This window comes from Bdellovibrio svalbardensis (genome assembly GCF_029531655.1).
GTDB classification, from domain to species: Bacteria; Bdellovibrionota; Bdellovibrionia; order Bdellovibrionales; family Bdellovibrionaceae; genus Bdellovibrio; species Bdellovibrio svalbardensis.
In genome coordinates, this window is the sequence record NZ_JANRMI010000003.1 from 114,477 (window position 1) to 172,147 (window position 57,671).

Sequence of the window (57,671 nt, forward strand, 5' to 3'; positions counted from 1 at the left end):
CTGCCAAAGTTTTATCTTCAGCACCAGTAGCCAACGACGACGTCAAATTTAAATCTTGTTGAATAGAGATCGTTTTGTCTTCACCGCCCGCAGAACCGGCACCAGGGCTGCCAACAGGGCGTGTCGCCTCGTCATCAGAAGCGCTTTCGTATGTGTATGCTGGTGGCGGAGAGAATAAATCATCAGCGGATTGATAACCTGGATCCGATGAAGGACCACTGTACTTTTCCTCCTCTGCAGAAGGAAGAGACATGAATCTTTCAGAAGCTGGCAAATCACCAAAGCCTTCGGGAGCAGACAAATCCAAAGCACCTGAATCACTGCTTTCGTAGCCATCGTTGTCGGCAGCATCGTATTCTGATTCTGCACCACCCGTGAACTCTGAAGCATCTATTTCTTTCTCAATCTTCACGCCAATGTCTTTTTCAAGACTGTCCCAAAGGTTATTGGAACCTGAATTCGTGCCATCAACGCGATGATCATCCGCCTCCAGAGGCATACCCGAGAAGTCATTTTCGTCTTCTCCTGAGCTCATAAGAATATTGCCGTTGCCGCCGTCATTGTATGACGACTCGGATTGAATCTCCTTGAGATCATCCATCAATGACTCAATAAGGTTTTCGGCTGCTGAAGAGTTCTTATTCTTTTTGCTCATAGGCTATTGGAAATATCGGCATTTTCTGGATCTGCCTTGAGGACAAAACAAAATAGGGTCGAGATCAGGATCTTAGTCTGGATCTTGGTCTGGACAGTCTCGAATTGGCACATTCGCGATGCCCTAAGCCCTCGAAAATTCATGGCTTTTCAATTGGACTTGGCTAATACAGCTGCGGCGAATCGGATCCGGTATATCGCTTATAGATTTCCTTGAACTCTTTGCCCTTACGGAACTGGCGAAGATTCTTATTCAGTCGATCCACCAGCAGCGGTGAAGTCTTCAAATTGAAAGCCACAAAATAATCTATCTTGTAAAGTCTTGTGATTCTTTTGAATTTCAATTGATACAGTTTTTCATACGCCGCCTGACTGACTTCGGTCATGATATCTAAATCCAGCTTTCCTGAACGCATCAGCTTGTAGCGTTCAACGTCGTCATCAATATGCTGAACCTTGAATCCCAAGTGCTCTAAAAACTCCACAGGATGATCCCCTTTGATCCCAGAGACCTTGTACTTTCGAAGATCCAAGGGATTGCTGGTGGGACGAATTTTGGAGTTCTCCAGAGCGACTAAGTAAAACGTGTCTTTCAAAATGGGCCCCACCCACTTGAATAGCTTTTCGCGCTCAGGCTTCCTGGAGATCGTAAAGATAAAAGAATGATCCTCTTCTTGAGCGCGGCGAAAGCCTTCCGCCCAAGGCAAGAGTACAATCTGCGCAGAGATTTTTTCAGTTGCGAAAAGACTGCGGATGATTTCGGTCGACACCCCTGCAATTTCAGAATCTTTTTTGAAGTTAAAGGGAGGAAACTCTTCGGTATAGCCCTTCCAAACCGACTCTGCCGGCGCTTGGGAAGATATTATTAGCGACAGAATAACGAGCCATAACCGCATAAACAAAAGTAAACATGCTTTAGTCGTCAAAGCAATCGGAAAGGCCCATGCTCTCGAGGGTTAGAAATAAAAAAGGCACTGATTCAACATCAGTGCCTTTTATTCAATTAAAATTCAAACAATGACAAAACTAGATCGTGATCACTTTTTTGTAAGCTGTCAGACGTTTTTCCAAATCACCCAAAGTGACTTTTTCCAAAGCCTTCACAGAGAAATCCTGGATCGTATGGCTCGCCATCATAGAACCCATGATACAAGCTTGTTTCAAGTTTTCTACCGTCGGAACATTCTTTTGCGCAGCCAAGTAACCGAAGAAGCCACCTGCGAAAGTGTCACCGGCGCCAGTTGGATCGATCACTGTTGGAATCGGCATTGCTGGCAAGATGAAGTAACCTTCTTCTTTGGTGTACATAGCAAATCCATACTCACCACGTTTAATAACAACAGCAGAAGGACCCATCGCGGTGATCATCGGAGCCGCTGAAATTGCGTTCGCAGCGCCCGTCAGCATTTTTGCTTCACCTTCATTGATCAATACCAAGTTCACTTTTTTAACAACTTCAAGAAGGGCTTCCTTCTTGATAGAGATCCAGAAGTTCATCGTGTCCATGCCTACGAATTTAGGTTGTTTCACCTGCTCTAGAACTTGCAGTTGCAATTCAGGGGCGATATTTGCCAAGAACACGAAAGATGAATCTTTGAAATGCTCTGGCAATTGCGGATTGAAATCTGCAAACACGTTCAAATCCGTTTGCAAAGTCTTCGCCTCATTCATATCGCCTTCATAAGAACCAGCCCAGTGGAAAGTCTTTCCTGGAACCTTAGACAGACCCGCTAGATCAACACCGCGGTTGTTCAACATGTCGTAGTCTTTTTGCTCGTAGTCTTCACCAACTACACCAACCACGCGAACTTTAGAAAACAAAGAAGCCGCCAAAGAGAAGTAATTTGCAGAGCCGCCCAAGGCGCGATCTGCTTTTCCTGAAGGAGTTTGAATTGAATCGTAAGCAAGGCTTCCAACAACTAGAATTTCTGACATTTTAATAATCTCCGATTTTTTCTGCCTACACTCCGACTTCATCGGAGTAGGCTCTGTATAGTTATTGTTTAAGTTCGCTGTTTTCGCCAGCGTCTTCTGCTTCATAGCTTGCTGCATTGAGTGCCGCATTTTTCGCAGCGAATTCAAGCGCGTTTGCTGCCAACACTTCACGTTTGGACTTCGGCAAGCCCGCAAGCTTTGAATTCGAGATATCCATCGTCGCCGTGTTTTCTTTGTGCGTGCTGTTCAATTGACCACATGCTGCAAAAATATCGCGTCCCATTGAGCGTCTCAACAAGACATGCACACCCAAACGACTGAGCTCCGCATGGAAGGCTTCAATAGTCTCATCGGCTGGACGCTCGTAAGGCGAAGCCGGATGTTCATTGAAGGGAATGATATTGATCTTACAAGGAATATGACGAGTCAGTTTCGCCACTTGGCGTGCATGCTCCAACTGGTCTGTAACACCTTTAAGCAAAACGTACTCGAAAGTGATCTTCTCGCCGGTCTTGTCGGTATAGTCCTTACAAGCATCCAGCAAAGCTTTGGTGTTCCACTTTTTATTGATCGGCATCACTTGGGAGCGAATCTCATCATTTGGCGCATTCAAGCTGACGGCCAAGCGAACTTTGGCATCCGCAATACGCCACATCTCTGGAACGATCCCTGAAGTTGAAACTGTGATCTTCTTACGAGATAAATTAATACCCCAAGGAGAGTGAAGAACTTCAATCGTTTTAAACACCGCTTCTGGATTGTCGAGTGGCTCGCCCATCCCCATGAATACGATATTCGTGATGCGTTGACCTTCCTCAAGGCGGTCATGAACCTGCATGAATTGACCAACGATATCTTCTGTTCTTAATCTGCGCTTAAGTTTTTGTTTTCCAGTGAAACAGAATTTACAACCAATGTTGCAACCCACCTCAGATGAAATACACAATGTCAGACGGCCCTCGGAAGGAATCACCACGGACTCAACTGTGAGATTGTCACCCACATCAAACAGGAATTTTTGCGTTCCATCCACGGACTTCAAATGAGTGACGACTTTAGGAAGGTCAAATGAAAGAAGCTTCGGCAACTCAGCACGGAAATCTTTAGAAAGATTTGTCATCTGTTCAACGTCAGTCACACGTTGCTCAAAAACCCATTTGAAAATCTGTTGAGCGCGGAATTGCTCTTTGCCTTTACCTTTGAGGTAAGCTTTCAAATCTTCAAGTGTCAGAGAATAGAAATTAGTGGGTTTGTTTTCGAGAGGCTTTGCGACGTTGTCGTCAGCATAGTTCACTGGGGCAGTAGAAATGAGGTCGATACCGTCATTCAATTCCATTAAGGGCTCCTTGGCTTATTACAGCCGTGCTTGTTACAGCTGGGTTCTTAGCGCCCGATCTGGCCAACTGATTTGGCCGGCTGATCTGGCAGCTTGATCCCGTTTGGTTAAGGATTATGTGTGGCGAGTTTGTAGCATAGGAGAGCCGGATAGCCTAGCAATTCCATTGATTTAGGGTCTTTAAAAGGAAAAACCCCACCAAACTGAATTGGCAGGGTTTAAAATCGTGGAAAAAATGCCTGACTGTCTACTGCTTGGCTCTAGAGAAGAGCTTTTTGGCAGGTCACTAAAGACCCTCTATTGAAGGCAATGTTTCTTAAAGCGGAAACAATATTGTCCTTCACCATACGCAGTGCCGGGAAAGACGCCTTCAGACCTTCCGTGCGGAAAAGGTAATAGCGAGTGGCTTCATCCTGATAAACCAAAAGAATCCCGATTCCTGGAGGGAACGACAATCCTGTTGAAGCCGCCCAACCGAACTGATGCGAACCTTGACGGAAAACTCCCGTCGCGCCGCCATACATGGTGGTGTTCTTCTGAGACATAAAGGCGCCCTCGCGCTTTTCAAATACCAAACCGTAAGTTCCCGCGGCAGAAACCTCCACGATACCAGTGAGAGTTTTCTTTAGTTTCTCTACATCGACAAAAACTTCGAAGACAAATTTTGATTTATTATTCGCATCGACTTTACGGGCGAAGCCCGCACCAAGACCCAACATATAATAAAAACCACCGGATTTAGGAATGAAAGAACCGATGCTTCGTTTATGCAAGGCTTCCATCACTTTCTGCGGCAACGCCAAGCCACCAGAAATAGAGAACATCATCGAACCGCCCTTCACGTTACTGCGCGAAACTACGTGGGAACTCTCATAGAAGCGGCCATTGAGCTCATTCAAAGCTTTGTTGATTTTTGCGGGACCAACTCGGAAGAAAGCTAAGACTTTTGCGAACTTCCCAAGAAAGGCTTTTTTCTTGGCCAAAAAGGATGCGACTTCGCTATCCGAAAGCTGCAAAAGCTTCTCAAGTTCCGCCTCTGTTCTGGGACCTTCAAATTCATACAGTACATCTTTTGGAATTTCAGTATTCATCTCAGCGCGGGCTTTTTTAACAAAGCGTTCGCGGTTGAATTCTTTATCAACTTCAGTGACTTCAGAAGGATCAAATTTTACCTGAATCTCATCCGCCATCTCTGTCATCAGAGGGGGCGCCTGCTGACTTTGTACCGTCTCCTTGTTTTCGAAAATCAATAGATTGGCATCGTCTTCTGCAAAAGCCGAAAAACCAGTAAAGATCACGGAAGTCACAAGACTCAAACGAAGTAGATTGGAAAATTTCATGGGGTACTCCTTCACTGGCATAAATAGCAACGAATGCACCAGTCCCAGAGTGAGACACTTGCAGTAAATTTGAATTGAAAGAGAATTCAATGAAGATAAGGATCTTTTAACTTTCGCGAAGACTCACGAAGTTAACACTTAACAATTTTGGGCAGTCACCCCAGCAGGAGATCAGAGTATTTCTAAAAGACAGAATACTTCAATTCGACCTGAGGCCCCAACCATAATGCCGCCTGGGTGTGATCATAGAGATCATCACCTGTCAGCTCATGAACCAGCACAGACAAACTTCCACGTTCCCGCATCAGCCACAGAACCACGTCCGTAAACACCTCTTTGGGAAAATTCATTTCAAACATCGGAATAGGATGAGGGCCGATACCTGTGGGGATCATATCTCCCGTGAACACACGCCGACCTGCAAACGCAGCAATTGCTTTTTCGCGAAGGTTCTCCGCAAAAGCACGAGAGCTTTCATCAAAATAAATATGCGCATCGAACTCACGAGGAAAACCCTCGGGAAGAAGCTGTGAATTTACTTTGAAATTTCTCTCTTGAGTCATGTCCGATCCTTTCAAGAAACAAAGGCCTCATTGCTGAGGCCTAACACTTCATACTAATAAAAATTTCGGTGTACCTTTAGTGGACGGTGTTGATGTATTCGATGAGTTCCGGGATTTCGCATGGAACGCAGCCGACTTTGCCGACGACGACGCCTGCGGCGTTGTTAGCGAGCATGCAGCTTTGTACCAGAGAAAGACCAGAGACCAAACCAAGTGCCAAGGCTGCGATAACGGTGTCGCCAGCACCTGTGACGTCGAATACTTTTTGAGCGTAGGTTGGAACTTCCGTGATCTGATCACCAGAGAAAATAGTCATACCGTCTTTTCCACGGGTCAGAACCACTTCCTTGGCGCCTGTGATTTTTTGTAAAGCACGCCCCACTTCAACAACTTTATTGGGATTGCCTTTTAGATCGTCAAAATCCATTCCTGTAAGCACAACGGCTTCATCGTAATTTGGCTTGATCAAATCAACGCCTTGATAGAAGGCCCCTTGATTATTACGGTGTGGATCGACCATCAGTTTTTTATTGGCTTTTTTGCAGATCGCAGAAACTTTCTCGACCACATTTCGGGAAATCACACCTTTGGCGTAGTCCTCGATAATTACGCAATCAGCTTGCGCGACGTTTTTTTCCACAGTCGCAATCAAACGTGCTTCGGCTTCCTCAGAAAGATATTTTCTGAGTTCATAGTCCACGCGAACCAAGTGATGGTGTTTGGCCATCACACGGGTCTTGCGCGTAGTGGGACGAGCTTTATCGACAATCATGTAGTCCCAGCTGACGCCATTTTTAATGCAGAGTTCTTTAAGAAGATTTGCTCCAGTGTCATCACCAACAACTGAAACCATCATCGGGTAGCCACCAAGACTGGCCACGTTTTGCGCCACATTGGCCGCCAGGCCTAAACGCATGTCTTCTTCTTCAACTTCCAAAACTGGAACGGGAGCTTCCGGGCTGATGCGACGAACCTGCCCCATCACGTATTCATCCAAACCGACGTCACCGATAATGAGGATCTTTTTACCTTTAAGTGCGGGGATTTGGTTGATCAAAAGCTGTTTTTCTTGAGGACCTAGATGGGCCTGTACGGGTGTTGTCATTTTTTCATCCTCCCTAGGCTCATTTCTAGCCGAAGCCGCCCCCGCTGTCATCCCCTAACATCGCGGACTTGGCCTTAGCTGGGGCCTATGATAGAACCGCTCTCATGTTTAAATCCAAAGCAAAATTCTCAGGCAACAAACCGGCCGCCCCTAAGAGCGGTCCAAAAAATCGCCCCGTCAATGGCGGGCGTCCCCTTTCCAGCCGAGCCCAAGAAGATAAATCCGCTCCGAACGCTTTGATTTACAAACCCAACTACATTTCGGCCCGCGAAAAAGAAGAGATTTTCAACTACCTCAATACGCTTTATCCAATTTGGGAAATGCGCTATTCGAAAAACAATCCGCCGCCAGAGAATCAAAAACAACGTCCTCTTTTGCGCCCGGTTTACTGGCTGGGAAATTGGCAATTTGCTTGTTTGAACTACTATCATCCTCCAAAAGGCATCTTTAATCGCTGTGTCGCGGCTGAAGGCTTTCCACCTATTTTGGAATACCTGATTCAAAAATTTGAAGAAATGGTGCATGCGCACTATGAGCCTCGCGATATTCCTCGCGGCTGGCATCTGAATACTTGCCTGATCAATTACTACGGTGACCAGATCCAAGACGATGGAAAAAAATTGGATTGCGCTCGCGTTGGCGAGCACAAAGATTTCGAACCCGGACCGGTGGCCTCAATTTCTTTCGGTGAACGCGCCTTGTTCCAATTTGTCTCCAGCCAGGGAACTGAAAGCAAATCCAATGTCGTTGTTCAACAATGGCTGGAAGACAGTTCACTGCAGATCTTCGCTGGTGATAAATTCAAAAAACATTTATTCCACCGTGTCCAACGAGTGGACAGAAAAGAAGACTCTCATTTTAAGCTCAACGAGATTTCAAATTTTGAAACTCGCAGAATTAATTTTACCTTCCGATACGTTCCCGACGAGCACATTGTTCCCTTTGCGCGATTACCCGAAGAAGCGAAGGAAGACGTGCGTGGTTACATGGAAAAGCTTGCAGAGCATTCTGAGTATTTCAAAACGCAGATCTAGGTCCAAAATGTGAAATACAATATGACCTTTGCTGTTCAGCACCACTAAGTCACAATTCCACTTGCTCTTTAGTGTGAGCACCTTCGTAATAAAAGAATGAGCCTTCACCGTTTTTTAACTAGTTTCGTAGTCACCATTTTGCTTTTTGGCAGCAACTCTCGCGCTGAAGCCTTGACTCTAAAAATCGCCATGCAAGAAGGATTCGATAAGATTTCCGCGATCAAAGAAGTACAAAACTTTGTAACTCTCGCCCTGGAGTCGGAAGGCATCCACGTTACATTCCGATCCCTCCCCTTAGCTCGATCTGTAGCCTTGGTAAATAAAGGCGAACTGGACGGCGAGCTGATTCGCGCTGCCAACATTGTCGAGCAAAGTCCCAACTTGATTTTAACTTCAAAACCCTTGGGCTACGCCGACTATCATATCCTTTACTCAGAGAAGAACACCAATTTCAACCAGCATCAGCTCAAGTCCTACAAGGGGTTGGTCCTCCTTAACAGTACGACTGTAAAAGATGAGCTTCGCAAACGAGATCTTAAAGTCGACGAAGCTCCCAGTCTTGAACAGGGCATACAGATGGTGAATTCAGGCCGCGCTGATTATATTATTCTCGCCGCCCCGATCATTGCCGCCATCAGGGACACCCAGCCACAGCTCTTCGTGAATCTAAAGACATCAACCGAAATGTTTCAACGCATTCCTTTGTATTTTTGCCTGAACAAGAAGTACAAAAACCTCATGCCCAAAATTGAAAAGTCTTTTTCTCGCCAAGCGAAAAAGAAGAACAACTACAAGTACATCAATACCTTCATAAATCCCAACCTCTAAACACTAAATAGTTCTGTCCCTTTACGGCACCTGTAAAGATCTTAGGCACAGCCAGGACTTTCAAATCAAAGCAAAGCTTTCAGGAAATGGCACAGGCCTCGCATAATGAAATGACCCCAAAAGTTTCGTTGCGACTGAAAGAGGAAAATGATTATGAAAATCAGGCTAGTCATTACATCACTTATTTTATGCGTGAGTTACACGGGCCCTGCCCATGCAGCCTCCCCAGCTCCGCTTCCGGACTCTTCTATTTATCGCGTCTTCCCATCCATTCGCTTTATTGAAGGTGCCGATCTGGATCTATTTAGGGAAACCTATGCGCGCTCTATAGGCCAACAACGAGCTGAGTACGTCAACCAAGCCACCAGCTTGATGATGGTAGGGGCTGGCGGCACTGAGGCCGCAAAAATGTTGATCGCCTTTGATCAACACATCTTGAACCTGCGCAAACAGGGCCGCGCCCAATTGGGTACCACTTTGGAAGCCGTCTTTAAGGCACGTCTGGATGAATTCTATCGCTATTTCCAGCCTCAGATTCAAAAGTTGCAATTTGCCAATATGGGTTCCGCCCAATCAAATTATGACATGGCTATTTACGGTGTTTATTCAGTTAACTCCAACCGCAAACCCGGCTTACAAATTACTGTCACGGTACTGAATCTACGTACGGGGCTTGAACAAAATTTCGTCGCCAGCGGCGAAGGTGTGACGGCAACGCAAGACCTGGCTGGCCAAGTTTTCCACGAATATCAAAGCACAAAATTCCCCTCTTCATTAAAACTAATGGGCAAATCCATTGAGCTTGTCACCAAAGGCATGATCAACCGTCCATCCACGGCGAAGATGAAAGATCTCAATCAGGAAGCTTCTTGGGTCTGCGACAGCTACAATGCTCATCTTCCAAGTGAAGATGACTTGCGCGCCCTTGGCGGCTTGGGCGACTACCGCGGCGGCATCACAATTGGCAAATCCGGTGAGGAAAATGCTCATTGGGCTCTTGCCGGAGGAAGAGTGTATGTTTCTTCTGGTGGCTGGACCGCTCCAGATACCAACGTCAACCCGGCTGCTTTTTTAAACTACATTTGTGTTCGCGGCGGCAGCCGCTAGCACTAGCAGACATGTGTGATTACAGAGCCTTTTATCTTGCCCTTTAAATTTCTTGAGAGGCTAATAAGCCATGACTTGTCGGCTTCTCATCTGGGTTATTTTGCTTCTCAGCAGTCCTAGCTGGGCTGACGGCATTCATTTGAAAATTGCTGTCCAGGAGGGTTACGACAAACTCTTAGTAATCCAAGAGCTCGAGGACTTCTTTGTCCAGTCCCTAAAGCGCGAAGGGATCACCGTCTCTTTTACGCCGCTTCCTTTAGGAAGATCCTCTTCACTTGTCAGCAAAGGGACACTCGATGGTGAACTTATCCGAAGCGAGCTCGTCGCTCAAAACTATCCGAACATTATTATTTCCTCTAAACCCTTAGGCTTTATCGAGTATCACATTCTCTACAAAATTAAGAACACAACAATCAACGAAGACCAGCTGAATAAATCCAGAGGACTGGTTATCTTAAACACTTTGACAGTTAAAGAAGATCTCAAACGTCGTGACCTTGGCGCCGAAGAGATCTCGAGCATTGAGCAAGGCCTTCAGATGTTAAAATCGGGAAGAGCTGACTATCTTATATTACCCGATCCAATCATTGCCTCACTGAAAATTTCCTCGCCCAAAACCTTTGTGGATGTTCGCATCGGGAAACAATATTTTCAAAAAGTTCCGCTTTATTTTTGTTTGAACAAAAAGCATCTGGAGCTCTTACCCAAAATAGAAAAGGCTCTTTCAAAGAGCCTTCAGGAAAAGTCCAAAGAGTACAAACTCCTCTATGATTTTTTCAACCCAAATTTTTAAAGGGCCACCGGCCAGGTGACTTTCAAACTGGCCTTGGCGGAATTTTGCATCAAACTCACACGCAAGTTTTGATTTAGCCAGCGCACAATCATTTCTTTCTCGGAAAGTGTCAGATCTTTATTGAGGAAACGGAAATCGAACTCAGACAAAGGCAGACTGAGATTCATACTGCGATCGTCTTTCTTCCCATTCGTCATTTTAATTTCCAAACGAACGAACTTCTGATCCTTAGCAGGCTCTCTCACCTCAAAGTTCGTCACAACCGGACCTTCGAAGAATCCTTTCCACTCATCATCACTCAAATCCACAGTTAAGTTCCGCTCTTTCAAATGAAACCCCGGCGAGTGGGAAAGAACATAAGATTGAAACACCGTCGTCAGAGCTTTCCAGTCGTAAGGAACCGGCAAAGTACAATGGTAACCTTGCGGAAGCTCCACCACTTTGACATTCTTGCTGCCGATTTTAAGTTTTTTATTGGCGATATTTTGAGAGTTCATCTCAAAGGGAACCAAAGGGTCTTGTGAGGTCGCCAGGATCATGACAGGTTCTTGCACATCATTGTAGGACTTCCAGAAGTCATTCAGGGCCCAGAACTCAGCTCCGTCTTTCATACCCGGTGGCAACTTCACATTGGAAATATAAGACAGACCGCCGTGATAATTTCTGACTACTTCCGAAATTGCCTTGGTCAGGAAACTGAAACTTTCGTATTGCACCAAGGATGGCAACTTCTGATCCAGTCCACTCAAGCGACGACGGCTCCACAAATCAACAAAGGCCGACTTCACCCCACTTTGCGTGAGATTTTGCATGGTCTCCTGCAAATGGACGACCGGGCAAAATGCCAAAGAGCTTTGGATAAGTGGATAGTTCGCAGGAGAATTATATTTACTCAGCAAAGAAGAGAAAAGAACCCCGTGCCCACCAAGACTGACACCGAACATATGAACGCTGTCGACAACTTTTGAAAGTGGTTCATTGGAATCACGAAGCATTCTGGCCAGTAAGAGATTCTGAATCCCTTCATCATAGCCACCAAATGAAAACTGATTATTATCGGCAACAAAATCACCGCTGGTCATATTTTCCAGGACCAACACGTTAAATGGCGACTGTTCAAAGAGCATCATAAGCCAAGCACGTTCCGGCCGGAAATCCTCGACACTCGAAAAGATTCCCAAACGCATAATCACGAAGGGACGACGTTTAAAGTCGCCCTTTAAGCCCAGCAATCCTTTAAGACGCACATTTCCTGGAAGATTCACAACCACTCGACGCAAAAACGGATGCCCTTGCGGGTTGTAGTTCATGGTCATCATTTTTCGCAAGTTCACAAGTCCGCTGTTATCACCGGTCTCAAGTTCTGTGCGACATTCCTGAAAATATTTTTGTACCAGTGCCCCTTGAATTTGTGCGGAGCTTTTCACGCGAGCATCCAGCATGCGGGCCTGCCAGACATTTGGATTGCATGAGGTGGACATGGCCTTGCCCAGACCGGTCGGTGTCCAGCCTAAGACGCTTTCAAACAGAAAATTGAGGGTTGTCGGATAACGCCCGGGGCTATTTGCAAGGATGGGCGAATCTTCCGGCGGGAACCAAATCCGCGAGCTTTGAAATTGCTCCATAAAGGTCTGTTGTGGCGTCTGATTACTTAAAGCAGAGGCCGAAAAGGTCAAAAAAGTAAGACTGATAGAGAGCAAACAAGACCGAAGCATAGGCCTTCATAGTGGCCAAAAAGAACCACCGAGTCATCACCTTTTTCCTGAGTGACACTGAGTATTTACTTAATTAAAATTCGACAGTGTATTTTTAAGGAGACATATATCATGGAAGCCCCTCACGGATCAAAAAACGGATCACAAATAGAACCTCTTTATGATGGCCCATTGTTTAGAAATGCCATTCAAACTCTCGATGAAGCAGCTAAGCTGATTAACTGCGACCCGAACGTTCTTGAAAGATTAAAACGTCCACGTCGTTGCATCACAGTTTCTGTACCGGTACGTATGGACGACTACTCTGTGAAAGTTTTCACAGGCTACCGTGTTCAGTACTCTCCAACTTTGGGCCCCTACAAAGGTGGCATCCGTTATCACCAAAACGTAGACCTTCAAGAAGTTGTCGGCCTTGCCGCTTTGATGACTTTCAAAAACTCTGTTCTAGGTCTTCCATTGGGTGGAGCTAAAGGTGGTATCACAGTTGATCCAACCAAGCTTTCCCGTACTGAAAAACAAAACCTGACTCGTCGTTATGCTTCTGAAATTGGACCTTTCGTTGGACCAACTAAAGATATTCCAGCTCCAGACGTGGGCACTGATCCACAAACGATGGCTTGGTTCATGGATACTTACTCTCAAGAACAAGGTGGCTTCGCACAACCTGGCGTGGTGACTGGTAAACCGGTTGAAATCGGTGGTTCTTTGGGCCGTAACCATGCAACGGGCTTGGGTGTTGTTTACGTGGCTGAAAAAGCTTTCGAAGTGAACAAAATGAGCTTGAAAGGCGCAACGATTGCAATCCAAGGATTCGGCAACGTGGGTTCTTTCGCAGCTAAGTTCGCGCATGAGCGCGGTGCTCGCATCGTTGCCGTCAGCGACGTTTCTGGTGGTATCTTCAACGGCGACGGCTTGGATATCCCTGAAGTTCTTGAGTACATCAAAGCTCACAAATTCCTGAAGGGCTACCCTAAAGCAACTCCAATCAGCAATGAAGATTTGCTTGAAGTTAAATGTGATGCTTTGTTCCCGTGCGCTCTTGAAAATCAAATCGACACGCACAACGCTGAAAAAATCCAAGCGAAAATCATCGTTGAAGGTGCGAACGGACCTGTAACAAATGCAGCGACAAAAATCCTTACAAAACGTGGCGTTTACATCGCTCCAGACGTTATTGCTAACGGTGGCGGCGTGATCGTTTCTTACTTTGAATGGGTTCAAGATACGATGGCTTTGTTCTGGGACGAAGACGAAGTGAACGGTCGTTTGAAAACGATCATCACAAAAGCTTTCGACAAAGGTCACTCTTTTGCGACTGAGAAAAACGTCGACATGAGATCTGCTGCGATGGCGGTTTCAGTTCAACGCCTTGAGAAAGCGATGCTTCTCAGAGGTTTGTACCCAAGATAATGTTTCCCAGAAAAGGCGGTGCAAACCGCCTTTTCTTTTTTTGCCAGCTGTACGGAGTATTCATGCGTCCTTGGCTTTTACTACCACCTCAATGGGCTCACGATCTTATCCCTCTCACACTTCCCTTTATTTCGATGGCTTACGGAAGAAAAATTCCGGAATGGAATAGCTTCACATGGCGGGATATGACTTTTGCAAATCCAGTAGGAATTGCAGGAGGAGTGGATAAGAATGCAGAACATCTAAAGGACTGGTGGCGCCTTGGTTGCGGTTTTGTCGAGGTCGGCACGGTCACTCCCCTCGCACAGGATCCCAATCCTGGAAAAATCATGGACCGCGATAAATCACTTCAGGCGATGTGGAATAAAATGGGTTTTCCCAGCCATGGCGCTGACGAAGTTTTCTATAATCTTGCTGCTTATGCCCCCCGATTTCGCACTACTGTTTTTGTGAATATCGGAAAGAATCGGACGACTCCGAACAACGAGGCCGTCCAAGACTATTTGACCCTCGTCGATAAGTTTCGTCCATTTGCCGATGCCTTTGTTGTGAATGTTTCCAGCCCAAATACTCAGGGACTTCGCGAACTTCAGAACAAAGACAACCTTCGCAATCTTTTGGGTCCCATCATCGACAGAGTTTCACACTTTGAGCCGACTCCGGTTTTGGTGAAGTTGAGTCCTGACATGGGCGATGATGCCCTGGCCGAAGCGATCACTCATTGTCATGAATTGGGTGTCGATGGCTTCGTTTTGACAAATACCACACTTTCAAGGCCTCCCGGCTGCCACTTCCCCGCAGAAGGGGGACTTTCTGGAGCCCCTTTAAAGCACCTCTCTCAACGCGCCTTGCAAATTGCTGTGCAAATTTTAGGCAAAAATAAAGATGAGAAGCTGCTGGTGAGTGCTGGTGGCATTATGAGTCCGGATGATGTCTTTGAAAGATTGCAAATGGGCGCCAATCTTGTTCAAATTTATTCTGCACTCGTGTTCTATGGTCCCGGTTTTTTCCACGAGGTAGCAAGAAAGCATCATGAGCGACAATAAGCTTTCCTCCGGCGGAGCCGGAGGGCAAACCAGCCCCAGCGAAGCTGGAGTGCAAACAGGTCAGCCAAAGAAATCCAAGATCCGCAAAGGTCATTGGATTCCTGTGGTTGCAGGCTTCTTGCGTAAAGATGGTAAAATTCTGGTCGGCCAAAGACCTGAAAATAACTCCTTAGCTGGCCAATGGGAATTTCCCGGTGGAAAGATTGAAAACGGGGAAACGCCTGAGTTCGCTCTCGCAAGAGAATTAAATGAAGAACTGGGTATCGAAGCCGAAGTCGGGGAACTCAAACTCGCCTGCACTCATTCATACGGGGACGTAGGGATTCTCATATTGTTCTATGAGATCATTTACTGGAAAGGTGAACCTCGCGCCAAACATCACATGATGCTTGAGTGGATTCACCCAGAAGAACTCAAGCATCGCAATATTCCAGAAGCGAACCGCAAGATACTTGATCGCATCTATAAAGCCTTAGGGATTGAATGGCGAAAATAATTCTTGTAAGCAAAAATATCACGGCCACTTCTTGGCAATTGGCGCAGGCTCTGCGCAGCCAGCAACATGAGGTCGTGATTCTTACAAGCAGAGGTGAAGAGCCTCTGGGCCACCTGCACGGCATCGAATTCATGGCATATTTCAGAAGATGGAACTTTGTCGAAGGCCTTAAAATCATTCCAGGTCTTTTCGGATTGCAACCGCAAATCTTACATATCGTTCTGGATGAAGACCGCATGAATGCGGCACAAATCGTTCTTTCGACTTTTGCAAAATCTCATCCTGCTTGTGTTCTGACGACTTCCCTTTTGAATATTCGCTATGGACTTCGCCGCAGCAACCCGGTTCGCTATTTGGTTGAAGAAAGCGATATCATCACCTGCCCGACGGTCGAAGCATTGGGACAGTTGCGCGGACTAAATGTTCGCTCCAACAGCCAAGGACGAGGGATTTTACCTCCGGCCTTGGATTTCCGTCATGATACTCTTTCTGAAATCTATGCCGATGGCAGTGACGCCCGATTGATCGCAGATTTGGCTGACAATGACTATTTTGTCGTCCCTTTCCGTGAGACTCGTTTTAATCCTGACTCGGAAAATCTCATGCGCATCCGAACTCTCGCGCAAAAGCACAAAGTGGCTCTGTGGGGATCTTATTCTCATTGGCCTTTGCGCGATCGTAAGAAGTTTGCGGCCTGGATGGCCAAATTCGATTGCGAGCACCGTTGGGTTGTGACCGGTTCTATGCCGCCTCACCTTTCGAAAATTTTGTTAGAGCGTGCAACAGCTTTTGTTTTAGCGGGGCAGAAATTCACGCCGGTTGAAATGACTGAATACTATATGCGCGCCATTCAGTCTCAAGCGGTCATGATTCTGGATTCCCGCCAGACCAGTATTCACTCTGATCTTTGGAAAAACGCGGTAAACTGCTGGGTCCTGAATCACGAACACACGCAAAGAGATTTGGTAAAGCTGCTTTCCAGACCTCACCTTCGTCTGCCTGAAGTCATGTCTGAACAAAGAGCTCAGGGCAGCCATCTGATTGATTCGTCCTTAAATGAACTCAATCGTCTGTACAACAAGGCCTTGTCTCATCTAAGATAAGTTCATGCTTGCGAAGTCGAAACTTCCAGAGAAATTAAATATCTGCCTGACCTCCGCCCGTTTCCCGATATTAAGTCGTGCGACGGACCATGGATTTTTATGGCCTATTGCTCGCGGCTTGGCTCGCGAAGGACATAAGGTCACGGTGCTTTCGACCACTTCATTCTTGAAAAAACCTGAAGTGATTCGCGACGGCGTGCGCGTTCTTTATCTTCACGAAGGTGCCAAGAATCTTTCTCATATGAGCTTCCAAATTGCAGTTCGGCAGAAGTTTGCACAACTTCATAAAGAAGAACCTTTTCACCTGGTTCATAGCATCGATAGATCGGGTTACCGCATTGGCAATCGCAAAAAAGATTTCAAAATCGCGATGGCTTATGATGTGGAAGCCACTCAGATGTCACAGCTTTTTGCGATCTTAGCAATGAAGCGCGAAACCTTGGGAAGCATGCTGACCACGGCGATCGCAACCGCTTATAAATTCCTGACAACTTATTATGGTGGCGACCGCCAGCTTCTTTCGACGGCCGACGGGATCTTTGTTACCAATCCTCAGCAAAGAATCATTCTGGAAAGATATTATCTTTATCCTGACTTTCACACTTACACGGTTCCTTATGGAATTGAACTGGGTGACTTGTCGCCTAAAGAGAAGTCTTTGGAACTTCGTAAAAAGCTGGGTCTGCCGGAAAATTCCCATGTCGCGGTTACAATCAGCGATATGACAGAGGTTCAAGAACTTCTTCCGCTTTTAAAGGCCTTTGAGAAGGTGGCGATTAAAAAGCCCAACAGCTATTTGATCATCGTCGGCAACGGACCCAAGTTTAAAAATGTGGAGTTCGAAGTCCTCAATCTGGCTCTTGGCAATCGAGTCATCCTAACGGGCGCAGTTCCAGCCCCCGAAATCGAAGACTATATTGTCTTGGGCGATGTTTTCGTAAACATGAGTTCCCGCACAACAGGCTTTGAACCCTCCACTTTGGAAGCCATGGCGCAGAAAAAAGTGGTTATGGGGTCTGAAGTGTCGCCTATTGCCAACATTATTGAAGATGGCAGAGACGGTTTCTTGCTTCGCCCGGCCGACGTGGACTCCATGAGCAACCTCTTGGTTGAGATCTTTTCAGGCACCATGCCTGCGGACGAAATCGGCGAAAGAGCCCGTCAACGCGTCGTAGACCTGTTTGACACCCCAAAACTGGTCCAGTCCGTGCTCGATGCCTACCGAAAAATACTGCTCAACACCGGAATGTATAAGAAGCATTGAGTTAAAGTATTGAAAAGTGATAGTCAGCCCCCTGCACATCTGTATAATCGGGAGTGTTATCAATGCTTTATGGTTCGATATGTTTAGACCGAAATACGGCATATCTGAGCTTGAGATCTGAAGGAACTTGAAGATGACAAAAGCGGATTTAATAAATTTGATCTCAGAAAAAGCCGGCATCACTCGCGTGAAAGCTGAGACTGTAGTTAACACTATTTTTGATTCTATGGTGGAAGCCTTGATGCGCGATGACCGTATTGAAATCCGTGGTTTCGGTTCATTTGTAAATCGTCAATATGGCGCTTATAAAGGACGCAATCCTCGCACTGGTGAAATCATCAATGTTGAAGAGAAAAAATTGCCATTCTTTAAAGTTGGTAAAGAACTCAAAGAAGATATCAACGGCGGAAAAGGCGAATAAAAAAAAGGAACCCACGGGTTCCTTTTTTTATTTCTGAATATCAGACTCCGAAAGTTTAAACCATCGAAGCGTAGATTTCTTGATAGGTTTTAATATGGTTGTCATCCACACGTTTATACAAATCCGCACGAGTCAGATCTTGAAACTTTGAAACTCCCATGGCGCCGATGATATGCGCCACCGTTCCCAGTGTTTCTGCATGGAAGTTTTTAACACGCTCTCGCTTGGTCGGCACATGAAGGCCTTTAACCAGATTTGGATCTTGAGTCGCAACACCTGTTGGGCATTTATTATTGTTGCAGCGAAGTGCTTGAATACACCCCAAAGCCAGCAACATTGAACGAGCCGCATAGGTCGCATCTGCACCAATACACAATAACTTTACGATATCAAAAGCAGTCGTGATCTTTCCGGTTGCCAGAACTTTCACCTTCTCGCGAACGCCAAATTTCTTCAGAGTATCAACAACAATCACCAAAGCATCAATGCCCGGCATGCCCATATAGTTTGTGAACTCAAGTGGTGCAGCGCCAGTTCCACCCTCGGCACCGTCGACGGCAATAAAGTCCGGATAAGAATTCTTTTCCACCATCAAAGAAACCAACTCTTCAAACTCGCGGCGATGGCCCAGGCACAATTTAATACCCACGGGTTTTCCACCGGATAGTTCACGCAAGGTCTCAATGAACTTCAACATTTCCGCGGCATCACTAAATGCACTATGTCCCGGAGGCGAAATCACATCTTTGCCCATCGGCACATTTCGAATCTGGGCAATTTCAGGCGTCACTTTTTTACCAGAAAGAATACCACCGTGCCCCGGCTTTGCCCCTTGGGACAACTTAATCTCAATCATTTTCACCTGAGGACGAGAGGCATTGGTTTTAAAAAGTTGTGGATCAAAAGTACCTTCATGGGTTCTGCAACCAAAATAACCCGTACCGATTTGCCAAATCAAATCTCCACCCAATTCAAGATGGTAAGGAGAAATACCGCCTTCCCCCGTATTGTGCGCAAAGCCACCGTCTTTGGCGCCTCCGTTCAGAGACAAAATGGCGTTCGTCGACAAAGAACCAAAACTCATCGCTGAGATATTTAACAAAGACAAAGAATAAGGCTGTTTACATTTCTCGCCACCCACGGTGATACGCAGATCTTTTTCATCCACATGTTTTGGATACATGGAGTGAGTCACAAACTCATAACCTTGTTTGTAAACGTCGTGCTGGGTTCCGAACGGCACTGTATCTAAAACTTTCTTAGCTCTTTGATAAACGACGGAACGCTGTTCGCGATTGAATGGACGACCATCGGTATTGGATTCAATAAAGTACTGATTGATCTCGGGACGAATTGATTCCAAGAGATAACGGAAATGTCCAAAGACTGGGAAGTTGGATTTAATTGCGTGACGAGTTTGTCTGATATCGCGAATTCCCAATGCGAAGAAGGGAACAAAAAAGAAGAGAGATAACAACCCCGGCATCCAATAGAAGTAAAATAAAACATTCGCAACAAGTACAACCACGAGGGCCGTGTAAAATTCTTTTCTCATTATTGAGCCTCGAACATTAAGTTTCTCTTAGTTTTCTTCAAACCCAGAGCATACAAAATTCTTGTCCACAAAGACAGTCTGTTTCGACTTCTCTCGAGGGCATCAGATCCGACTTTAATTCACGATTTATTTATACTGAGGGGAACAAACGAAGGTCTTTGATATTTTTCACATCAAAAAGACACATAAACAGACGCTCTACTCCCAGGGCGATCCCCCCAGAGGGAGGAAGTCCCGCTTCTAGACTTTGGAAGAACTCTTCATCCAGACGAATCTCTTCTTTTCCGGAAGCTCTTTTCTTTTGTAAATCCTCTTCGGAACGCTGCCGTTGAATTTTAGGATCATTCAATTCATGGAAAGCATTGGCCAGTTCCAGCCCCTTCCAATAGAACTCGAAACGATCCCCCCAACCGTCTTCTGTTAAGCGCGCCAAAGCCGCCTGATAAGGAGGGTATTTCTCAACAAAAATTAAATCCTCAGGTGGCAACTGCGATTCGATTTTATCCATGAAGATCAGAAAGAAATAGTCGTCGATGCTTTCGGCACTTCGTACGTCCACGCCTAACTTTTCCGCCAAGGCTTTGAGTTCGGCAAGAGTGGTCTGAGGAGTCAGATTGAAATTGCAGTAAATTTTAAAAAGTTCTGCGACGGAATAGCTGATAACCTGGCGCGGCCCTGGAACCTTGAGGGATTTTGAAAGATAAGTCACAAGACCGATCGCATCTTTTTTAATCGCCGCCAGATTGTCGTAGGCGCGATACCACTCCAGCATCAAGAATTCGGGCTGATGACGTTCTGTCACTTCGCCATTGCGATAACAAGGGGCAATCTCAAAAATTTTCTCTGCACCTAAAGCCAAGGCTTTCTTCAGATGAAGTTCAGGGCTGGTGGGCAAAAACAATTTCTCTTTGCGTGAGCCAACCTTGAGCTCTGTGGAAAACACATCCAGAGCGGGTTCTGTGCCGGGACAAACCACCAGGCCCGGGGTTCTTAACTCTACAAAGTTATTGAATTTAAAAAACCCGCGCAAATGATCGAGATAAGAATTCCATTTCAAAAACAATTCTTTGTCATAAGAGCGTTTTGGCAAAGGTGCCAATTGTGGAGCCAACAACACCAGTTCATTGACGGAAACAACCGCAACCAAATCACCGAAATCCAGGAATTCTGAATGTTCGGGGGCATTATCGAATTTAACTTTATGAGTTTGTTGGTCACGGTGAAGAGTCAGCGCAAGGCTTCCGTCCTCACGAACCAGGTCGTAAATACGACCGGCCACGATGACACCCGAAGGCATGGCCGGATAGGGTTTCCAAATTGATGAAAGATATTCTTTACGATCCAAGACTTGCCACTTTAGCGGCAAAGACCTTTCGCACGCAAGGAATCAAGCTGAGAAAAAATCGATTCCATTTGATTCGCCCCGAAAAGGACCTCTTCACCGGAAACGATACGGTGCTTCACCCAAGATCCGTTAAAGATCCCTTCGCTTGTCATCGAGCATTGAGGTAATTCAGTTTCAGCATGGGCCAAACCTGTTTGTGACAAAAGAACTAGAAAGAAAGTGGCCAAGGCTGCTAGTGCGATTCTCATTTTTTACCCCTTCTTCTCTGGTATTTTCCATCGTTGGTTCAATGTGACACCAGAGACGTTTCACGGAAGCTATAAAGCAATACGCTTGCCAAATGATTTCGAGCCATTTTGCTCCCATTCACTTTGGTCCTCTGGACTCGCGCCGAGGGGGAACTCGGGTACTATAGAGCGAAACCTCGGTATAACTTTCACAGCCTTTTGGTTTCAAAGTTGTATTTTTTCGCTCGATCCTATATCTGAAATACTGAATTTAATTGAGGAAAGGCCAAACTGTGAATCTAACTGGTAGCTTAAACCTGAATCTCCATAAAACCCTCTCATCCTTTCAAGATTCCGTCGACTGGGCCCAATTGCGTCACGTCTCTGAAAAAACCACCTACCGCACAGTTCGCGATGAAAAGCCCGATCGCAATCATATCTCTTTTGATCATGGCATCATGGTGGAAGTTTTGGTGAACGGTCACTTTGGATACGCGGGCACCAGCGATCTTTCTGATTCGGGTGTAAAGCGCGCCTTCAGCAAAGCTGTGGCAATGGCCAAGCAAGCTTCTTCTTTTAAGGTTCACGACTTCTCGGTTTTGCAGCGCCCCATGGCTAAAGGACACTACCACTCCCCAGTGACTCGCCCCATGGATTCAATTTCTGCAAAAGAGATTTCTGACATCTTTGTCGATGCCACCAGGGCGATGAAAGTGTCTGACAAAATCGTCAGCCGTTCTGCCACCGCTATGATTGTTGAAACCGAATTTTTCTCAGTCAGCACCAGCGGTTCTGATGTTCATCAGAAGTTTTCTATCGTCAGCACCGACTTCTCGGCCACTGCGGGCGCCAATGGTGATACCCAAACCCGCTCTGACAGCGGCGGTCTTGCGCGCTGTTTGCAAGTGGGCGCCGAAGTTTTCGACCGCGCTTCCATTCTGGAGAGATCCAAAAAATTAGCTGAAGAGTCTGTCGAACTTCTTTCTGCAGAAAACTGTCCAGAGACTGCTATGAATCTTTTGATCGCGCCTGATCAAATGACTTTGCAGGTTCATGAATCTATCGGGCATCCCTTGGAGTATGATCGTATTTTGGGAGACGAAAGAAACTATGCCGGATGGAGTTTTGTGAAGCCGGATGATTTCGGCAAACTTCGTTATGGCTCGAACTTGATGAATGTCACTTTTGATCCGACCATTCCTGATGCTTTGGCGTCTTATGCTTTTGATGACTCTGGAAACCCAGCGAAGAAAGAATTCCTTATCAAAGACGGCCTTCTGGTGCGTGGTTTAGGTGGCCTGGAATCCCAAGCCCGCCTGGATCTTCCAGGTGTTGCCAACACCCGCTCTTCTTCTTGGAATCGTGCCCCGATTGATCGCATGGCGAATATTAATCTGGAACCGGGCACCAGCAAACTTTCTGAGATGATCGCCTCCACAGAGCGCGGCGTTTTCATGATGGCCAATAAGTCCTGGTCTATCGACGACTATCGCAACAAATTCCAATTCGGCTGCGAGTACGCGAAACTGATTGAAAACGGCAAGCTCACAAAGACTCTTAAAAATCCAAATTATCGCGGCACCACTGTGAATTTCTGGAACAGTTTGAAAGCCGTCAGTGAAAACCGTGAAACCTATGGCTCTCCTTACTGTGGTAAAGGCGAACCAAATCAGGTTATTCGCGTCGGACATACCACGCCTTATTGCCTCTTCTCTAATATCGAAGTGTTTGGAGCTTAAAATGAATTTTACTGAATCCACCAAAAAAGCTTTCAATGCTGTCGCAGATCATCTTTTGCAAAGCCTTCAGACTGGCGAAGAAGCGAATTTAAATCTTCACGCCGAAGATACAACTTTCATCCGTTTCAATAACAATAAAGTTCGTCAGAACACTCACGTTGAACAGCGTTCTTTGGGTTTGCTACTGCAAAAAAATGGCAAGACAGCGAACCTCAGTTTCTCTATCACAGGCCAGGTGGAGGAAGATAAAAAACGCGCCGATCACTGGCTGGCAGAAGCTCGCAAAGAATGTGATCTTTTGCCCGAAGACCCTTATCAGGTGGCTTTGCAAAATAACGGCACGAGCGATAGCACCATCACGGGACATTTGCTTTCTGAAGGTGAACTCTTCAAGGCAATCACAGAGCCCGCACAAGGCAGTGACCTTGCGGGACTTTACTGCGCAGGGGCTTTGATCTCTGCAAATAAAAACTCCAAAGGTCAAAGCCATTGGTTCGCGAATGAGTCCTTCTTTATGGATTACTCTTTGTACCTTGGCGAAAAAGCTGTGAAAGGCGTGTACGCGGGTACCGCTTGGAACCAGGCGGACTTCGCGGCAAACTTGGCGCAAAGTAAAAATCAATTGGCACTGATGGACCGACCAAAGAAAACATTGCCACCAGGGGCCTACAGAGCCTATCTCGCTCCGGGCGCCGTGGCTGAGCTTGCGAGCATGTTCTATTGGGGCGCCTTGAGCTTCAATGGCTATAAGCAAGGAACCAGCGCGTTCATGAAGCTGGCGGATAAAGAGAAAACTTTGTCACCGCTTTTCTCTATGCAAGAAAACTACAAAATGGGTCTGATTCATCAATTCAACTCTTTGGGCGAACTTTCTCCAGAGACGTTGCCATTGGTGAGCGAAGGCAAGCTGGCCAACTTCCTGATCTCCACAAGATCTGCGAAAGAGTATTCAGTCACTGGGAATGCGGCGGATTCTTCCGAAGCACCCCGTTCTTTAGAGATTCTTCCGGGAACTTTGCAGAAAGCCGACATTTTGAAGGAACTAGGCACGGGACTCTATTTGTCCAATTTACACTATCTGAATTGGTCAGACCGTATGAATGCGCGAATCACGGGAATGACCCGTTATGCGTGTTTCTGGGTGGAAAATGGCGAAATCGTCGCCCCGATTGCAGATATGCGTTTCGATGAAAGTCTTTTCGACTGCCTTGGGCAAAATCTTGTCGCGGTCACAGACTTCCAAGAGGTCGATCCCCAGGTTTCCACCTATGAAAGTCGCTCTTTCGGTGGCAAAAAAATCCCGGGCATGCTAATCAAAGACTTCAAATTCACTCTATAGAGGCAACCAATGGTCACTTATACAGTTCACATGACGGTTCAACACGAGGCTTATGCTGAGTACGTGGAATGGCTTAAAACTGAACACATCCCTGATTTCCTTAAGGTTCCTGGATTCTTAAGTGCGGATCTTTGCCTTCGCAAAGGTGGCGCTATGGTCGCTTCCAGCAAAGAGGTCAAAATCATTTACCACGTTAAGGACGAGGACCATTTGAAGGCTTACATCAGTGACTACGCGATGAAGCTTCGTGAAAAAGGCCTTGAGAAGTTTCCGGGAAAATTTTCAGCCACACGTGAAGTTTGGTTAGAAACTCTAAAATTTGGTAACGACTATTAATTTTGTGTCAAAGTATTAAGAGGGGACTTTAATTTCCCCCTTTCTAGGTGTATCTTGAATGCACCTTAACTAAAGGAGAATTTCGTGGCATCTGCAGCTTTCCAAAAAATCTTGGGTAACCTCTCCAAAAACAAGAACGTACAAAACCTTCTTGAGAACTTCCAAAAATTGAGCGACGAAATCAAAAAAAGAGAAACTGAGCTCAAAGGTTCTTTCGATCAAAAGAAAGAAGAAAAACTAGAGCAAGCTTGGAAGAAGTACCAAGAGATCGTTAAAGTTCTTAGCACTTCAGAAGAGAAGCTTGAAAAAGAAGTGAACATGACTCTTGAGAAAATCAAAAAGTCAGCTGACGCTCTTGAAAAGAACATCGTCGTTGCAAAGAAAAAAGCAATCGCCAAAAAAACAGAGCTTGAAAAGACCATCTTCAAAAACCAATTGAAGACAGCCTCTAAAAAGAAAGCCACTGTAAAGGCAAAAGCAAAAGCAAAACCAGCAACAACTAAAAAAGCGGCTGTGAAAAAAACCACAACTCGCAAAACAACAAAAAAAGCTTCAAAAAAAGCTTCAAAAAAAGCCTAATCTGCTAACAAAAAAACAAGTCTCAAAAGACCCGCATTCCAAAAAAATGCGGGTCTTTTTTTTTAAAACCCAGAGCCAAACCCTACCTAGGCAGGACGGCCACGATGGCCGGCCTCTAGCGTTCTCCCGGACGGAAACACCCTCAACCTACCCATCACTGCCTCACACACTCCTCATCCCCCCACTCCACCCGTCAAAACTTTGCACACAAAACCAAACATTCAAAAAGGTCCCTTCAAACTGTAAAACTCTTAGCAAGCCCTCCACCTCATATTGATTCGCCAATCGAAAACATCTGGAGATTTATCTCTGCCAGCGTAACCATAAGATCAAGCAAGCAAGGAGTCGCCGATGAATTACGGAAGAGTCTTACTGCCGATGAGTTTAGTTCTTTTAGCTGGATGCCAAAAGTCTACCGTCAACCAAGATCTCGCAAGCACAGTGGACAGTGCTTCTATTAAGTGCGAAGTCTCCGCCGCGGACCTCTCTTCTGCTGATGCCTCTGGTGAAAGCCTGAAGATTGTCGGCCAATCCGCAGTTCAATCCGGTAACGCCGTAAAATTCACTCTGACCGATTCAGGCAGCTGCGTGAACGGTCAAAAAGTCAGCTGGAAAGCTGCCGGTTCCAGCAGCGTTCGAACAACATCGACTGGATTGACATCTGTATATAATAAAGCTGGATCCTATGTGGTAACTGCTCAAGAAAAGACAACAGGCACAACGGACGCGCCTGTTGTCTCATTTAAAACAGCTGTTGTCTCTGAAGAGATGATGCTGTCTGGCCCCCAAGCTGGCTTTGCATTTAATAATGTCAGCTTCTCTCTTGTCGTTCCGGCGTCAATCACGCCCAGCCATATCAGCTTTGATTTTGGTGATGCCACAGCGACTGTGAATGACGTTCCGCAAGCGACTCATGTTTATTTTGAGCCCGGTGTTTATCAAGTGAAAGCCACGGTGACGGAAGCCAGTGGCAAAGTCACAACTCTATCTCAACGTATCACAATCATTACTCTGGTCGACGGCATGAGCTGTCTTCAAGAGCTTGCGATCTCAGGCGCCACGGAAGCAAAGGTTAAAGTGGCGACTTCTCTGTCCGTTTATATCCCACCCTGCTTAACTGATAAAATTGGAGCTGTTCGTTGGACTTTCGGAGACAACGAAACAGGCGCCAATCAATCCGTGACTCATACATACGCAGCCATTGGCACCTATCCTGTGACAGCAACTCTCTATCTTGGTTCAAGCCAAGAGCCTTGGATTACTTTGGATCATTCAATTCGCGTGATCGAAAATCTTGTCGTCGATCCAGAGCCGCCAGCTCCAGCAGATCCGAACTCTTGCACCACTCAAGGTGCGACCCGTGAATCGCAAAGCGAATTGTATTCTGAAACTCTGGCTTGCGGCATTGATGGAACAAAATCTGTTTCATACCGCGACCGTGTTGTTGAAGAATGTAAGCTGGTCGTGGAAAAGTTGGCGTGGACTGAAGTTTCACGCACCAAAGAAGTCACCAATGAAGGACCTTGCGAGGGACAGTCTTGTAAACTTCCAGATGGTTCTCTATTGGCAAACGGAGCTTCTAAAGTTCTCTACTCAAACGCGGCGCCAGCAGGTTCCTGCTCGACAGTCAGCGAACAACGTACTTGCAATAACGGAGTTCTTTCCGGTTCCAGCAGTTCAAATCAAATGACTTGTCATGATGGATGCGGAAACTTCGGTTCTCACGGCACCGTTAAAATTGGAGTCGTAACTGGTGAGACACAAGTTCCTCTTACTTGTTCTTTCGGAGAACAAGGATTCTTTGATGTCTATACGCAAATCTCTGATCAAACTTGTAAAGATGGTTCAGTTTCAAATTCAAACACTCGTCAAGGTACCCTAAAAACACCCGGTCAGTGTCCGGTCTACAGCTATGCTCCTACTGACGCCTTCACTGCCTGCTCTGCAGATTGCGGTGGCAAGCAAAGTCGTATCTTTGTCTGCCGCGACGATAAAGGGGTTCAAGTAGATAATGCCCGCTGCCAGGGATCTGCGATGCCGGTCGAAGAACGAGTTTGTGATGGCAATCCAGCGGCTGTACGCCGCCAAGAAGTCACAACAACTTCGGAGGAAGCGAACAGTTCAAAACTATGTCCTAAAAATCAAATTGGCTTGATCATTAAATCACGTGATGTGGTGAATACAAAAACTTACGCTTGTATTGATCATCAGGTCCAACTTGAAAGCAATGTTTCAGTACCAAGCCCATGGGTTGAAGAAAGCTTCTGTCGCGACTACGTCGCCCGCCGTTGCTCTCAAGACAGTTTGAGCAATACCGAAGCGAAGGGTCGCTATGATTGGATGGTCAAGTGTCAAAACCAACTTCCAATCATCAAAGATTTCTTGGATAACTTCAATGACGTGAAAGTGACTTTGAGTGGTCAACAAGTCTCTTTGGGATCTGCAGGTCGCGAATTGTACCCAACATTCATGAACTTTGCTTTCAAGCCTGAAAAACCTTGGATTGCTCCAAAAGTCAAAACTGCACCTTGCGTGATGCCTGAGACGGTTTATGTTGCGACAGTGTGTGTTTCTTCTTGTGCGACACCAGAGCAACAGATCTTGGCTCAAGAAAAAGCCAATGGAAGTTTGAAATACGTACCGTTCATTGAAGCCCTCACTAAAAACATGAACTTCGTGGCTTCATTGCAAAGTGCGCAGTCCATGGGAAGCAAAGAAGTCGTGAAAACAAAAGTCGACCAATGGGTTACTGAATTGATCGACACTGAACATGACATCTTGGTCTTCAAAATGAAATCAGGTCGCGAGTTGAAAGTGACTCCAAATCATCCGATTGTAACTTCAGAAGGCTTCATGAAAACTGCCGCTGAATTCAAAGCCGGAGAATCGCTAGTGCAATTGGGTGGAAACTTAGATCCAATCGTTTCTATCACCGCGACGAAGTATTTTGGCAAGGTCTACAATGTGTTTGTTCAATCCAGTGCGATTCACAAGAACATCCTTGTGACCAATGGTTACCTGAATGGTTCGGCTTACTTCCAAAATGCGGGAGTCAAAGACATGAACCGCTCATTGTTCAAACAAAAACTGACAAGCGGAGTCTTTAGCAAATGAAAATAAAGACTGTTACCGCAGGGGTCATCGTTTCAGCAGGTGTCGGGATCGGGATCTATCTGATCTCGGCACCAAAGACGACAAGTTCACAAGCGCCTTCCCTAGAGTCGCAAATAGCGACTGACGTTGTGATTTCACCGACTCCTGCTGCGAAAACTGCGATGATGAAAGCTTCTTCTGATTCGAAAGCCTCTTCGCCTCGGGAAGAGGCGGCTGCAAAGAAGGTTTGGGAAGATTTCAAGTACGGTAGAGAACTCAACAAATATGCTGCCATCGAAACGAAAGCACTGTTGTTAGAGCACGACAAAGTTGCAAAAAGAAAACTTCTGCATGACTCAGGATTTATCCACAGCCTTCAACCTTTGTTAACAACCGTCGCAGTCCACGAAGAAGCCGCGCACTTGCAGAATGTTGCAGTGGACTTTCTTTTCGAAGCTTTGAAAAGCGATTTGCGCTCTGATGTCGTTCAAGTTCTACAAGCTGTTGTCGCGGACCCTTCTGTTGAAGATGAAAGTCGTGATTTACCATCAAGAAAATCACTGGCGGGAGTGAAGGCAGAAATTCTTTTCAATTGGTCCTCTGTGGAGCCCACTTCTGACCCCGAAATATCGGCGGCCCTGCCCGGTCCAGTCAGTCAAAAAATCTGGGCTAACGTAAAGAAACAACAGGAAAATAATCTCGCGGAATCTGCGACGTTTCAGTCTCAAGAATAGGCGTGCTAGCATCGTCCTGATGGTTATTGCTAGGTCCGTTTTAAAGTCATTGGCTAAGTTGTTGGGCGTTTTGTTGTTGGCCGTGCTGTGCTTTGCCTTCATCACCACAACTGCGGTTTCCTATTGGACTGTGACGACTTTGATTTCGATTTCTTCTGATCAGGACGTCGATCATAATCTCAAGGAAGTGACCCGCATCGGACAAAAATACATCTTGGAGCTGCGACAGTTCGAGGGACTTTTGTCAGATATCAACAAAACAAAAATGCCGCCAATTTGTTCGACTTTGTGCAATGGCGCATTCCTGGATCAGGAACGGTTTTCCAACGAACGAGCTGCCTATTTACACAGCTTTTTTAAAAATCAAAAGGCTGCAGCTCTACAAGACCCCTCTTTCCGAATAAAAGTTGAAGAGCTGACTTTCCTCTCCAAGGCTTTTCCGAAATCCTTGCGCGCCCTCATTACGGATATTCTGGAAAGTCCTGAAAGCAAATCACATCCTTGGGCCCTCACCTTTCGATTTGAGGGTGTGATGCTTTCCGAGCTATCTGGCATCAAAGCCCACCTGATGCAGTTGAAGGTGGACTCTCACAAACTGGATGTTTTCAAAGACCTTATGAAGTCCTGCCAGGGTGGTGCCCCCCGCAAAAAGCTTATGGAAGAATGTCGCAAAGAGTTTCCCAACTAAGCTTTTCTAGCGCCCGTATTGCCTACATTGATTGATGTCGCTCTCTGTCAGCGCCCATCTATATATTGCCTCGCATTAGCACCCACTGGACGTCTTGCAAAGCTTTAATCTCATAGTCGGCTGTGCTAATCTCGGGCGCATTGAGGTGCACATGAAACTAGCAGATCTTTCTCCTATCAACGAGTTTATTCCTCGCCATATCGGGCCTAACGACACCGACATTCAAGCGATGCTCAAAACTTTGGGCTTTTCTTCTTTGAATGAATTGGCTGACAAAATCATTCCTTCGCAAATTCGCACTCAGCACAACTTCGCTGATGTCGGCCCTGGTATTTCTGAATACGGTCTTTTGAACCAATTGAAATCAATGGTTTCAAAGAACAAAGTTTTCAAATCTTATATCGGCATGGGCTACCACGACACGATCACGCCAACGATCATTCAAAGAAACATCTTTGAAAATCCAGTCTGGTACACAGCCTACACTCCTTACCAAGCAGAGATCGCACAAGGTCGCTTGGAAGCATTGTTGAACTTCCAAACTATGGTCATTGATCTGACAGGCATGGAGATTTCAAATTCTTCGCTGCTTGATGAAGGAACAGCGGCTGCGGAAGCGATGTTCATGGCTCACGCTCTTTGCAAAAACAAAGCAAACGCGTTTGTGGTGTCTCCGAAAATGCATCCTCATGTGATCGAAGTATTGGGCACACGTGCAGAGCCATTGGGCTTTGAAATGATTTTGATGGAGCCTTCTGCTTACGATTTCTCTAAACCAGTTTTCGGTGCCTTCTTCCAATACCCAGATACAGAAGGTGGAGTGCAAGATCACTCTGCAACTGCAAAGAAATTCCATGATCACGGAGCCTTGGTGACGGCTTCTGTAGATCTTCTCGGTATGACACTTTTGACTCCTCCAGGAGAATGGGGCGCTGACATCGTGGTGGGTAATTCACAACGCTTCGGTGTACCACTCGGATTCGGCGGACCTCATGCTGCCTTCTTGGCCACTAAAGACGCTTACAAGCGCATGATGCCGGGTCGTCTGGTTGGTATCAGCGTCGACTCTCAAAACAAACCGGCTTTGCGTTTGGCTTTGCAAACTCGCGAACAACATATCCGTCGTGAAAAAGCGACTTCAAATATTTGTACTGCGCAGGTGCTACTGGCGAACATGGCATCTATGTACGCTGTCTATCACGGCCCTGAAGGTTTGAAACGTATCGCTCAACGCGTGAATCGTTTGACTGCGATCATGGCGGACGGTCTTTCTAAACTTGGTTACAATGTTTCAAAAGATTCTTTCTTCGACACTGTAACCGTGACGACGGACAAAGCGGCTTCGATCATTGCTGATGCTGAAGCTTTGCAAATGAACTTCCGTATTCTTGCTCCAAACAAATTGGGTATTTCTTTGAATGAGACTGTTCAGCCTCAGGATATCGAGACCATTTGGATGGCCTTCAACGGTGGTAAGAAAACAGATCTTACGGTGGATTCTATCGATGACACGTTGAAATTCGAACTGCCTGCGGCTTTGGTTCGTAAGTCACCTTACATGACAAACCCGGTGTTCAACTCTCATCACAGTGAGACGGAACTTCTTCGTTACATCCATCACTTACAAAACAAAGATATCACGTTGACTCATTCCATGATTCCATTGGGTTCTTGCACAATGAAACTGAATGCAACAACAGAGTTGATTCCGGTTTCTTGGCCAGAAATCAGCAAACTTCATCCGTTTGCTCCCGTGGCGCAGGCGCAAGGCTTGATCGAAATGATCAAAGACCTTGAGCACAAGCTTTGCGATATCACGGGCTTTGCGGCAGTAAGCTTGCAGCCTAATGCGGGTTCTCAAGGTGAATACGCGGGTCTTCTGGTCATTCGCAAATACCACCAGACTCGTGGTGAAGCGCACAGAAACATTTGTTTGATTCCATCTTCAGCGCACGGAACAAATCCTGCCTCTGCAGCTCTCGCAGGCATGGAAGTGGTCGTCGTGAACTGCGATGCTCTTGGCAACGTAGAAGTTTCTGACTTGAAAGAAAAAGCTGAAAAGCACAAAGCAAACCTGGCTTGCTTGATGATCACTTACCCTTCGACTCACGGTGTGTACGAAGAAAGTATCAAAGAAATCTGCCAGATCATTCATGACAACGGCGGACAAGTTTACATGGACGGCGCGAACATGAATGCCTTGGTTGGCATGTGCCGCCCTGGTAACTTCGGCGCAGACGTTTCTCATATGAACTTGCACAAAACCTTCGCGATCCCTCACGGTGGCGGCGGACCTGGCGTGGGCCCTATCGGTGTCGGCGCTCATTTGAAAGAGTTCTTGCCGAAGCACTCTTTGGTTAAAGAAGCAGGTCCTGCGAACGGAATCTCTGCAACAACTTCTGCTCCTTGGGGAAGTGCCAGCATTTTGCCGATCTCTTGGGCTTACATCACAATGATGGGCGCGCAAGGTTTGCAAAAGGCAACGTTGGTGAGTTTGTTGTCTGCGAACTACATCGCGAAGAAATTGGAAAAGGACTATCCAGTTCTTTACAAAGGTAAGAGCGGCTATGTAGCCCATGAGTGCATCATCGATACACGTGAGTTGAAAAAGACTTCAGGCATCGACGTGACTGATATCGCGAAACGTTTGATCGACTACGGCTTCCATGCTCCAACAATGAGCTTCCCGGTTGCCGGAACTTTGATGATCGAACCGACAGAGTCTGAACCAAAACAAGAACTCGATCGTTTCATCGATTCAATGCTTTCAATCCGCAAAGAAATCAATGCGATTGAGTCTGGTAAGATGGACAAAGAAAACAACGCTTTGAAAAACTCTCCGCACACAGCACAGATGTTGATGAAGCCAGAGTGGAATCATCCATACTCTCGCGAAGAAGCCGTCTACCCAGTAGAATGGCTTCGCACCAACAAGTTCTGGCCAGTCGTCGGACGCGTCGACAACGCCTACGGAGACAGAAACCTCATCTGCAGCTGCCCAAGCATCGAAGAATACAAATAAGACCCCAAAAAGAGCTGGAAACCCCAGCTCTTTTTTTTAGGGGTGCCTGCCGTTTTCTCGGAAAAGGTGCCAGGCACCTTTTCCGAGAAGATGGCAGGCACCTTTTGGGTTTTGCCTTTTCTTGGGGGGGCCTTTATAGTGGGGGTTATGAAACGGGTGCTTTTGGTTCGGCTTGATAAGATTGGTGATTTGATTTCCACGATGTGTGTGGATCAGGCGGAGCTATTGAAGGGCTGTGATGTTCGCTGGGTGATTTCTAAAGGGTTGGGTTTTGTGCCTGATCATGCGGAGCCTCGTAGAACCTATATTGAGCTTTCTAAAGAGGACTGGAAGACATCCCTTCAGAATTTGCGCAAATTCATCCGTGAATTTAAGCCTGAAGTCGCCGTGAGTTTCCAAGCTCCCTGGTGGGTGGGTTATGCACTTTGGGCTGAAGGAGTTCCGGTTCGAGCCGGGGTCCAATCTCAATGGCACAGCTTTTTGTTCTTGAATAAGGGCCTGCGCCAACGTCGCAGCCTTGCGACTCAGCATGAGGCCGACTACAACTTTGATCTTCTTCGTTATGCCTTGGACGACACTTCCGCGCGCCCAGCCACCCCGATTCTGAAACTAACGGCACCAACCAATCCCGAGCTTCTGCAGAAGTATGGGCTGACTGCCCAAAACTATGTCGTAGTTCACCCGGGCATGGCGGGATCTGCCTTGAACTGGCCTACTGCGAACTATATTGAATTGATCGAGAAAATCACGCCATCAACTCAAGTGGTCCTCACCGGCACCCCTGCAGATGAGCCTTTTCTTAAAGACATCAAAGCGCACTTTGCAAAGAACTCCAAAGTTTTGTCTTTGCAGAATTTATTAAAGGCACCAGAGCTGTTCACGGTTCTTAAAAATGCCAAAGCGGTTGTTGTTCCAAGTACGGGAGTTGCTCACATGGCAGCCTCTTTGGGAACTCCGACACTGGGCCTTTACTCCCCGATTCGCGTGCAACATCCACGTCGTTGGGCCGCTCGCGGGGAAAAAATTCAAATCTTTGTCCGTCAGAACGAAAATCCTCCATATGACAATGCTATGGAAGAAATCAAAGTGGATGATTTGCTTAAAGCCCTTTCCTCATTATAGATTGAAACCATGAACAGACATTTTTCCATTCCCAAGAATTTTGAAGACTCTATTTCTGCGGCTCTAGCGAGCTATAAACTCACACTTCAGGATTCGAAGACATTGGCGAAACATGTTCTGACTCTTTCAGACTATTTCATCCAAAATCCCGAGGGTATGACTCCTTGGCACGAGAGTTCAGCGCAAATCGCTTATTTGTGCTATTACCTGCCCCTCAATGCTGCCCGCCTTCGCGCGATTACCATTGAAGGTGAAAAAAGAGGATTCTTCGACGGCCTTGAAGAAGTCATCGATTTCGGCGCAGGTCTTGCGACAGCTTCGCTGTGCTTGGCCGAGTCACAAAAGCTTCAATATACTCTGATCGAAACTGCCTCCGAGCCGCAAAAACTCATCGAGACTTATTTCAAGGATTTCACCGCAAGAGAGTGGATTCGCACCTTCAGTGCAGCTCGCTTGAAGAATCCAAGAAAGACTTTGGCGCTGTTCTCATACTCACTGACTGAACTGGCGGATCTTCCGGATTGGGCTTATCAATGCGAGGCTCTGATGATCGCTGAGCCTTCCACACAGCAAGACGGCCGCAAGCTTTTGCAGCTTAGACAGAAGCTTTTGGAAAAAGGCTATCACGTCTGGGCCCCTTGCACCCACGAAGGCGCTTGCCCTTTGTTGACTCAATCAAAAAACGACTGGTGTCACGATCGTATTCATTTCGATGCCCCTCCATGGTTCCAAAAAATGGAAGAGCAATTGCCAATGAAAAATCGCACACTGACTATGAGCTATTTGTTGATGCGAAAAACGAAACCCGCTGCTATCAAAGCCGCTCGTGTCGTGGGTGACACTTTGAAAGAAAAAGGCAAGGACCGCCAAATGATCTGCCAAAGTCCTGAACGAGAATTTCTGGCATGGATGCATAAGGCCGGGATTCAGCAAGAAATCCCCCGCGGAGTCTTGATTGAAATGCCGGAAGACTTACAAAAAGTCTCTAATGAGCTTCGCGTAAAAAGCGAAATCAAAATCCTCTGATTCATTTCACAGAATGGCTCTTTGTTTAACTTTTTGACAGCCCTTTGGTACCAACTGCTCCATATACAAAATGAACTTGGAACAGCAAGTGCATCGAACTCCCCATTGAACAAAAAAGGAGTTCGTATGAAAGTTCTTGTAGCGTCCCTGGTATTGCTTGCAGCAAGCTCTTCGTTTGCAGCCTCAGCTTCAAATTTTGAAGGCTCATATCGTCTTACCAAAAGCCAAGTCGATGGCGACACCTTCTGTTATAACGGAATCATCATCGCCAAAGAGGAAAATCAATTAGCCTTCTATCGTGCAGATATCTCTTATTCTCCGCTCTTTAAAGCCGAAGTAAATGGCGAAGCGCGAGCAGTGAGTGGTTCGCACGGAGAAGCTATGAGCTCTTATAAAGGCACCGAGTCTGTGACTTTAGATGCAAAAGGACTTCTGACTTTTGAATTCAAAGCCGTGAACAAGTTCCTGGGAATCCCGGCAACACGCGAAAAAGAGACTAACACTCTTCAACTTTCTAAAGATGGGAAAAAACTTCGCGCAGTTCGCGCGACCTTTGAAGGCCCTGTTGCAGGTATTGGCAAAAGAGCAAAAGCCCTTTGCGAGTACGACCGCGAATAGCATTTAAAGTTCAATCACTTGAAAAAATAAAGCCGAGGTTTTACCGACCTCGGCTTTTCTATTTAGAAGATCTAAATTTCGAAGCTCAGTTGCACTTCAGCCCTGCGATATACTCACCGGCATAGGCGTGAATCATATCGTACTCACCATCAAATTGGCTCAGCTGAAAAAGTCCCGATACCACCATTTTATAAACAATCGATTTATCATTTATAAAATCAGCCAAACGCTGGCCTTTAATGATAAAGGTCACACCCTCCTGAGCCAGAATATTATATCCAGCCACTTCCTGCTGAGGGGTGTATTTTCGCGGAATATCCTGAACCTTCATCGAAATGTCGACGCCATTTTGCTCCATAAGAACTTCAGCCCGGTCATCGGCGGAGTGACAGTACTTAAGAATCGAATCTTCCGCTCGCGCGCTCAAAGACACCAAAGTCAATCCAGCCACAAATAGTGCTTTCATAGCACCTCCTCGTGAAAGCACCTTATTCACGAGGACTCCCCGCAACAAGTGACGCCTCTGAAATCTAATGCTCCAAAACGAAAAAAGCCGAGATCCTCAGATCTCGGCTTGCGAATTTTCAATCTTTATTACCTTAAATTTATTTTGCCAGAGGGAACACCTGATTTACCAGGCTCGCATCCCAGCTTGGAGTCAAAGTGTAGTTCTTAATACGTGTTCCACTTAGGTTGTAAGAAGAGCTCACACCTTTACCCGCTGTTCCGGCCACCGCCGCAGAAAGAACCGCCTGGAAAGTGAAGGCACTCGAAGTCAAAGACTTGCCCAGGTCCGCATAGGCCGTTGTAAAGGCCATTCTGTCATTGCGTTCCAATGCGATTTTCATGTCACGCAGATTGACGATGACTTCGCCCGTTGCATCCAAAGTCGCCTGTTGAGCTTGGCGCACGCAGGCATCAGCGTGGTAGTCATAAACAGTTCCACACATTTTGATAGGATCATTGTAGCTATCATTTCGTCTATCAAATTTGTTCATGCGAACATAACCCGTCAAGAACGCCTGAGCATCTCTTTCCAGTTTAGCTGAAGCAACACGGTCTTGCGCCAAAGCCATCAAGAAATCAGTTGCCGATTTATCGAAGGTCAACATGAACGTCACTGTAGAGTAGCCAAGATTTCCCGCTTTAGGAATTTCAACATAAAGCTCGTTGCGCATGCCCGTTAGCGCCACCAACTGATTCACAACACCTTGAAGTTCAGAATCTTTAGTGTGGGTATCTGTATAAGAGAATGCAAACTGCCCAAAGTAACCTGTGTCTTGCAGTGAATAAGTCGAAGCATCACGAACATTATATCGAGCCGCTGTGAAGGCCACTGTTGAGTTTTCAACCCAGTTGAACATGCGAGAGTCACGAGCCTTCATGTAAACTGAATAATTCGCATCCCCCAAAGTATTGTCAGGGAAATACTGAGTGATTTGAGTCTGATTGATGCGACCTTTACCCCAGCTTGCCGTCATATACGGAATACCCATGCTGAGTGTGCGCAAAGCACCGCGTGCCACGTTATCCTGTTTGGTCACTTTGAGAACGGTCGTTTCACCTTGAGAGTTCGACAACTTTTGTGCATCAAGAGCAATCCCTTTGAACACGAAGTTTTCCAAAGCTTTAGCACCTTGAGGATCCGCCGCATTGAATAGCCAAGAGAATTGGGAATCCGCAGACTTAAATTGGCTGGCGGTATAAGCCAAGGTCAATGTAGAACCAATCGCCGCTCCAAAGTTATTCATTTTAACAGCAGTCCGGTTGACGTAGTAAACAGAGTCAGTGACCTTTTGGATCTCTGTCTTCCATTGCCCCACAGCGATATAATTCACACCGACATTGGCTACGATATACGCCGCCCCTGCCGAGAACATCACGCCCCCCATTTGCCCAAAGCTCAAAGAGTCGCCCACTTTCAGCTTTTTGAGATCATTCAAAGCGGAGGGAGTCGCAGGGATAGAAGTATTTTCTGCTTCTACACCCGTCTTAACGATAGTTCGGTAGATCTTCTCAGTTCCCACGATGGGCGCCATACCCAGTGTCAAAGCAGTACCTGGCTTCCAAGCGGAATACTGAGCAACCACAGCACCACCGACAGCCCCGGTGATCGCCATTTTTTTCTCAACCAAGAAGCCCTTGTTTGTAGAACTGACTTCGATTTTTTTTACACCGGCACCAGAGGAAGCCATTGGCATTTTAAATTGCGAATCCAAACTGGTGATTTTCGTTGGCGTCTGAATATCCAATGAAAGAATCGGAGAGAAGCTGAACTTCCAAACGTTCTTTTTGTTTTCAACTACACGCGAAGTAGTCTCTGAACGTTCTTCGTCATGAGTTTCCGTGTGTTCCTCTTTGCGGGTACTTTCACGGTCTTCATTATGCGTTTCAGTGCGCTCTTCCTGGCGAGTCCCTGTACGGTCTTCATTGTGTGTCTCGGTAACCGTTTCTTCGCGAGTGCCTTCACGAACCTCATCATGGGTTTCTGAATGCTGTTCGATCACAGTCTTTTCACCCGTAACTACGGTTTCACCACTATCAACAGTCGTCACTTCAGTTTTGGTTCCATACTGATGAACATCGGCTAACTTGATGGTATCGGCGTCATCAACCACGCCATTCTCATTAGTATCAATCCATTGATAAGCGCGCTGTCTGTAGCGATCCTCCACCGCAGAGTAAGTCGTCGTCGTGATCACGCGAGCTCTGTAAGTCACACCATTTGAATCCGTGTAAGGAGCTGGTGTCGAAACACTTGTGATAGCTGAAGAGGTCCCAAAAGTTGAACTGCCCACACCATTATCGATAGCAGTGCCACCCATAATGCCCCATTGGCTCATGTCTCCGCTTTGAAGTGCGTTGTAGACATCTTGCTTGGATACAGGAACACCATTATTGACCCAATAGTTGCTCTCGGCCTCTGCCCCAAAAGTCACACTTTGATTTTTTATATAATTAGAATTGATGTTTGCCAAAACGCTATTGGCAAAGTCACTCGCTGACTGAGAGTTTTGAATGTTAACACTCATCCCGTACGAGGCGAGCGTGGCGCTATTCGAAACTATCGAATAAGGAGTCACCACTTCCGTCTTGATAACTGAAGTCGTCGTCCATGTTGTTGTCACCGGTACCGTATAAGTATAAGGAACAGAAGTTGTCGTCGTCGTCGTGACTGGAACTTGGTACGTGTAAGGGACATCAACGATTGTCGTGGTAGTCACTGGAACTTGGTAAGTATAAGGAACATCCACAATAGTCGTCGTTGTCACCGGAACTTTAACCAGGTGAGTGTCAAAGACAACCGTCTGTGTGATATCCGGAGAAACACCGTTGGGATTGACATAGATGAAGCCCAAGCCATTATAAATCGGCGAGTTTTTCATGAATGCCATCATGTCGGTCTTAAAGTTAGTTTTATACGTCGGTTTATAGATTTTCGCGGCCTCTTCAAGAGTCATCGCTTTTTGCTCTTGTGCCTGAGCAACCAATCCAGCCACCATTAAAGACAAAATAACTTTGTATTTCATTCCCCAACCCCATTTTGTATAGTCGGAGGGTTATAGAGCACGACTTTACAGTGGGATAGATAAGATTTCTTGTTGCCCAATTTTCAGAAAAAAATTCTCACTTTCCCTCTAAAAATCGCCTTTTTTCAGTCTTCCGGAAACTAAGGGAACAGTGCTCCCACTTTTATTGCTTTTCAAGCCAGAGTCCTGCAAGGTGGGCCTATGATTCCCGAGCGAAAACGAAAAACCAAAGACCCCTGCCCGAACTGCTATTTGCACCGGGAACGTTGCATTTGTGAGTCCATTCCCACACTCAATCTAAAAACACGTCTTTGCTTAGTCGTGCACGCCAAAGAATTGAAACGCACGACCAACACCGGCCGCTTGGCCATCAAAAGCCTGGTGAACAGCGAGATGCGCATTCGTGGGGTCAACTCCGGCAACACTCAAGAGGCCTTGGACTTGAGCGACCTCCTTGTACCCGAATATCGCACCCTTTTATTTTACCCTTCTGAGGACGCGGTGGCCTTGACCAAAGATTTTATCGGGGAAGATCCAAGGCCCATTCAACTCATCGTACCGGATGGAAGTTGGCGCCAAGCGAGTAAAGTCCATTATCGTCACCATGAACTAAAAGATGTGCCGCGAGTGATGATTAAAACTCCAAACACGGCAGTTTTACATATGCGAACAGAGACTACTCCGGAAGGTATGGCAACTTTGGAAGCCATTGCACAAGCTATGGGAATTATTGAAGGTGATTTTGTCGGACAAGAGCTGATGAAACTCTACAACGCCAAACTTGAAAACACTCTGATTGGCCGAGGTCAGCTGAAGAAGCAAGATGGCCAAAAATAAAAAGGCCGCCTTGGGCAGCCTTTTTATTCGTCGAATTTAGTTTGTTGATATGATTAGTCTCTGAGGCTGAAACCCGAAACCGGGAACATTGATACAGAGATCTGATAAGTCTTACCTTGGTTATTGCCACCAGCATCTAGAAATTGAGCAAGCTCACGGCGGAAGTTTTTGATTTTCTCTTTTGCTTCCGTCAAACGTGCTTCATCAACAGTAATAGAGATTGTTGATTGCTCACGCTCTTCGCTTGGCATTTTCTCAAGAAGACGCTCTAGCTTGCGCTTCATCTTCTTTTCGCGGCTCACTTCAGCGAAACCTTGGAGCTCTTCGTTTTGCAAGTTCAGACGCTCACCGAACATGCGAATAGTTCTCAAAGTCACCGTTCTTTTGCCATTTAGGATTTTGGACAAAAATGACGAGTCCACTTCGAGGTGTCGAGCGAACGCACGCAACGAATAACGTGGGTAGTTCTGGCTACGACGAGCGAGTTCATCTTCAAGAAACTGTCTAAAGTCTGAATTTATTTTTGAGTCCTGCATGTCGACAAGGATTATGTGTCGCACTCCGAATAATCAATACCTTGTTAACACCCTTACAGACATTTAATACAGCCATACGGGATGCGTCAAAAGGGACGCAAACATTACAGAATTTTATCGAAAATCAATAGTTTACGTATTCGACTTCCTTCTCGAACATGTGTTACGGCCGCACATTTGTAGGAGGCTTGAAAGCCTTCCCAAGCGATCAATTCACGCTCCAAAAGCTCTTCATCTTTTTGCGGAACCAAGATAAATCGCGAAGCTTGCGCCCCTTCTCTCTCGAATAATCCTCGTAAAATCTGTAAGGTCGTGTGGGCACCAACACCAGCAATAATGGCCGTACCCTTTAGTGGCGCAGAGATATTTTCTCCACTCTCAGCCCAGAAAAAAGCCTTCTGCGAATACTCCGAACGCTGATGCTTAACAAGAAAAGTCTGCTCCAACCGCGCAATAATATGTGGAACCTGATCGACAAAATGAATCTCAGGAAAAGCCCCACTATGATAAGCCTTCAACCCCATATACCCATGATCACAACAAAAATCCCAAACCGGCTCGCCCGGAATCAAAAAATCAAAAATTAGCTGCATACGATCAGAAAGTTTCGGCATAGATGCGCTAAATAACAGTATCCAATTCCTCAATCAACAATCTTCCCCGTAGCGATGGCGCAGCCAAGCTCCCCCTCCCGCAGAAACGGGCGAGTTCAAAAAGGGTCACATGCAAGGCGGAGGGTTTTCCGCGAAACGCAGGCGTGGCAGCGCCACGTCGGAGAGAAGCGGAAGGCCCGACAACGCAGTCAGGTGGCCCTTTTTCAACTCGCCTATTGACTGACTAAGAGGGTCGGCGCGATTATGCCTGCACTATGAAAAAGACTCCTTTAGCAGATACACATGTTTCCCTTGGCGCTCGCATGGTTGATTTCGCTGGCTGGTATATGCCAGTTCAGTACACAGGTCTTCGTGAAGAACACGATGCTGTTCGTAACAATGTGGGTTTATTCGATGTTTCTCATATGGGCGAAGTTCGCGTTAAAGGCCCAAAAGCTCTAGAGACTCTAGAGTGGTTGACGACAAATGATGTTTCTAAATTGAATGACGGCGAAGCTCAGTACTCTTTGCTTCCGAATGAGCAAGGCGGACTTGTCGACGATATTATCGTTTATTGCCTTTCTAAAAACTCAGACTATCTGGTGTGTGTGAATGCCTCCAACAAAGACAAAGACTTTGCCTGGATGACAAAACACAATAAAGGCGCAGATATCACTGACGAAAGTGATCGCTGGGCACAGATCGCGATTCAAGGTCCAAAAGCCTTGGAACTTTGTGATCGCGTTTTCTCTTTCAAAGTCAGCGAGATGAAGTCATTCACAGTTAAATCTGGTGAATTCCAAAATCACAAAATCATGGTGGCTACGACTGGTTACACCGGTGAAAAAGGCTGTGAAGTGTTCGTTGACGCTGCTGGCGCCGTGGCCTTGTGGAATACATTGCTCGAAAAAGGCCAAGACTTGGGAGTAAAATCCATCGGCCTGGGCGCACGCGATACGTTACGCACAGAAATGAAATACTCTTTGTACGGCCATGAGATTGATGACACAACGAATCCATACGCTGCGGGTCTTGGTTGGGTCATTAAACCTGCCAAAAAAGACTTCCTGAACAAAGCCCAAATCGTAGGCACAAAAGAAGCTGGTTTGTCGCAAAATCTTGTGGGATTTAAGATGCTTGAGAAGGGCATCCCACGCCAAGGATACAGCCTATTTTCTTTTGACAACAAAGAAATCGGCAAGGTAACTAGTGGTACACACTCTCCGACTTTGGATGAACCTATCGGTATCGCTTATATCGACGTGGCCTTCGCAAAAGAGGGAACTGAGTTCCTTCTCGATATCCGCGGTCGTAAAGTGAAAGCTGTGGTTGTTAAAACCCCATTTGTAACGAAATAAGGAGCCGAACATGGCATTTCATATTCCTGAAGACTACTACTACACAAAAGAACACGAATGGGCTCAAGTTGACGAGAACATCGTAACAGTTGGCATTACAGAATTCGCACAAGACTCTTTGGGCGAGGTTGTTTACGTTGAACTTCCAGAAGAAGGTCAAAAAATCACTCAAGGCCAAACTTTCGGTGTTATTGAGTCTGTTAAGGCCGTGAGCGACCTTTATGCACCTGTTTCAGGCACTGTAATCGAAGTAAACGCATCTCTAGGCGACGATCCGTCTATTTTGAATGACGACCCAGTGAACGAAGGTTGGTTGGTTCGTATCGAAATGGATACAGAAAAAGAGCTCGCAAACTTGATGAGAGCTCCAGAATACAAAAAATTGATCGCTGAGAAGTAGTTTTTCGTTGATTTAGCTAAAACAATTAGCTAAATCTTTGTTTCCGCAATCGTGTGCCCCGCTGGTGAAATTGGCAGACACGCTAGACTTAGGATCTAGTGCGCAAGCGTGGGGGTTCAAGTCCCTCGCGGGGCACCAAATCTTCTCCTTAAAAAGAAGATCGCGAGTAAGAAAAAAGCTGACTAAATAAGTCGGCTTTTTTTATGTCCGAAATCACTGAAAACGGTTTCTTCAACTCATAAATTAGATTTGAGCCTTCCAACTTCTGGTTCGAGAGTCTTGGTACTACTCGTCCTCTCGCTGCTCACTTGCAATAGTAGCAGCTCTATATTCATCCATAGTTTTGAGGCGGATTTTGATAATTTCACATGAGTATTTCAAATAATTAGTTCTTTATACAAGTATAGAACTCAGGAGCCGCCGCCGATAGTGGATCGTCCCCAAGGATCTGTGTTCTTGTATATCCAGATGGACACGTCGAAGAAGGAACAACACCACGACATGCCGTACTTCCCCGCGAAGTGTAGTAACCACAGTGAGTGCCTGGTGGATTGAAATCGGACCACAAGGTTCCATTGCAATACTCCATAACATTGTCCGTGGAATTATAACGAGTCGTTCCTTTTTTCGAGCTATCGCATGTAGAAGAGTCAGAACCCACCCGAACTCCACCATTGACGTCGAGAACTGCCACCGGAGCTGACAGGCCAATGCCGACATAACCTGATCCAGAAGTGTTCATCAAAATATTTCCATTTGTTCCGGTCCCATTTCCAACACCTGCTGAGATGGTAATATTGCCACCATTGCCATTCGAAACACCCGCTCCTGACGTAATTGAGACGGACCCACCATTGCGCGCTGTCGCAGTGGTCGTTGCACCTGATGAGGCCGTGATACCAATAGATCCCCCAACCCCATCAATGGGTGTCCCACCCGCAATACTCACTCCGCCAGCACCTCCCGAAATACTTCCTCCCGCGCCACCTCTTATCGTCATACCTAGCCCTATGGAGGTTGTCCCTCCGGAAGCACCGACGAAGTGAAGAGGATAGGAGGTTCCAGGTGTCTCACAAACTCGGCACGCCGAACCGCCACATGTTGCCAGTGAGGTTCCTGTTCCTGTGGGTCCTAAATCATTCCATGAAGACGGGCAAGTGGCCATAATAGTTCGCACACCCATCGGTAGAGAGGTGGCCGATGCAGGGCTTTGACAAGATGAAAAATTGATACCATCATATCCCGCCATAGCCGTACCAATGCCCTGGCCTAAATTGCTCCATCCTGTCGGACAGTTTTCCATCAGCATAATAGAACTTGCTGATATCAAACTCGCGTCCGTAGGGCTTTGACACATGCGACAGCTAGTACCGTTGCAAGTCGCATATCCAGTACCTGCGCCGGTCGATCCGTTGTCAGTCCATCCCGTAGGACAGGAGGCCATAACCACCACGGAACCTCCGGGAATTGCGGCACCCATGAAGGAAACCCAGCTAGACCCGTTGCACGTCTCTAGAAGTGAAGTCGTTGAGCTAAAGCGAATCGCTCCAGCAATGGCACTCGAACAAGTGGTTGAATCATCACTCACACGAACTGAGCCTGCCACATCCAACTTCGTAGCTGGAGTTGTCGTTCCAATACCAACTTTGCCTGTGTTGTAATAGATATCGGATCCCGTCGACGTCCATTGTGAACTTGTGGGGATCGTCGAGTTACAAATAATTCCAGTGGCGGAACTATTTGCCACGCACATTTTATCTCCGACCAATCCGCCGGTTCCTAATAGAGGAATATTCCCGGCGGTAGCACCTGTGTCCACTGTCGCGGAAGTTCCCAAACCTAAATTTGTGCGAGCACCTGCCGCCGTTGTGGCGCCAGTACCACCATTGATAACGGCAAGAGTTCCAGTGACATCTGTTGAAGCATTAATAAGGGCATTCACCCAGTTTGTACCGTCATAGCGAAGGACCTGGCCCGCAGCATAGGCCGCAGGGGAAATGGTTTTGCCTTTGATCTTATCAACACTTGTTGCGTTGTATGCTCCGCTCACGTCGCCAGAAAAAGCTGTAGCCGTTCCAAGCTTGTTGTTGAAAGTATTCCAGTCGGTGGAACTTAAATAACCGTTTGTCGTGGTGTCAGCTTGAGAGATCGTCAAATTCGGCGTCGTACCGCCAGAAGAAGATAACGGGGCACTTGCCGTGACGGAAGTCACGCCACCAACCGCTCCATCGCCAATAGCCACCCATGCTGATCCAGTATCACGATAAAGAGTGTTATTATCAGAAGCGATATAAAGTTGTCCCGCAGTTCCAAACGCAGGACGAGCCGCCAAAGTTCCGGCTTGAATGCTGGGAGTACCCCCCAGATTTTGAATTCCGTCGGTAATGCCATAGCCACTTAACGTTGTTGGTTTGCCAGAAGTGATCTTAGCCCAATCCAAATTTGGAATATCCGTCGCAGATAAAGTGGTTCCGCTTGTCACACGCCCCTGAGCATCGGTGGTGACTTTAGTATATGTTCCTGCTGTGCCTGTATTTTTCAAAGTCACAGTACCTGCGTTGGACATCGTCGCGTCGCCACTCACAGAGACGGGGACATATTGAGTTGAACCATCATAGACCAGGAACTGCGCTGATGTGGGAGCAGTCCCTGAAACAGCAATGCCTTTGACTTTGTCCACGCTCATTGTCGCGGAAGTGCCACTGACATCGCCGCTGAATGTTGAAGAGGTTCCAAGTTTATTATTGAAAGCATCGTAATCCGCTTTAGAGATCAAACCCGCAGTCACGCTGCTTGTTGAAGCCATGGGGATATTCAAGGTATGGGCTGTGCCTGATGAGGACCAGGTAGGGGCTGTTCCTGAGGTTCCCGGTGTAGCAAAGGTCTGAGTGTTTCCGGTCAAGCCGTTGAAAGATGTGAGACCCGCACCACTGGCAGCAAAGGTCGTCCAAGCCGTGCCATTACAATATTCGACGTTGCCACCATTGTAACGAATCGCACCGGCAATACCTGCAGCGCAGGCTGTGACATCCGTACCAACCCGAATGGCGCCGGCGATATCCAGTTTCGTGACCGGGGAGTTGGTTCCGACGCCCACATTTCCTGAAGAACGATAGACGTCTGAACCGCTGATGGACCAAATGCCAACATCACTTCCCAGTTTCACTGCTGTCACAGCACCATCCGCAATTTTCGCTGTCGTTACTGCATTATTAGAAATAGTTGCAGCCACGGAGCCAGAACCCGAAGCGGTCACATCTCCAGTTAGGGCTGTGATTGTTCCGCCGGAACTATCTGCGGGGGCCCATTTTGTCCCGTTATATTGCAGGATCTGACCTGATGTGGGGGCTGTTGAATCTACTGTGATGCCTTTGATTTTATCCACGCTCACGGCACCGATGGAGCCGCTGACGTCACCGGCAACGCTGACGTTGATGGCTTGGCACTGGAAGTTTCCGCTGACGGAATTCCAGTACATGGTCTGACTTTGAGTGCAGGAAGCCGAAGCCACATAGCCATTGAAGGCCGACTGAGTCAAATACGTTCCCAGCTGAGCGCCGAGACCCGAAACATCGGCGACAGCAATCGTGCTGCCACCCCAACTTGTTCCGTTAAATTTAAGGAAGTCTCCGGAGGCAGGGGCGGTTGCGCTGACTGAGACTCCCTGAAGTTTCGCAACTGTGGGGCCGGGGTAGGAACCTGTCAGATCGCCGCTCGCACTGCCTGTGGGAGCACGGGGATCCGTGAAGCGTGAGTCATTTCCTGCGGCGACGGTTCCCGCCGTCGTGCCAACACTGATTCCCACAGTCACGTTCCCGGTGCCGGTGACTGTGATGGGAGCTGTGCCTGATATAGAGCTTACAACTCCAGAACCGCCTTGGTCGGTCACGCAAATGAAGCTTGTTCCGTCATAACTCAAAATTTTTCCGGCACTGTTACAATCTGGCACGAGATTTTTTTGAATGAAATCGCTCGCGGTTTTATCGCCCAGGGTCTGAGCCGACTTTGCCACCATCGCATAAGGCACGGAGTGAATAACTGCATCAGGTGAAATTTGTTTCCAACCTACACCATCATGAAATTGGACTTTCAAAACTCGACCATCATCCACAAGGGGACTATAGGTCGCTCCTCCGCTGCAGTTTATGGAACTGGAGTTTGCAAAGGATTGTTCCAAATTAAATAGAGGATTCGCCGGAAAAAGCTTGGTTCCACCACCGATGGAGACATCAAAAACCCCATTGGAATTGACCATGTTAATACCATCGACCTGTTCTCTGTAGATGACGCAGGACCCGTTCGGATTGGCAATTTCAAATAGAAAGCTGACGTTATTGTGTTCCAGTGGTGTTCCATCGGATTTGAGAATGCGTCCCTGGTAAGTTAACGATCCGAGGTTAGCCAATGCCGGCTGTGCCAGCAGAATAGAAAAGAGAAGATGAAAAAAAGGAACATTCAGGAACTTTTTCATGACATACGCATCGGAATAAATCGTTTAAAACTTAGCCAATCTCTTAGATATTCATGAAAATTGTGTTGCTCGATATTTTAATGCATTCAATATTCCTCACTATCGAGCAAGTTTACGAATATGATTTAATTCTCATTTTTTGTCGCAATCTTTTTTAGGGTTTGAGAGGTGGTACCCTACACATATGTAAACTACAGGCCCGCCTTCAAATTGACGGTCACACCGGGTTTTTGAAATTGAAAACTCTTGGTCTTTTTAAATTTGTTGGTGATGTCACCAACGAGGTCATAGTTTTTAACCAAGGTGATTTTCTTCACACTAGCGTTTTTACGAAAATCCAGCTTTGGCAATTGCACCCACACAAGGTTGGGGGCCACGGAGCTTTCGTAAAAGTAAATTCCCTTGGTTAGATCCGCAACCACACGCCAACGTGTAGGCGAAATATTAGGTCGGGCGGGATCGGAAGTGCCGAACGGCTGCGAAACATTTCGAATCACGCTCAGAACACCCGCGACAGCTTCGCGATAGTCTTGTGGTTCTGGTAAATGCTCTGAGTAAAACGCAGCTCGCACAAAGCGGTCTGCCGCATCTGTCGTACCTGGTAAATCCTTACTTCCACCAAAACCCTTATACTGCTTCAACCCAGCAAGTTGCTGATCAAAAGGAGGAGAGTTCGTCATCACTCTGTAATCTTTGTCGTGATAGATTTTCACTTCGCCCTTAATGTATTCAATAACGGCAGTGTCACCGGTTCTATCCGAAATCGCCAAGTGGACAGTCCCTTCCTTTCGTCCTCCGACAGTTTCAATAGCTCCCGTAAGAACTTGAAATGGTGTCTTCTCCATTGATGCAATGGCCTCGGCGACGGTTTGGAAGTTGTCTAAATAGTACTGAGCCCAAAGACTCACGGCCAAGCCCGGCATCTTTTGATTGCGGGTCCCAAAATCACTTTCAGTTAGATAAAGAATGTTGGCCACAAGGCCTTTTTCATTCAGACCGTCAGCCGTTCCAACGTCGTAGGAAGTTAAAACAACACTTCCATATTTTGAGGTCCACTTCAAAGAGTTGTCGCCCGCCAGCCCGTCGCGCGCAATCCCGCGTGGAAACAACCACATATTGCTGCCGGGGTCTTCAAGCCAATCCATGCTTCGCCCGACGATCACATCTTGCTTCTGATTTTTTCCAATAGACACAAACCGCGAACATGGGAATGCAGGAATCGCCACCAGCAAAGACATAAGAATATAAAGTGTTTTCATAAGCAAAATTTAGCCTGAATAGGCTGCGCTTACTGCTTTATTTTAAATGTATTTTGATCTCGCCCCGTCAGTCGACAAGGGCGAGTTTCTTTTTTTGTTTAACGAAATACAATATTTTTTGAATCAGTAGGAAGGTAGCGAACTTCGCTGTAACCGTCATGAGTCACGAGAGTTGAACAAGTGAATCCTTGAAAGGTTTCAATGTTTGAATGTCCTGCAACTCCCATTTTAATTTGATGTTCAAAACAGATAGTTCCCTTTGTTTTGTGAATTCCGATCTTCACAAGTTTGAACTCTCCATAGACCTTATTTTGGTTAGAACATTGACTATTTGGATAGAAACCAGAGCCCCATCTATAAACATTCCCCGTCATGGTTTTCGCGAAATAGTCATCGTCCGCGGCAATCGCAGCGTTTTCAACATTTGCGAGCATCATGACATCGTAAGAGCTCAGCAAAGATCCAAGCTCAGAGTTTTCAAAATCAGTTCCCACAATGGGCAACTTCTCCATCGCTGATGAAACTGGAAAGCTGTTGGAATATCCAAAGCACAGTCCTTGCGCGGAGCCTCCGTTGGGACCAAGCCAACCACCGATGGCACCACCGATAATGCCGCCGACTGCGGATCCGCTTTCATCAGTTCTGGCAAAGCCTTGAGTGCCCATGAAAACTATGATGATACCGATTAATGATTTAGTTAGTTTAGACGACATAGAAACTCCTTGTGCGAATTGATGAACTAAAATTCCGCGCTTAGACTGATCAATTTTTTAAGTCCGGGAGTTTTGCGAGTCTTAAAATGAAAGCTTCACCGCGAGGGTTACTTATTTAACTCAAAGTCGGTGCGAACTAGATTACATATGGAAAATGTATAAATTTGAAAAAGCCGCCTAGAAGTTCGACAGCGCTCTATATTAACTTACCTAAGCCTTTCCGTAGGATTGTAAATAACTAATTGTTTGCGAGAAAACTGGCCTTATGATTCAATCTTCGGATGAATACAAGTTCAACTGCACTCATTTCAATCGTCAAAACTGACAACCAGATTGAATTCAATCGGGTCACGGAAGGCCTGCGCAAGCAGTATGCATTGAAATTTAATTTCGACATTGTCGCTGCTGCAAATATAGATTTCCAGGATCTGTTCAAGAAATATGAACGACTCATTTTTGTTTCGGTGAACTGTCTGATACGCCCTGATACGCCGAACTTACTGCAAGTTGTGCCTGCTGGAAAAATTGGGCTCATCAACTTGAGACCATTTGTCTCTACCCCGTTTGAATACTATAGCTCTGATGTGATGATCTTTGATCGCTGCCATGGATTTATCTTCGATCACATTGACGCTGACATAGGCACCTTGGATTTCGATAGGGCTTTATCCGCACTCCTTCCCAAGTTTCCTCTTCCAGTGGAAGAGCTTGGGATCAGCTTCAATCGTCAAAATATTATGGATTCGAAGATTCAAGATGATCGTCTGCAATCTTATATTGTGAACTACAAGAACTTAGAAACGATTCCTGGCCACCCCCAATCCAATGGAGTTTTAGAATTTATAAATCAGGACCTCGCCACCTGGAATTCCCGAGCGCCAAGCTACACTCCCCATAAAGTTATCAAAGTCTCAATGAATGGCGGCTTGGGTGATCATATCGACGCAGAGCCGGTACTTCGTGAGATCCGCTGTCTTTATCCAGAAGCCCGCTTGGTAGTGCGCTCTACCTGGCCGGAACTTTTTGAAAATCTGCCTTACGAGGTGGAAACTTTAGATCGCTGGAACGGTCCAGATGTAAACGCCTCTCTTGAATTCCTCACCTACCCGTTGCAGCACGAGAAAGAATCCAGGCCTCTGAATCCAGCTTTTTCTCACACCACAGACTATTGCTCTATAAATGCTCTTGGTCGCATTTTGCCTCCTGAGAAAAAACAAATCACTCTTGGTTACAAAAAAGATGATCTAGAGGCTGTACTGAAATTGATTCCCACAACAGTGGATCTTTCTAAAGCCATCTGCATTCATCCAGGCTTGAGTTGGCCGAACCGAACCTTGAATGAAAATACCTGGTTTGAATTTATCGCGGGCTTGCCACAGGACCGTCCAGTAATTTTGATCGGACAATCCAATTCCAATACTTCGGGAGTTATGACATTCAAGGCTCCCACTCATGTTATCGACTTAAGACAGAAATTAAGCTTAAAGCAAACTTTGGCTCTACTGGATAAATCATTTATGTTGGTCACCAACGACACCGGAACTTTGCACTTGGCTGGTGCTACAGACATATGGATCGCCGCGTTTTTTAGCGCAAGGCACTCCGCTTTTGTATGGCCCTATCGCAACCAAACACAGAACTATAAAACGATTGAACTCAATTCAAGGCCCCATTGCTGGCCTTGCACCATGAATAGGCCCCAAACCCACGGTTCCGAATCTCAATTAACCCAGTGTACGAACTGGGAAAACAAACTTTGCTGTCACCCCAATTCAAAGTTGATGCTGGAAAAAATTCAGATAGCTGTTAGTTCACATTAACACCCCCAAATCTGGACCCGTTGTGAATTCTTAGAGACAATTGGTGCAGGAGGCGTCGTGATGATACTGATCCATTTGAGATTTCTTTTGCCACTTTTTCTGACTGTTCTGCTGAATCCGGTTATTGAATCCCTCGCTTCACAACCAAAAAACAAGCCCGTAAGCAGCCCACTGCTTAGCGGAATCGAGCAGGTCACGAAGGACTTGAACAACTCCAAGGTTTTCAATCCGAAAACCTGCCCCACATATATCAACAACACTACGGATTATCTTTTTCTTCAGCCCGCAGATCATTTTCTTCCAAAAGCTCCCGAAGAGATTGAGTACTTCAAAGCCCATGGCACAGAGCTGATCAAAAAAATATTTCTAATCCGGGTGAAACTGCGCGAACTCCTGCAGGAGTATGACAAAAATAATGAACTCTCTAATGAATGTGTTTTGAAAATGCGCGAGGGCACACAGTACGCGCGATTCACGGAGGAGTATCTGCTGGAGTGGCTTGTACACGAAAAGGTTGTTGCTTTTAAGGATGCCCCCATTCTTGGTGGCGATGAGCCTTTTGTCTTACGCAATCCGAAATTCAGCGAACTGAAACTTCAAGCGGGTGATGTGATGCTCATTCGTGGAGTCAGTTTTGTCTCTGCCATGATTGCTCGTATTGGTGATGAAGAAGGAAACTTTTCACACATGGCCATTGTCGCCGAGGACGGCCAAGGGGGGCTTCATGTCGTCGAGTCCTTGATCCAATACGGCGTCATCGTCACTCCTTTAGAGAAATGGCGCCAGGCTCATGATTCCCGTGTTGCCTTGTTTCGCCATCCTGACATGGAACTCAGTCATCGAGCGGCCCGCATTGCCTACGACTGGAGCCTGACTCATCCTGACTATGATTTTGCGATGGATGATAGCAACTACGACAAGGTCTTCTGTGCGGAAGTCATCAGATACGCCTATGACAAAGCTTCCAATGGCGCACTGATCGTTCCTAAATTTCGAAGTCATGTGAGTAAATTCAAAGGCGGCCCGTATCCAAAATCTTTGGGTGTTACTAAGGATACGTTGTTTACTCCCTACGATATCGAAGTCGATCCCCGCTTTGATTTTGTGGCTGAAGGGAAATATTATCCAGCTCTTCGCCAGGTGCGAATGCAGGATTCAATCTTACAAAGTATTTACTCCTGGATGATTGAAAAGAACTATACCTTCTATGGATCAGCCAGTGTCACCGCGCAATCTTATGCAGGAAAGGCCATTCGCTATCTTGGATTTATGAAAGAGGACTTCCCCACCTATATGCCGATTGAAACAATGCAGTCGGTGATTCAGTTTCAGACTATTGCTGAATTGCTGGAGGCCAACCTGTATGCGAAGGAAGACGCTTATTATAAAGCTCATGGGTACTTGCCATCATTTCAGGAAATGATGGTTGCTAACGATGCTTATCGACGTGAGGACTGCCTTCATTATCAGAAGAAGGAATCGTCAAAGTTCCATTCGATTTTCAGAGGGAGCAGCTGTAATTAGAGAGCAGGTTCTAACTTACTAATGCCAAGTCTCAAGGCCGACTTATTCAGTCAGCCTTGAGTCAATTTTGATTTTTTGAACTATTTTTTCACAGATTCCACAGAAATTGCCAAAGCTTCAGAGTAAGTCGCTTCAATCTGATCGCCTTTTTTGATTTTGTCGAAGATATCCTTCTTCGCCACATGAAGAACGACAGATCTTTGTGGTCCCTTCACCGTCACGGATTGAGTTTTGGCGTCCAGGCTCATCACGGTTCCACGGGCCGTCACTTTTGCAGAAGCCATTCCACCCGGTTTCTGCCCCATCGATGCTCGGGATATATCAGAAGTTTCGGTCACAGCAACCGGGGCTGCTCCACCTTTTTTCAACTCCAGCATTAAAGACTCAAAATAGCGAACCTTCAAACGATCGCCTTTTTTAATTTGTGCGAAGTTTTTCACTTCATCACCGGCAATCATAGAAGTGACTTCACCATCACTACTTTTGAGCTTTATCTCCCGAGTTTTCTTATTAACAGAGACAACTTCCGCTTCGACTTCGACAGTCTCTTTGGCTTCGACGGTGTTTTCACCGGTCCTTTTGAATTCTTGATGTTTTTCCGGCTCCGCGGCTTGAGCGACCATTGACCATGAAAAACAAGTGACAGCACATAAGCCTAAAATTCCATGCTTGATCATAAAAATCCTTTTGATGAAGGTTCAAAGGAAACTTCATCAAGATGACTTCAGACCGTCAACTCAAAGTGAATTCGCTATGTCTGATCACAATGAATGCGCTTGTCAGCAGGCAGTTCATTTTGATAACGATGACTTAAAACGTGGGAATGAGGTTTTCAGAGACACTCCATCTGAAAACTCGTCCAACGGGCGCCCCTTTTTTAAGGTCCTCCGGATTTTGCGGAACAAGAAAGATCAGCTCTTGATTTGAAGCCCCCTCGAAACCCGTTCTAATTTTCACGATCGTCCAATGCGATGGATCCGCGGGATCAATCAACCACAACAAACCTTGCTCTTTATCTGCGTGAACCTTCAGGACATAGTGAAAGCCAACCAGGAAATCTTCTTCAGGTGCGTAACCGCCGGGATCCATAGGTGGCGAAAAGCGTGGATCCCGTCGGCCAGGACCGCGAGGCATCGGCGCGACGGAACGTCTGTCAGAATAGCGCAACATCAAAACAGATGGCTCAGGACTCAGCAAAGTCTCAAGATCAATTCCGCCCGCTGAGGAAGCGTGCTGTTTTGTCCACTTAATTTGAACATTGAACTTCTTCAAAAAGACGTCGGCAAAATTCACAAACTCATATGACGTTAAGCCTTTGCGAACATCGATATCTTTCAAAAGAGATTCTTGCTGAGACTTTGCCATCGCATTTACAAAAGTCTGAGCCGGAATGGTGCGACCCTTCATTTCAAATGCAAGAATCTGAAGCAGGTTTGCCAAAGTTGTAGGGCCACATAAAGAACTTGGTTGATTCGGCTCAATAAGCTGAGCCTGAGCCAATCGCTGATCCTCTTGATTCAAAAAAGAAGAAGGATCTATATCTGTGTAGGCAGCATAAAGACTTGAAGAAAATAGCAGACCCAATAACAAAAGTACTTTTGACACAAGCATCCCTCAGCCTCTAGTGAAGGTTCCTTGTAAGGGAAAATGCTTAATAAATCCACTCTGACGATCAGACTCTGTTTTATCAAAGATGGCTCCACAGAGGTCTTGTAAAAAGATCCTAAAATCCCTGCTGCCTATCTAAACTTTAGACAGTTCAGCCGCGCGAGCAATGATCTCGAAAGAGAGCAAGCGATTCGCATGTTCATAGGCATCTGAGACTATCATCAACTCATCGGCTTGAGTTTCGTCGATCAACTTCTGTAGCCCCGAACGAATTTTCTCCGGTCCCCCAATGACTGAAGTTCTGAGCTTGGAAAGGACCAGCTCTTTCTCCATGGGATTCCAAATCTCGTCCATATTGGCAACCGGTGGACGGAGATTGACTCGCTGGTTGCGAATAATACCCAAAAATCTCTGATACAAAGAAGTCGCCAGAAGTTCCGCCTGAGCATCACTTGAGGCCGCCAAAACCTGCACGCCGATCATCACCTTCGGCTCACGCAAAAACTCTGAAGGTTGAAATCCAACACGGTAAAGATCAATCGCGCGCATCATCAACTCGGGAGCAAAGTGTCCCGCGAAGGCATAGGGAAGTCCCATCAGTGCCGCAAGTTGGGCGCTGTAGAGACTGGATCCCAACAACCAAATCGGAATCTGCAATCCGGCCCCAGGAATCGCGCGAACTTTTTGCCCTTCAGCGACGGGAGCAAAATAGTGCTGAAGCTCTTGCACCAATTCGGAAAAATCAGCCTCCCGCCCCGTCATCTCACGACGAAGAGCGCGCATCGTAAGACCATCTGTCCCAGGTGCACGGCCCAATCCCAAGTCAATTCTTCCGGGATAAAGGGTCTCAAGAGTCCCGAACTGTTCTGCAATCACCAATGGCGCATGATTTGGAAGCATGATGCCACCTGACCCCACACGAATTTTTGAGGTGCCACCAGCGACATAGCCCAAGAGCACAGAAGTCGCCGCACTGGCAATGCCTTCCAGATTATGATGCTCGGCCATCCAAAAGCGGTGATAGCCCAAGCGCTCTACATGTCGAGCTAAATCCAAAGTGTTTCGAAAAGTCTCCGCAATGGATTTACCCTCAATGACGGGTGCAAGATCCAAAACGGATAATTTAGTGTCGGCAAGCTTCTTCATGAATACCTCTGTAAGCTTGGCTTTAATGTAACAGAAAGCCAATCACCTTAGGCCAAATAATTACGGCGATCTGAGTGTATTTTTATTTGGACTCCTGAACTTCTTGATCCGCAACACAAACTCACAAGATTCCTTCTGCATCGATTGCAAAGGGTAGACAATGTCCTCAACAACGTGGAAGGAGCTTAATATGGCTGAATTCACAGGTACCAACAAAAGCAGTACAAGTTCTTCCGGCGCTAGCTATCGTCCCACTTCGAGCAGCTCAGCAATGAACCTCCCTCGAGGTGAAGCCTCTTCAAGTAAGTTTGACCTCAAAGACACTTGGGCCAACGTGCAAAGAAGAGCACAGGGTGCGATTTCTAGTTCTGAAGACTTTGTAAAAGAAAGACCATTAAGAACCGTGTTAGGAGCGGCTGCAGTGGGATTCCTAGCGGGCATGATCGCGCGAAGAAGACACTGAGGACCTAGCACAACAGGAACCTGGTTCCTCCTTGTGGGGACAGGTTTCTGCTTTTTTGTGCATTCTTTTGGGGGAAACATTTCATGAAAAAATCAGATAGAAAAATTAAACTTGTCGCATTAAATTCTGTTCTAATGTTCGCATCAGCTCAGGTCGCGCATGCGATGTCGACGCCTGAAGAGATTCGCGACACAACCAAAAGCACCATGAGTACACCGAAGCAAGCTCCCTCGCCCAAGCCTAAAGAAAAACGAGAGATCATGCCTCCACCTCGCAAAACTCCCAAGCCTCACAACATGGAGCCGCCTATTGCACCGATGACAGATCCCCAGGCAACCAAAAAGCTTCCACCGACGGAACCGCCAGTTCCCGGGGCAGATCCACGAACTGACCGATAACCCTCTTGCTGATTTGGTTTTGAGCATGCTAGGCTGTCGCGCATGAATACACCTGCTTGGAACATTGAATCCGAATATCCGTCTATCAACTCGAAACCTTTTCAAAGTGACTGGGAAGCTGTTGTCACATTTCTGAAACAAATGGAATCCGGCGTGGCTGCTGTAAAAGACCATTTTGCAAATCCAGATGCTGCGACAATTAGCAAAGTCCAAGACCTTTATATTCTCGAAGAAAAGTGTTCGATCCTGCTGGGCAATCTTTTCACATACTTGCATTGCATCCTTTCAGTTGATGCGACTGACAGTGAAGCCAAAGGACGAGTTTCAGAACTCGAGTCTATTCACTCAAAAATTTCCCAGGCGCTGACTCCTCTTGATATCTTCATGAAACGTTGTGATGAGAAGACCTTCCAGCAACTGGTGAGTCACCCGGACCTCAAAGGCCATGAATTCATTTGGTCGCAAAAACGTTTGCAGGCGATCTATCTTCTTTCTGAAGCAGAGGAAACTCTTCTTGAAGGTCTCTCTGTGACGGGCCACAACGCCTGGGGAAATTTGTATTCAAATCTTAGTGGCAAAATGAAGGTTCAGCTGAAGTATCCAGACCGCACCGAAGAGGTCGGATTGGCCAAGGCCCATTCACTCACCCGCACTAGCAATGAATTGGATCGCAAAGTTGCTTGGTTGGGAATTCAAGAAGCCTGGACGGAACACCAAGAAACCGCTGCTGGAGTTTTGAATGCCCTGGCTGGATGGCGCCATGAAGTGAACAGCAAACGTTCCCACAAAAAAGAAATGAGCTTTTTGGATCAGCCTCTTTGGGACAATCGTATCAGCCAGGAAACTTTGCAGGCCTTGATGACCGCTTGTGAAAACAATATCGCAGATATTCAAAAAGCCCCGGCTTTGATGGCGAAAGTTTTAAAGAAGAAACAACTGGATCCATGGGACCTTTTGGCCCCAAGCCCTGTTTCTGCTTCTACGACTGAAATGAGTTTTGCTGATGGAGCACAGCTGATCAGCGACTCTTTCGCACAGGTATCCCCTGACATGGCTGACTTCGTAAAAATGATGGTCAAGAATCAATGGATCGAGGGTCGTGTTCTTCCTAATAAAACGACGGGCGCTTACTGCACCGGCTTCTCAAAAAGCCTTGAGCCCCGGGTTTATATGACTTACATGGGGTCCAACAGCGACGTTTCAACATTGGCCCACGAACTGGGGCATGCCTTCCACTCTTGGGTGATGAGAGACATGCCTCGTGCGCAAATGAACTATCCAATGACCTTGGCCGAAACTGCCAGCATCTTTGCCGAAACCGTGCTGCACGATGCTCTCATTCAAAAAGCTTCAAGCTTTGAAGAAAAAGTGGAATTCGCGTGGAATGACGTTGAGGGAGCCATGGCTTTGCTTCTGAATATTCCAACCCGCTTTGAATTCGA

The 57,671-nt window shown here is 46.5% G+C and carries 50 protein-coding genes and 1 tRNA gene (2 of these 51 cut by a window edge); 30 read left to right on the forward strand and 21 right to left on the reverse strand.

Annotated features, from left to right (window positions below; translation table 11 throughout):
- The 7 genes from NWE73_RS10655 to rfaE1 all read right to left on the reverse strand — a co-directional run.
- Window positions 1-655, reverse strand: the beginning of a protein-coding gene (locus NWE73_RS10655) for a hypothetical protein (protein ID WP_277578306.1). It extends 716 nt beyond the left edge of the window; 655 of the gene's 1,371 nt are visible here — the first part of the coding sequence; it begins with the start codon at window positions 653-655; the stop codon falls past the left edge of the window.
- A gap of 163 nt (window positions 656-818) precedes the next feature.
- Complete coding sequence (locus NWE73_RS10660; protein WP_277578307.1) at window positions 819-1,550, reverse strand: substrate-binding periplasmic protein; 732 nt, start codon at window positions 1,548-1,550, stop codon at window positions 819-821.
- A 130-nt stretch (window positions 1,551-1,680) separates the two neighbouring features.
- A complete protein-coding gene (locus tag NWE73_RS10665) occupies window positions 1,681-2,589 on the reverse strand; it encodes a PfkB family carbohydrate kinase (protein ID WP_277578308.1) in 909 nt (302 codons plus the stop codon).
- A 61-nt stretch (window positions 2,590-2,650) separates the two neighbouring features.
- Window positions 2,651-3,925 (reverse strand): 23S rRNA (adenine(2503)-C(2))-methyltransferase RlmN, encoded by a 1,275-nt coding sequence (rlmN, locus tag NWE73_RS10670; protein ID WP_277578309.1) that lies wholly within the window; start codon window positions 3,923-3,925, stop codon window positions 2,651-2,653.
- 260 nt (window positions 3,926-4,185) lie between these two features.
- The gene (locus tag NWE73_RS10675; RefSeq protein ID WP_277578310.1) at window positions 4,186-5,265 is read right to left on the reverse strand and encodes a hypothetical protein; all 1,080 of its coding nucleotides are present in this window, start codon (window positions 5,263-5,265) and stop codon (window positions 4,186-4,188) included.
- 182 nt (window positions 5,266-5,447) lie between these two features.
- A complete protein-coding gene (locus NWE73_RS10680) occupies window positions 5,448-5,828 on the reverse strand; it encodes a DOPA 4,5-dioxygenase family protein (RefSeq protein ID WP_277578311.1) in 381 nt (126 codons plus the stop codon).
- A 76-nt stretch (window positions 5,829-5,904) separates the two neighbouring features.
- The gene (rfaE1, locus tag NWE73_RS10685; protein WP_277578312.1) at window positions 5,905-6,933 is read right to left on the reverse strand and encodes a D-glycero-beta-D-manno-heptose-7-phosphate kinase; all 1,029 of its coding nucleotides are present in this window, start codon (window positions 6,931-6,933) and stop codon (window positions 5,905-5,907) included.
- Between the two features lie 104 nt (window positions 6,934-7,037).
- Here rfaE1 and NWE73_RS10690 point away from each other — a divergent pair, with 104 nt between their 5' ends.
- The 4 genes from NWE73_RS10690 to NWE73_RS10705 all read left to right on the forward strand — a co-directional run bounded on the left by NWE73_RS10690 (window position 7,038) and on the right by NWE73_RS10705 (window position 10,695).
- Window positions 7,038-7,967 (forward strand): alpha-ketoglutarate-dependent dioxygenase AlkB, encoded by a 930-nt coding sequence (locus tag NWE73_RS10690; RefSeq protein WP_277578313.1) that lies wholly within the window; start codon window positions 7,038-7,040, stop codon window positions 7,965-7,967.
- Window positions 7,968-8,063: 96 nt separating this feature from the next.
- Window positions 8,064-8,795 (forward strand): type 2 periplasmic-binding domain-containing protein, encoded by a 732-nt coding sequence (locus NWE73_RS10695; protein WP_277578314.1) that lies wholly within the window; start codon window positions 8,064-8,066, stop codon window positions 8,793-8,795.
- 153 nt (window positions 8,796-8,948) lie between these two features.
- Complete coding sequence (locus NWE73_RS10700; protein WP_277578315.1) at window positions 8,949-9,902, forward strand: hypothetical protein; 954 nt, start codon at window positions 8,949-8,951, stop codon at window positions 9,900-9,902.
- 70 nt (window positions 9,903-9,972) lie between these two features.
- Window positions 9,973-10,695 carry a substrate-binding periplasmic protein gene (locus NWE73_RS10705; protein WP_277578316.1) on the forward strand — a complete coding sequence of 241 codons (723 nt, stop codon included), beginning with the start codon at window positions 9,973-9,975 and terminating at the stop codon, window positions 10,693-10,695.
- Here NWE73_RS10705 and NWE73_RS10710 read toward each other — a convergent pair.
- Window positions 10,692-12,176, reverse strand: a complete 1,485-nt coding sequence (locus NWE73_RS10710; RefSeq protein ID WP_277578317.1) for an alpha/beta hydrolase family protein — start codon at window positions 12,174-12,176, stop codon at window positions 10,692-10,694. The two genes, NWE73_RS10705 and NWE73_RS10710, sit on opposite strands and share 4 nt — an antisense overlap.
- Before the next feature lie 345 nt (window positions 12,177-12,521).
- On the opposite strand from NWE73_RS10710, the gene NWE73_RS10715 reads away from it, so the two are divergent.
- The 6 genes from NWE73_RS10715 to NWE73_RS10740 all read left to right on the forward strand — a co-directional run bounded on the left by NWE73_RS10715 (window position 12,522) and on the right by NWE73_RS10740 (window position 18,150).
- A complete protein-coding gene (locus tag NWE73_RS10715; protein ID WP_277578318.1) occupies window positions 12,522-13,820 on the forward strand; it encodes a Glu/Leu/Phe/Val family dehydrogenase in 1,299 nt (432 codons plus the stop codon).
- A gap of 62 nt (window positions 13,821-13,882) precedes the next feature.
- Complete coding sequence (locus NWE73_RS10720) at window positions 13,883-14,866, forward strand: quinone-dependent dihydroorotate dehydrogenase (protein WP_277578319.1); 984 nt, start codon at window positions 13,883-13,885, stop codon at window positions 14,864-14,866.
- The gene (mutT, locus tag NWE73_RS10725) at window positions 14,853-15,362 is read left to right on the forward strand and encodes an 8-oxo-dGTP diphosphatase MutT (RefSeq protein ID WP_277578320.1); all 510 of its coding nucleotides are present in this window, start codon (window positions 14,853-14,855) and stop codon (window positions 15,360-15,362) included. Before NWE73_RS10720 ends, mutT begins: the two co-directional genes overlap by 14 nt.
- Window positions 15,350-16,465, forward strand: a complete 1,116-nt coding sequence (locus NWE73_RS10730; RefSeq protein WP_277578321.1) for a hypothetical protein — start codon at window positions 15,350-15,352, stop codon at window positions 16,463-16,465. The genes mutT and NWE73_RS10730 overlap by 13 nt, the downstream gene beginning before the upstream one ends.
- Window positions 16,466-16,469: 4 nt before the next feature.
- Window positions 16,470-17,729: a glycosyltransferase family 4 protein gene (locus tag NWE73_RS10735; protein WP_277578322.1), complete on the forward strand. Its 1,260-nt coding sequence runs from the start codon at window positions 16,470-16,472 to the stop codon at window positions 17,727-17,729.
- Window positions 17,730-17,862: 133 nt separating this feature from the next.
- Window positions 17,863-18,150 carry an HU family DNA-binding protein gene (locus tag NWE73_RS10740; RefSeq protein WP_277578323.1) on the forward strand — a complete coding sequence of 96 codons (288 nt, stop codon included), beginning with the start codon at window positions 17,863-17,865 and terminating at the stop codon, window positions 18,148-18,150.
- 55 nt (window positions 18,151-18,205) lie between these two features.
- Here NWE73_RS10740 and NWE73_RS10745 read toward each other — a convergent pair whose 3' ends face one another.
- The 3 genes from NWE73_RS10745 to NWE73_RS10755 all read right to left on the reverse strand — a co-directional run bounded on the left by NWE73_RS10745 (window position 18,206) and on the right by NWE73_RS10755 (window position 21,298).
- Window positions 18,206-19,705 (reverse strand): FMN-binding glutamate synthase family protein, encoded by a 1,500-nt coding sequence (locus NWE73_RS10745; protein WP_277578324.1) that lies wholly within the window; start codon window positions 19,703-19,705, stop codon window positions 18,206-18,208.
- Window positions 19,706-19,835: 130 nt separating this feature from the next.
- Window positions 19,836-21,050: an EF-P lysine aminoacylase GenX gene (locus NWE73_RS10750; RefSeq protein ID WP_277578325.1), complete on the reverse strand. Its 1,215-nt coding sequence runs from the start codon at window positions 21,048-21,050 to the stop codon at window positions 19,836-19,838.
- Between the two features lie 11 nt (window positions 21,051-21,061).
- Window positions 21,062-21,298, reverse strand: coding sequence for a hypothetical protein (locus NWE73_RS10755; RefSeq protein WP_277578326.1), 237 nt, complete (start codon window positions 21,296-21,298; stop codon window positions 21,062-21,064).
- Window positions 21,299-21,570: 272 nt separating this feature from the next.
- Here NWE73_RS10755 and NWE73_RS10760 point away from each other — a divergent pair, with 272 nt between their 5' ends.
- From NWE73_RS10760 to NWE73_RS10810, 11 genes are all read left to right on the forward strand, one after another.
- On the forward strand, window positions 21,571-23,016 hold the full coding sequence (locus NWE73_RS10760) for a TldD/PmbA family protein (protein ID WP_277578327.1): 1,446 nt from the start codon (window positions 21,571-21,573) through the stop codon (window positions 23,014-23,016).
- Window position 23,017: 1 nt separating this feature from the next.
- Window positions 23,018-24,355: a TldD/PmbA family protein gene (locus tag NWE73_RS10765; RefSeq protein WP_277578328.1), complete on the forward strand. Its 1,338-nt coding sequence runs from the start codon at window positions 23,018-23,020 to the stop codon at window positions 24,353-24,355.
- 9 nt (window positions 24,356-24,364) lie between these two features.
- Window positions 24,365-24,691: a DUF4286 family protein gene (locus NWE73_RS10770; protein WP_328517230.1), complete on the forward strand. Its 327-nt coding sequence runs from the start codon at window positions 24,365-24,367 to the stop codon at window positions 24,689-24,691.
- A gap of 84 nt (window positions 24,692-24,775) precedes the next feature.
- A complete protein-coding gene (locus NWE73_RS10775; RefSeq protein ID WP_277578330.1) occupies window positions 24,776-25,270 on the forward strand; it encodes an actin-binding protein in 495 nt (164 codons plus the stop codon).
- Window positions 25,271-25,621: 351 nt separating this feature from the next.
- Entirely contained in the window at window positions 25,622-28,384 is a 2,763-nt protein-coding gene (locus NWE73_RS10780; protein WP_277578331.1) for a PKD domain-containing protein, read from the forward strand.
- Window positions 28,381-29,097 (forward strand): hypothetical protein, encoded by a 717-nt coding sequence (locus NWE73_RS10785; protein WP_277578332.1) that lies wholly within the window; start codon window positions 28,381-28,383, stop codon window positions 29,095-29,097. The genes NWE73_RS10780 and NWE73_RS10785 overlap by 4 nt, the downstream gene beginning before the upstream one ends.
- Window positions 29,098-29,116: 19 nt before the next feature.
- Window positions 29,117-29,785, forward strand: coding sequence for a hypothetical protein (locus NWE73_RS10790; protein ID WP_277578333.1), 669 nt, complete (start codon window positions 29,117-29,119; stop codon window positions 29,783-29,785).
- A 151-nt stretch (window positions 29,786-29,936) separates the two neighbouring features.
- A complete protein-coding gene (gcvP, locus tag NWE73_RS10795; RefSeq protein ID WP_277578334.1) occupies window positions 29,937-32,807 on the forward strand; it encodes an aminomethyl-transferring glycine dehydrogenase in 2,871 nt (956 codons plus the stop codon).
- A 147-nt stretch (window positions 32,808-32,954) separates the two neighbouring features.
- Window positions 32,955-33,929 (forward strand): glycosyltransferase family 9 protein, encoded by a 975-nt coding sequence (locus NWE73_RS10800; protein ID WP_277578335.1) that lies wholly within the window; start codon window positions 32,955-32,957, stop codon window positions 33,927-33,929.
- Window positions 33,930-33,938: 9 nt separating this feature from the next.
- On the forward strand, window positions 33,939-34,955 hold the full coding sequence (locus tag NWE73_RS10805) for a small ribosomal subunit Rsm22 family protein (protein WP_277578336.1): 1,017 nt from the start codon (window positions 33,939-33,941) through the stop codon (window positions 34,953-34,955).
- A 126-nt stretch (window positions 34,956-35,081) separates the two neighbouring features.
- A complete protein-coding gene (locus NWE73_RS10810) occupies window positions 35,082-35,573 on the forward strand; it encodes a hypothetical protein (RefSeq protein ID WP_277578337.1) in 492 nt (163 codons plus the stop codon).
- 85 nt (window positions 35,574-35,658) lie between these two features.
- Here NWE73_RS10810 and NWE73_RS10815 read toward each other — a convergent pair whose 3' ends face one another.
- Both NWE73_RS10815 and NWE73_RS10820 read right to left on the reverse strand, forming a co-directional pair.
- Window positions 35,659-36,039 carry a hypothetical protein gene (locus NWE73_RS10815; protein ID WP_277578338.1) on the reverse strand — a complete coding sequence of 127 codons (381 nt, stop codon included), beginning with the start codon at window positions 36,037-36,039 and terminating at the stop codon, window positions 35,659-35,661.
- Window positions 36,040-36,178: 139 nt separating this feature from the next.
- Entirely contained in the window at window positions 36,179-39,103 is a 2,925-nt protein-coding gene (locus NWE73_RS10820) for a hypothetical protein (RefSeq protein ID WP_277578339.1), read from the reverse strand.
- A gap of 201 nt (window positions 39,104-39,304) precedes the next feature.
- Here NWE73_RS10820 and NWE73_RS10825 point away from each other — a divergent pair, with 201 nt between their 5' ends.
- Entirely contained in the window at window positions 39,305-39,940 is a 636-nt protein-coding gene (locus NWE73_RS10825) for a tRNA-uridine aminocarboxypropyltransferase (protein ID WP_277578340.1), read from the forward strand.
- A gap of 53 nt (window positions 39,941-39,993) precedes the next feature.
- Here NWE73_RS10825 and NWE73_RS10830 read toward each other — a convergent pair whose 3' ends face one another.
- Both NWE73_RS10830 and NWE73_RS10835 read right to left on the reverse strand, forming a co-directional pair.
- Window positions 39,994-40,500 carry a DUF4423 domain-containing protein gene (locus NWE73_RS10830; RefSeq protein ID WP_277578341.1) on the reverse strand — a complete coding sequence of 169 codons (507 nt, stop codon included), beginning with the start codon at window positions 40,498-40,500 and terminating at the stop codon, window positions 39,994-39,996.
- Window positions 40,501-40,580: 80 nt separating this feature from the next.
- Window positions 40,581-41,090 (reverse strand): SAM-dependent methyltransferase, encoded by a 510-nt coding sequence (locus tag NWE73_RS10835; RefSeq protein WP_277578342.1) that lies wholly within the window; start codon window positions 41,088-41,090, stop codon window positions 40,581-40,583.
- Between the two features lie 254 nt (window positions 41,091-41,344).
- Between NWE73_RS10835 and gcvT the strand changes: the two genes are divergently transcribed.
- The 3 genes from gcvT (at window position 41,345) to NWE73_RS10850 (ending at window position 42,965) form a co-directional block, all read left to right on the forward strand.
- The gene (gene gcvT / locus NWE73_RS10840) at window positions 41,345-42,427 is read left to right on the forward strand and encodes a glycine cleavage system aminomethyltransferase GcvT (RefSeq protein ID WP_277578343.1); all 1,083 of its coding nucleotides are present in this window, start codon (window positions 41,345-41,347) and stop codon (window positions 42,425-42,427) included.
- A 10-nt stretch (window positions 42,428-42,437) separates the two neighbouring features.
- A complete protein-coding gene (gene gcvH, locus NWE73_RS10845) occupies window positions 42,438-42,827 on the forward strand; it encodes a glycine cleavage system protein GcvH (RefSeq protein WP_277578344.1) in 390 nt (129 codons plus the stop codon).
- Window positions 42,828-42,882: 55 nt separating this feature from the next.
- A tRNA-Leu gene (locus tag NWE73_RS10850) sits at window positions 42,883-42,965 on the forward strand.
- Window positions 42,966-43,212: 247 nt separating this feature from the next.
- On the opposite strand, the gene NWE73_RS10855 is transcribed toward NWE73_RS10850, so the two are convergent.
- From NWE73_RS10855 to NWE73_RS10865, 3 genes are all read right to left on the reverse strand, one after another.
- Window positions 43,213-47,298, reverse strand: coding sequence for a beta strand repeat-containing protein (locus tag NWE73_RS10855; RefSeq protein ID WP_277578345.1), 4,086 nt, complete (start codon window positions 47,296-47,298; stop codon window positions 43,213-43,215).
- A 191-nt stretch (window positions 47,299-47,489) separates the two neighbouring features.
- Window positions 47,490-48,557 (reverse strand): linear amide C-N hydrolase, encoded by a 1,068-nt coding sequence (locus NWE73_RS10860; RefSeq protein WP_277578346.1) that lies wholly within the window; start codon window positions 48,555-48,557, stop codon window positions 47,490-47,492.
- Window positions 48,558-48,655: 98 nt separating this feature from the next.
- Window positions 48,656-49,270: a hypothetical protein gene (locus NWE73_RS10865; RefSeq protein ID WP_277578347.1), complete on the reverse strand. Its 615-nt coding sequence runs from the start codon at window positions 49,268-49,270 to the stop codon at window positions 48,656-48,658.
- Window positions 49,271-49,551: 281 nt separating this feature from the next.
- Between NWE73_RS10865 and NWE73_RS10870 the strand changes: the two genes are divergently transcribed.
- Entirely contained in the window at window positions 49,552-51,090 is a 1,539-nt protein-coding gene (locus NWE73_RS10870) for a glycosyltransferase family 9 protein (protein ID WP_277578348.1), read from the forward strand.
- A gap of 60 nt (window positions 51,091-51,150) precedes the next feature.
- Window positions 51,151-52,614 carry a YiiX/YebB-like N1pC/P60 family cysteine hydrolase gene (locus NWE73_RS10875; protein WP_277578773.1) on the forward strand — a complete coding sequence of 488 codons (1,464 nt, stop codon included), beginning with the start codon at window positions 51,151-51,153 and terminating at the stop codon, window positions 52,612-52,614.
- An 80-nt stretch (window positions 52,615-52,694) separates the two neighbouring features.
- Here NWE73_RS10875 and NWE73_RS10880 read toward each other — a convergent pair whose 3' ends face one another.
- The 3 genes from NWE73_RS10880 to NWE73_RS10890 form a co-directional block, all read right to left on the reverse strand.
- A complete protein-coding gene (locus NWE73_RS10880; RefSeq protein ID WP_277578349.1) occupies window positions 52,695-53,291 on the reverse strand; it encodes a hypothetical protein in 597 nt (198 codons plus the stop codon).
- A 133-nt stretch (window positions 53,292-53,424) separates the two neighbouring features.
- On the reverse strand, window positions 53,425-54,219 hold the full coding sequence (locus NWE73_RS10885; RefSeq protein WP_277578350.1) for a hypothetical protein: 795 nt from the start codon (window positions 54,217-54,219) through the stop codon (window positions 53,425-53,427).
- Window positions 54,220-54,357: 138 nt separating this feature from the next.
- A complete protein-coding gene (locus NWE73_RS10890) occupies window positions 54,358-55,368 on the reverse strand; it encodes an LLM class flavin-dependent oxidoreductase (protein ID WP_277578351.1) in 1,011 nt (336 codons plus the stop codon).
- Window positions 55,369-55,558: 190 nt separating this feature from the next.
- Here NWE73_RS10890 and NWE73_RS10895 point away from each other — a divergent pair, with 190 nt between their 5' ends.
- The 3 genes from NWE73_RS10895 to NWE73_RS10905 form a co-directional block, all read left to right on the forward strand.
- Complete coding sequence (locus NWE73_RS10895; protein WP_277578352.1) at window positions 55,559-55,831, forward strand: hypothetical protein; 273 nt, start codon at window positions 55,559-55,561, stop codon at window positions 55,829-55,831.
- 83 nt (window positions 55,832-55,914) lie between these two features.
- Entirely contained in the window at window positions 55,915-56,229 is a 315-nt protein-coding gene (locus tag NWE73_RS10900; protein WP_277578353.1) for a hypothetical protein, read from the forward strand.
- A gap of 42 nt (window positions 56,230-56,271) precedes the next feature.
- Window positions 56,272-57,671, forward strand: the 5' portion of a protein-coding gene (locus tag NWE73_RS10905; RefSeq protein WP_277578354.1) for a M3 family oligoendopeptidase. 403 nt of this gene lie beyond the right edge of the window; the window shows 1,400 of its 1,803 coding nt (coding positions 1-1,400); the start codon lies at window positions 56,272-56,274; its stop codon lies off the right edge, out of view.

What these genes read in the sequence shown, in the direction of transcription:
- NWE73_RS10660 (WP_277578307.1), bottom strand. Translation starts at nt 1,550, where the DNA reads ATGCGGTTATGGCTCGTTATTCTGTCGCTAATAATATCTTCCCAAGCG.
- NWE73_RS10665 (WP_277578308.1), bottom strand. Translation starts at nt 2,589, where the DNA reads ATGTCAGAAATTCTAGTTGTTGGAAGCCTTGCTTACGATTCAATTCAA.
- rlmN (WP_277578309.1), bottom strand. Translation starts at nt 3,925, where the DNA reads ATGGAATTGAATGACGGTATCGACCTCATTTCTACTGCCCCAGTGAAC.
- NWE73_RS10675 (WP_277578310.1), bottom strand. Translation starts at nt 5,265, where the DNA reads ATGAAATTTTCCAATCTACTTCGTTTGAGTCTTGTGACTTCCGTGATC.
- NWE73_RS10680 (WP_277578311.1), bottom strand. Translation starts at nt 5,828, where the DNA reads ATGACTCAAGAGAGAAATTTCAAAGTAAATTCACAGCTTCTTCCCGAG.
- rfaE1 (WP_277578312.1), bottom strand. Translation starts at nt 6,933, where the DNA reads ATGACAACACCCGTACAGGCCCATCTAGGTCCTCAAGAAAAACAGCTT.
- NWE73_RS10690 (WP_277578313.1), top strand. Translation starts at nt 7,038, where the DNA reads ATGTTTAAATCCAAAGCAAAATTCTCAGGCAACAAACCGGCCGCCCCT.
- NWE73_RS10695 (WP_277578314.1), top strand. Translation starts at nt 8,064, where the DNA reads ATGAGCCTTCACCGTTTTTTAACTAGTTTCGTAGTCACCATTTTGCTT.
- NWE73_RS10700 (WP_277578315.1), top strand. Translation starts at nt 8,949, where the DNA reads ATGAAAATCAGGCTAGTCATTACATCACTTATTTTATGCGTGAGTTAC.
- NWE73_RS10705 (WP_277578316.1), top strand. Translation starts at nt 9,973, where the DNA reads ATGACTTGTCGGCTTCTCATCTGGGTTATTTTGCTTCTCAGCAGTCCT.
- NWE73_RS10710 (WP_277578317.1), bottom strand. Translation starts at nt 12,176, where the DNA reads ATGTCCACCTCATGCAATCCAAATGTCTGGCAGGCCCGCATGCTGGAT.
- NWE73_RS10715 (WP_277578318.1), top strand. Translation starts at nt 12,522, where the DNA reads ATGGAAGCCCCTCACGGATCAAAAAACGGATCACAAATAGAACCTCTT.
- NWE73_RS10720 (WP_277578319.1), top strand. Translation starts at nt 13,883, where the DNA reads ATGCGTCCTTGGCTTTTACTACCACCTCAATGGGCTCACGATCTTATC.
- mutT (WP_277578320.1), top strand. Translation starts at nt 14,853, where the DNA reads ATGAGCGACAATAAGCTTTCCTCCGGCGGAGCCGGAGGGCAAACCAGC.
- NWE73_RS10730 (WP_277578321.1), top strand. Translation starts at nt 15,350, where the DNA reads ATGGCGAAAATAATTCTTGTAAGCAAAAATATCACGGCCACTTCTTGG.
- NWE73_RS10735 (WP_277578322.1), top strand. Translation starts at nt 16,470, where the DNA reads ATGCTTGCGAAGTCGAAACTTCCAGAGAAATTAAATATCTGCCTGACC.
- NWE73_RS10740 (WP_277578323.1), top strand. Translation starts at nt 17,863, where the DNA reads ATGACAAAAGCGGATTTAATAAATTTGATCTCAGAAAAAGCCGGCATC.
- NWE73_RS10745 (WP_277578324.1), bottom strand. Translation starts at nt 19,705, where the DNA reads ATGAGAAAAGAATTTTACACGGCCCTCGTGGTTGTACTTGTTGCGAAT.
- NWE73_RS10755 (WP_277578326.1), bottom strand. Translation starts at nt 21,298, where the DNA reads ATGAGAATCGCACTAGCAGCCTTGGCCACTTTCTTTCTAGTTCTTTTG.
- NWE73_RS10765 (WP_277578328.1), top strand. Translation starts at nt 23,018, where the DNA reads ATGAATTTTACTGAATCCACCAAAAAAGCTTTCAATGCTGTCGCAGAT.
- NWE73_RS10770 (WP_328517230.1), top strand. Translation starts at nt 24,365, where the DNA reads ATGGTCACTTATACAGTTCACATGACGGTTCAACACGAGGCTTATGCT.
- NWE73_RS10780 (WP_277578331.1), top strand. Translation starts at nt 25,622, where the DNA reads ATGAATTACGGAAGAGTCTTACTGCCGATGAGTTTAGTTCTTTTAGCT.
- NWE73_RS10785 (WP_277578332.1), top strand. Translation starts at nt 28,381, where the DNA reads ATGAAAATAAAGACTGTTACCGCAGGGGTCATCGTTTCAGCAGGTGTC.
- NWE73_RS10790 (WP_277578333.1), top strand. Translation starts at nt 29,117, where the DNA reads ATGGTTATTGCTAGGTCCGTTTTAAAGTCATTGGCTAAGTTGTTGGGC.
- gcvP (WP_277578334.1), top strand. Translation starts at nt 29,937, where the DNA reads ATGAAACTAGCAGATCTTTCTCCTATCAACGAGTTTATTCCTCGCCAT.
- NWE73_RS10800 (WP_277578335.1), top strand. Translation starts at nt 32,955, where the DNA reads ATGAAACGGGTGCTTTTGGTTCGGCTTGATAAGATTGGTGATTTGATT.
- NWE73_RS10805 (WP_277578336.1), top strand. Translation starts at nt 33,939, where the DNA reads ATGAACAGACATTTTTCCATTCCCAAGAATTTTGAAGACTCTATTTCT.
- NWE73_RS10810 (WP_277578337.1), top strand. Translation starts at nt 35,082, where the DNA reads ATGAAAGTTCTTGTAGCGTCCCTGGTATTGCTTGCAGCAAGCTCTTCG.
- NWE73_RS10815 (WP_277578338.1), bottom strand. Translation starts at nt 36,039, where the DNA reads ATGAAAGCACTATTTGTGGCTGGATTGACTTTGGTGTCTTTGAGCGCG.
- NWE73_RS10820 (WP_277578339.1), bottom strand. Translation starts at nt 39,103, where the DNA reads ATGAAATACAAAGTTATTTTGTCTTTAATGGTGGCTGGATTGGTTGCT.
- NWE73_RS10825 (WP_277578340.1), top strand. Translation starts at nt 39,305, where the DNA reads ATGATTCCCGAGCGAAAACGAAAAACCAAAGACCCCTGCCCGAACTGC.
- NWE73_RS10835 (WP_277578342.1), bottom strand. Translation starts at nt 41,090, where the DNA reads ATGCCGAAACTTTCTGATCGTATGCAGCTAATTTTTGATTTTTTGATT.
- gcvT (WP_277578343.1), top strand. Translation starts at nt 41,345, where the DNA reads ATGAAAAAGACTCCTTTAGCAGATACACATGTTTCCCTTGGCGCTCGC.
- gcvH (WP_277578344.1), top strand. Translation starts at nt 42,438, where the DNA reads ATGGCATTTCATATTCCTGAAGACTACTACTACACAAAAGAACACGAA.
- NWE73_RS10855 (WP_277578345.1), bottom strand. Translation starts at nt 47,298, where the DNA reads ATGAAAAAGTTCCTGAATGTTCCTTTTTTTCATCTTCTCTTTTCTATT.
- NWE73_RS10860 (WP_277578346.1), bottom strand. Translation starts at nt 48,557, where the DNA reads ATGAAAACACTTTATATTCTTATGTCTTTGCTGGTGGCGATTCCTGCA.
- NWE73_RS10865 (WP_277578347.1), bottom strand. Translation starts at nt 49,270, where the DNA reads ATGTCGTCTAAACTAACTAAATCATTAATCGGTATCATCATAGTTTTC.
- NWE73_RS10870 (WP_277578348.1), top strand. Translation starts at nt 49,552, where the DNA reads ATGAATACAAGTTCAACTGCACTCATTTCAATCGTCAAAACTGACAAC.
- NWE73_RS10875 (WP_277578773.1), top strand. Translation starts at nt 51,151, where the DNA reads ATGATACTGATCCATTTGAGATTTCTTTTGCCACTTTTTCTGACTGTT.
- NWE73_RS10880 (WP_277578349.1), bottom strand. Translation starts at nt 53,291, where the DNA reads ATGATCAAGCATGGAATTTTAGGCTTATGTGCTGTCACTTGTTTTTCA.
- NWE73_RS10890 (WP_277578351.1), bottom strand. Translation starts at nt 55,368, where the DNA reads ATGAAGAAGCTTGCCGACACTAAATTATCCGTTTTGGATCTTGCACCC.
- NWE73_RS10895 (WP_277578352.1), top strand. Translation starts at nt 55,559, where the DNA reads ATGGCTGAATTCACAGGTACCAACAAAAGCAGTACAAGTTCTTCCGGC.
- NWE73_RS10900 (WP_277578353.1), top strand. Translation starts at nt 55,915, where the DNA reads ATGAAAAAATCAGATAGAAAAATTAAACTTGTCGCATTAAATTCTGTT.